This is a genomic window from Marixanthomonas ophiurae (assembly GCF_003413745.1).
Classification (GTDB): Bacteria; Bacteroidota; Bacteroidia; order Flavobacteriales; family Flavobacteriaceae; genus Marixanthomonas; species Marixanthomonas ophiurae.
The window spans coordinates 1,384,118-1,441,788 of record NZ_QVID01000001.1; the positions used below are offsets into that span (position 1 = coordinate 1,384,118).

General features: G+C 36.0%; 61 protein-coding genes and 1 tRNA gene (2 of these 62 running past the window's edge). 25 read left to right on the plus strand and 37 right to left on the minus strand.

All coding sequences use genetic code 11. The features are described 5' to 3' along the window. The 3 genes from mreC to purH form a co-directional block, all read right to left on the minus strand. Positions 1-3, minus strand: partial view of a rod shape-determining protein MreC gene (gene mreC, locus DZ858_RS06285; RefSeq protein WP_117158720.1) — the 5' end (the start) only. The gene continues 825 nt to the left of window position 1, outside the view; only the first 3 of its 828 coding nucleotides appear in the window; its start codon is at positions 1-3; the stop codon falls past the left edge of the window. A gap of 13 nt (positions 4-16) precedes the next feature. Continuing rightward, complete coding sequence (locus tag DZ858_RS06290) at positions 17-1,045, minus strand: rod shape-determining protein (protein WP_117158721.1); 1,029 nt, start codon at positions 1,043-1,045, stop codon at positions 17-19. A 64-nt stretch (positions 1,046-1,109) separates the two neighbouring features. After that, positions 1,110-2,642, minus strand: coding sequence for a bifunctional phosphoribosylaminoimidazolecarboxamide formyltransferase/IMP cyclohydrolase (gene purH, locus DZ858_RS06295; RefSeq protein WP_117158722.1), 1,533 nt, complete (start codon positions 2,640-2,642; stop codon positions 1,110-1,112). A 193-nt stretch (positions 2,643-2,835) separates the two neighbouring features. On the opposite strand from purH, the gene DZ858_RS06300 reads away from it, so the two are divergent. After that, positions 2,836-4,092, plus strand: a complete 1,257-nt coding sequence (locus DZ858_RS06300; protein ID WP_117158723.1) for an ABC transporter permease — start codon at positions 2,836-2,838, stop codon at positions 4,090-4,092. A gap of 121 nt (positions 4,093-4,213) precedes the next feature. Here the strand turns inward: DZ858_RS06300 and DZ858_RS06305 are convergent, their stop codons facing one another. After that, the gene (locus DZ858_RS06305) at positions 4,214-4,669 is read right to left on the minus strand and encodes a GAF domain-containing protein (RefSeq protein WP_117158724.1); all 456 of its coding nucleotides are present in this window, start codon (positions 4,667-4,669) and stop codon (positions 4,214-4,216) included. A gap of 87 nt (positions 4,670-4,756) precedes the next feature. Here DZ858_RS06305 and xrtF point away from each other — a divergent pair, with 87 nt between their 5' ends. From xrtF to DZ858_RS06325, 4 genes are all read left to right on the plus strand, one after another. Beyond that, positions 4,757-5,311, plus strand: coding sequence for an exosortase family protein XrtF (gene xrtF, locus DZ858_RS06310; RefSeq protein WP_117158725.1), 555 nt, complete (start codon positions 4,757-4,759; stop codon positions 5,309-5,311). Next, positions 5,304-5,729, plus strand: a complete 426-nt coding sequence (locus DZ858_RS06315) for an exosortase F system-associated membrane protein (protein WP_117158726.1) — start codon at positions 5,304-5,306, stop codon at positions 5,727-5,729. Before xrtF ends, DZ858_RS06315 begins: the two co-directional genes overlap by 8 nt. Before the next feature lie 46 nt (positions 5,730-5,775). Further along, on the plus strand, positions 5,776-6,321 hold the full coding sequence (locus DZ858_RS06320; RefSeq protein ID WP_117158727.1) for a DUF3347 domain-containing protein: 546 nt from the start codon (positions 5,776-5,778) through the stop codon (positions 6,319-6,321). Positions 6,322-6,395: 74 nt separating this feature from the next. After that, a complete protein-coding gene (locus tag DZ858_RS06325; protein WP_117158728.1) occupies positions 6,396-7,235 on the plus strand; it encodes an NHL repeat-containing protein in 840 nt (279 codons plus the stop codon). A gap of 410 nt (positions 7,236-7,645) precedes the next feature. On the opposite strand, the gene groL is transcribed toward DZ858_RS06325, so the two are convergent. From groL to miaB, 8 genes are all read right to left on the minus strand, one after another. Beyond that, entirely contained in the window at positions 7,646-9,283 is a 1,638-nt protein-coding gene (groL, locus tag DZ858_RS06330) for a chaperonin GroEL (RefSeq protein ID WP_117158729.1), read from the minus strand. Positions 9,284-9,370: 87 nt separating this feature from the next. Beyond that, on the minus strand, positions 9,371-9,646 hold the full coding sequence (locus tag DZ858_RS06335) for a co-chaperone GroES (protein ID WP_117158730.1): 276 nt from the start codon (positions 9,644-9,646) through the stop codon (positions 9,371-9,373). A 184-nt stretch (positions 9,647-9,830) separates the two neighbouring features. Further along, entirely contained in the window at positions 9,831-10,169 is a 339-nt protein-coding gene (gene secG / locus DZ858_RS06340; RefSeq protein ID WP_117158731.1) for a preprotein translocase subunit SecG, read from the minus strand. 1 nt (position 10,170) lies between these two features. Further along, the gene (locus DZ858_RS06345) at positions 10,171-11,100 is read right to left on the minus strand and encodes a hypothetical protein (RefSeq protein ID WP_117158732.1); all 930 of its coding nucleotides are present in this window, start codon (positions 11,098-11,100) and stop codon (positions 10,171-10,173) included. Between the two features lie 4 nt (positions 11,101-11,104). Next, complete coding sequence (gene lptE, locus DZ858_RS06350; protein WP_117158733.1) at positions 11,105-11,617, minus strand: LptE family protein; 513 nt, start codon at positions 11,615-11,617, stop codon at positions 11,105-11,107. A 20-nt stretch (positions 11,618-11,637) separates the two neighbouring features. Further along, positions 11,638-12,930: a sigma 54-interacting transcriptional regulator gene (locus DZ858_RS06355; RefSeq protein ID WP_117158734.1), complete on the minus strand. Its 1,293-nt coding sequence runs from the start codon at positions 12,928-12,930 to the stop codon at positions 11,638-11,640. A 35-nt stretch (positions 12,931-12,965) separates the two neighbouring features. Then, positions 12,966-13,847: a hypothetical protein gene (locus DZ858_RS06360; RefSeq protein ID WP_117158735.1), complete on the minus strand. Its 882-nt coding sequence runs from the start codon at positions 13,845-13,847 to the stop codon at positions 12,966-12,968. Between the two features lie 3 nt (positions 13,848-13,850). Beyond that, positions 13,851-15,299, minus strand: a complete 1,449-nt coding sequence (gene miaB, locus DZ858_RS06365) for a tRNA (N6-isopentenyl adenosine(37)-C2)-methylthiotransferase MiaB (RefSeq protein WP_117158736.1) — start codon at positions 15,297-15,299, stop codon at positions 13,851-13,853. A 134-nt stretch (positions 15,300-15,433) separates the two neighbouring features. Between miaB and DZ858_RS06370 the strand changes: the two genes are divergently transcribed. Beyond that, positions 15,434-16,201: a hypothetical protein gene (locus DZ858_RS06370; protein WP_117158737.1), complete on the plus strand. Its 768-nt coding sequence runs from the start codon at positions 15,434-15,436 to the stop codon at positions 16,199-16,201. Between the two features lie 9 nt (positions 16,202-16,210). Here the strand turns inward: DZ858_RS06370 and DZ858_RS06375 are convergent, their stop codons facing one another. Then, on the minus strand, positions 16,211-16,831 hold the full coding sequence (locus DZ858_RS06375) for an inorganic diphosphatase (RefSeq protein ID WP_158548355.1): 621 nt from the start codon (positions 16,829-16,831) through the stop codon (positions 16,211-16,213). A 139-nt stretch (positions 16,832-16,970) separates the two neighbouring features. On the opposite strand from DZ858_RS06375, the gene topA reads away from it, so the two are divergent. The 6 genes from topA to porN all read left to right on the plus strand — a co-directional run bounded on the left by topA (position 16,971) and on the right by porN (position 25,392). After that, positions 16,971-19,493, plus strand: a complete 2,523-nt coding sequence (topA, locus tag DZ858_RS06380) for a type I DNA topoisomerase (RefSeq protein WP_117158739.1) — start codon at positions 16,971-16,973, stop codon at positions 19,491-19,493. Next, a complete protein-coding gene (locus DZ858_RS06385) occupies positions 19,493-20,656 on the plus strand; it encodes a formimidoylglutamase (RefSeq protein WP_117158740.1) in 1,164 nt (387 codons plus the stop codon). Before topA ends, DZ858_RS06385 begins: the two co-directional genes overlap by 1 nt. Before the next feature lie 114 nt (positions 20,657-20,770). Next, entirely contained in the window at positions 20,771-22,144 is a 1,374-nt protein-coding gene (gene porK / locus DZ858_RS06390) for a T9SS ring complex lipoprotein PorK/GldK (protein ID WP_117158741.1), read from the plus strand. A gap of 68 nt (positions 22,145-22,212) precedes the next feature. After that, positions 22,213-22,857 carry a type IX secretion system motor protein PorL/GldL gene (porL, locus tag DZ858_RS06395; RefSeq protein ID WP_117158742.1) on the plus strand — a complete coding sequence of 215 codons (645 nt, stop codon included), beginning with the start codon at positions 22,213-22,215 and terminating at the stop codon, positions 22,855-22,857. Between the two features lie 45 nt (positions 22,858-22,902). Then, positions 22,903-24,474 (plus strand): type IX secretion system motor protein PorM/GldM, encoded by a 1,572-nt coding sequence (gene porM / locus DZ858_RS06400; protein ID WP_117158743.1) that lies wholly within the window; start codon positions 22,903-22,905, stop codon positions 24,472-24,474. An 18-nt stretch (positions 24,475-24,492) separates the two neighbouring features. After that, positions 24,493-25,392 carry a type IX secretion system ring subunit PorN/GldN gene (porN, locus tag DZ858_RS06405; RefSeq protein WP_117158744.1) on the plus strand — a complete coding sequence of 300 codons (900 nt, stop codon included), beginning with the start codon at positions 24,493-24,495 and terminating at the stop codon, positions 25,390-25,392. 77 nt (positions 25,393-25,469) lie between these two features. Here the strand turns inward: porN and DZ858_RS06410 are convergent, their stop codons facing one another. From DZ858_RS06410 to DZ858_RS06425, 4 genes are all read right to left on the minus strand, one after another. Next, positions 25,470-25,661 carry a hypothetical protein gene (locus DZ858_RS06410; RefSeq protein ID WP_117158745.1) on the minus strand — a complete coding sequence of 64 codons (192 nt, stop codon included), beginning with the start codon at positions 25,659-25,661 and terminating at the stop codon, positions 25,470-25,472. 75 nt (positions 25,662-25,736) lie between these two features. Then, positions 25,737-27,017, minus strand: coding sequence for a metal-dependent hydrolase family protein (locus DZ858_RS06415; RefSeq protein WP_117158746.1), 1,281 nt, complete (start codon positions 27,015-27,017; stop codon positions 25,737-25,739). Positions 27,018-27,053: 36 nt separating this feature from the next. Continuing rightward, entirely contained in the window at positions 27,054-28,082 is a 1,029-nt protein-coding gene (gene galE / locus DZ858_RS06420; protein WP_117158747.1) for a UDP-glucose 4-epimerase GalE, read from the minus strand. Continuing rightward, positions 28,079-29,239 carry a DegT/DnrJ/EryC1/StrS family aminotransferase gene (locus DZ858_RS06425; protein WP_117158748.1) on the minus strand — a complete coding sequence of 387 codons (1,161 nt, stop codon included), beginning with the start codon at positions 29,237-29,239 and terminating at the stop codon, positions 28,079-28,081. Before DZ858_RS06425 ends, galE begins: the two co-directional genes overlap by 4 nt. A gap of 192 nt (positions 29,240-29,431) precedes the next feature. On the opposite strand from DZ858_RS06425, the gene surE reads away from it, so the two are divergent. From surE to DZ858_RS06460, 8 genes are all read left to right on the plus strand, one after another. Continuing rightward, positions 29,432-30,211 carry a 5'/3'-nucleotidase SurE gene (gene surE / locus DZ858_RS06430; RefSeq protein ID WP_117158749.1) on the plus strand — a complete coding sequence of 260 codons (780 nt, stop codon included), beginning with the start codon at positions 29,432-29,434 and terminating at the stop codon, positions 30,209-30,211. 5 nt (positions 30,212-30,216) lie between these two features. Next, on the plus strand, positions 30,217-30,495 hold the full coding sequence (locus DZ858_RS06435; RefSeq protein WP_317124716.1) for a hypothetical protein: 279 nt from the start codon (positions 30,217-30,219) through the stop codon (positions 30,493-30,495). A 117-nt stretch (positions 30,496-30,612) separates the two neighbouring features. Next, entirely contained in the window at positions 30,613-31,734 is a 1,122-nt protein-coding gene (lpxB, locus tag DZ858_RS06440) for a lipid-A-disaccharide synthase (protein WP_117158751.1), read from the plus strand. 33 nt (positions 31,735-31,767) lie between these two features. After that, positions 31,768-32,277, plus strand: coding sequence for a C40 family peptidase (locus tag DZ858_RS06445; protein WP_117158752.1), 510 nt, complete (start codon positions 31,768-31,770; stop codon positions 32,275-32,277). A gap of 328 nt (positions 32,278-32,605) precedes the next feature. Beyond that, entirely contained in the window at positions 32,606-33,157 is a 552-nt protein-coding gene (locus DZ858_RS06450; RefSeq protein WP_117158753.1) for a hypothetical protein, read from the plus strand. Positions 33,158-33,327: 170 nt separating this feature from the next. Continuing rightward, a complete protein-coding gene (locus DZ858_RS15295; RefSeq protein WP_239990729.1) occupies positions 33,328-33,516 on the plus strand; it encodes a LytR/AlgR family response regulator transcription factor in 189 nt (62 codons plus the stop codon). Beyond that, positions 33,517-34,092: a LytR/AlgR family response regulator transcription factor gene (locus DZ858_RS06455; protein ID WP_239990730.1), complete on the plus strand. Its 576-nt coding sequence runs from the start codon at positions 33,517-33,519 to the stop codon at positions 34,090-34,092. Next, positions 34,092-35,198, plus strand: a complete 1,107-nt coding sequence (locus DZ858_RS06460; protein ID WP_117158754.1) for a sensor histidine kinase — start codon at positions 34,092-34,094, stop codon at positions 35,196-35,198. The genes DZ858_RS06455 and DZ858_RS06460 overlap by 1 nt, the downstream gene beginning before the upstream one ends. Positions 35,199-35,261: 63 nt before the next feature. Here DZ858_RS06460 and DZ858_RS06465 read toward each other — a convergent pair. Further along, positions 35,262-35,334 (minus strand) — tRNA-Met (locus tag DZ858_RS06465). A 113-nt stretch (positions 35,335-35,447) separates the two neighbouring features. On the opposite strand from DZ858_RS06465, the gene DZ858_RS06470 reads away from it, so the two are divergent. After that, positions 35,448-37,007, plus strand: a complete 1,560-nt coding sequence (locus DZ858_RS06470) for an AsmA family protein (RefSeq protein WP_117158755.1) — start codon at positions 35,448-35,450, stop codon at positions 37,005-37,007. On the opposite strand, the gene DZ858_RS06475 is transcribed toward DZ858_RS06470, so the two are convergent. Genes DZ858_RS06475 through DZ858_RS06485 form a run of 3 tightly spaced genes read right to left on the minus strand, consistent with a single transcriptional unit; the run spans position 37,008 to position 39,515 of the window. Then, positions 37,008-37,364 carry a SpoIIAA family protein gene (locus DZ858_RS06475; protein ID WP_117158756.1) on the minus strand — a complete coding sequence of 119 codons (357 nt, stop codon included), beginning with the start codon at positions 37,362-37,364 and terminating at the stop codon, positions 37,008-37,010. Positions 37,365-37,400: 36 nt separating this feature from the next. Beyond that, complete coding sequence (locus tag DZ858_RS06480; protein ID WP_117158757.1) at positions 37,401-37,580, minus strand: CPXCG motif-containing cysteine-rich protein; 180 nt, start codon at positions 37,578-37,580, stop codon at positions 37,401-37,403. Between the two features lie 18 nt (positions 37,581-37,598). Next, entirely contained in the window at positions 37,599-39,515 is a 1,917-nt protein-coding gene (locus DZ858_RS06485) for an ABC-F family ATP-binding cassette domain-containing protein (RefSeq protein WP_117158758.1), read from the minus strand. A 130-nt stretch (positions 39,516-39,645) separates the two neighbouring features. Here DZ858_RS06485 and DZ858_RS06490 point away from each other — a divergent pair, with 130 nt between their 5' ends. Continuing rightward, entirely contained in the window at positions 39,646-39,957 is a 312-nt protein-coding gene (locus DZ858_RS06490; RefSeq protein WP_317124717.1) for a DUF983 domain-containing protein, read from the plus strand. Here the strand turns inward: DZ858_RS06490 and DZ858_RS06495 are convergent. The 6 genes from DZ858_RS06495 to DZ858_RS06520 all read right to left on the minus strand — a co-directional run bounded on the left by DZ858_RS06495 (position 39,954) and on the right by DZ858_RS06520 (position 44,414). After that, positions 39,954-40,997: an NAD(P)/FAD-dependent oxidoreductase gene (locus tag DZ858_RS06495; protein ID WP_117158760.1), complete on the minus strand. Its 1,044-nt coding sequence runs from the start codon at positions 40,995-40,997 to the stop codon at positions 39,954-39,956. The genes DZ858_RS06490 and DZ858_RS06495 overlap by 4 nt on opposite strands. A 93-nt stretch (positions 40,998-41,090) precedes the next feature. Next, entirely contained in the window at positions 41,091-41,972 is an 882-nt protein-coding gene (fabD, locus tag DZ858_RS06500) for an ACP S-malonyltransferase (RefSeq protein WP_117158761.1), read from the minus strand. Between the two features lie 76 nt (positions 41,973-42,048). Then, positions 42,049-42,549 (minus strand): pyridoxamine 5'-phosphate oxidase family protein, encoded by a 501-nt coding sequence (locus tag DZ858_RS06505; RefSeq protein WP_117159541.1) that lies wholly within the window; start codon positions 42,547-42,549, stop codon positions 42,049-42,051. An 89-nt stretch (positions 42,550-42,638) separates the two neighbouring features. Next, positions 42,639-43,481, minus strand: a complete 843-nt coding sequence (locus DZ858_RS06510) for a fructosamine kinase family protein (RefSeq protein WP_117158762.1) — start codon at positions 43,479-43,481, stop codon at positions 42,639-42,641. A gap of 1 nt (position 43,482) precedes the next feature. Beyond that, positions 43,483-43,965, minus strand: coding sequence for a dihydrofolate reductase (locus DZ858_RS06515; RefSeq protein ID WP_117158763.1), 483 nt, complete (start codon positions 43,963-43,965; stop codon positions 43,483-43,485). Then, positions 43,962-44,414, minus strand: coding sequence for a 2TM domain-containing protein (locus tag DZ858_RS06520; RefSeq protein WP_117158764.1), 453 nt, complete (start codon positions 44,412-44,414; stop codon positions 43,962-43,964). Before DZ858_RS06520 ends, DZ858_RS06515 begins: the two co-directional genes overlap by 4 nt. A 60-nt stretch (positions 44,415-44,474) precedes the next feature. Between DZ858_RS06520 and DZ858_RS06525 the strand changes: the two genes are divergently transcribed. After that, on the plus strand, positions 44,475-45,551 hold the full coding sequence (locus DZ858_RS06525) for an aminotransferase class V-fold PLP-dependent enzyme (protein WP_117158765.1): 1,077 nt from the start codon (positions 44,475-44,477) through the stop codon (positions 45,549-45,551). On the opposite strand, the gene DZ858_RS06530 is transcribed toward DZ858_RS06525, so the two are convergent. The 10 genes from DZ858_RS06530 to DZ858_RS06575 all read right to left on the minus strand — a co-directional run bounded on the left by DZ858_RS06530 (position 45,552) and on the right by DZ858_RS06575 (position 54,713). Continuing rightward, positions 45,552-45,833, minus strand: coding sequence for a DUF427 domain-containing protein (locus tag DZ858_RS06530; protein ID WP_193550705.1), 282 nt, complete (start codon positions 45,831-45,833; stop codon positions 45,552-45,554). Between the two features lie 158 nt (positions 45,834-45,991). Next, positions 45,992-46,510: a DUF3124 domain-containing protein gene (locus DZ858_RS06535; protein ID WP_117159542.1), complete on the minus strand. Its 519-nt coding sequence runs from the start codon at positions 46,508-46,510 to the stop codon at positions 45,992-45,994. 19 nt (positions 46,511-46,529) lie between these two features. Next, positions 46,530-47,507: an L-histidine N(alpha)-methyltransferase gene (locus tag DZ858_RS06540; RefSeq protein WP_117158767.1), complete on the minus strand. Its 978-nt coding sequence runs from the start codon at positions 47,505-47,507 to the stop codon at positions 46,530-46,532. Positions 47,508-47,523: 16 nt separating this feature from the next. Beyond that, positions 47,524-48,690: an ergothioneine biosynthesis protein EgtB gene (gene egtB / locus DZ858_RS06545; RefSeq protein ID WP_117158768.1), complete on the minus strand. Its 1,167-nt coding sequence runs from the start codon at positions 48,688-48,690 to the stop codon at positions 47,524-47,526. A gap of 90 nt (positions 48,691-48,780) precedes the next feature. Next, entirely contained in the window at positions 48,781-49,215 is a 435-nt protein-coding gene (locus DZ858_RS06550) for an energy transducer TonB (protein ID WP_117158769.1), read from the minus strand. Positions 49,216-49,228: 13 nt separating this feature from the next. Further along, positions 49,229-50,053 (minus strand): thymidylate synthase, encoded by an 825-nt coding sequence (locus tag DZ858_RS06555; RefSeq protein ID WP_117158770.1) that lies wholly within the window; start codon positions 50,051-50,053, stop codon positions 49,229-49,231. A 172-nt stretch (positions 50,054-50,225) separates the two neighbouring features. Next, entirely contained in the window at positions 50,226-52,001 is a 1,776-nt protein-coding gene (locus DZ858_RS06560) for a NupC/NupG family nucleoside CNT transporter (RefSeq protein ID WP_117158771.1), read from the minus strand. A 76-nt stretch (positions 52,002-52,077) separates the two neighbouring features. Next, positions 52,078-52,707 (minus strand): bifunctional nuclease family protein, encoded by a 630-nt coding sequence (locus DZ858_RS06565; RefSeq protein ID WP_117158772.1) that lies wholly within the window; start codon positions 52,705-52,707, stop codon positions 52,078-52,080. Positions 52,708-52,905: 198 nt separating this feature from the next. Further along, the gene (locus tag DZ858_RS06570; RefSeq protein ID WP_117158773.1) at positions 52,906-53,874 is read right to left on the minus strand and encodes an electron transfer flavoprotein subunit alpha/FixB family protein; all 969 of its coding nucleotides are present in this window, start codon (positions 53,872-53,874) and stop codon (positions 52,906-52,908) included. 98 nt (positions 53,875-53,972) lie between these two features. Beyond that, positions 53,973-54,713, minus strand: a complete 741-nt coding sequence (locus tag DZ858_RS06575; protein WP_117159543.1) for an electron transfer flavoprotein subunit beta/FixA family protein — start codon at positions 54,711-54,713, stop codon at positions 53,973-53,975. A 188-nt stretch (positions 54,714-54,901) separates the two neighbouring features. Here DZ858_RS06575 and DZ858_RS06580 point away from each other — a divergent pair, with 188 nt between their 5' ends. Both DZ858_RS06580 and DZ858_RS06585 read left to right on the plus strand, forming a co-directional pair. Then, positions 54,902-55,909, plus strand: coding sequence for a pyruvate dehydrogenase complex E1 component subunit beta (locus tag DZ858_RS06580; protein ID WP_262511342.1), 1,008 nt, complete (start codon positions 54,902-54,904; stop codon positions 55,907-55,909). Between the two features lie 111 nt (positions 55,910-56,020). After that, positions 56,021-57,671, plus strand: the 5' portion of a protein-coding gene (locus tag DZ858_RS06585; protein ID WP_117158775.1) for a DUF5686 family protein. 827 nt of this gene lie beyond the right edge of the window; the window shows 1,651 of its 2,478 coding nt (coding positions 1-1,651); its start codon is at positions 56,021-56,023; the stop codon falls past the right edge of the window.

Genomic DNA, 57,671 nt, shown 5'->3' on the forward strand with positions numbered 1-57,671 from the left:
CATGACGAGTTAATTCCTATTTTATCAATACACTTTTATATTTGTTTAGGTTTTTTAAACAAATACCGGTACCTCTAACGACAGCTCTTAATGGATCTTCAGCAATATAAACAGGAAGATCTGTTTTTTGAGATAACCGCTTGTCAAGTCCCCGAAGCATAGAACCACCACCAGCTAAATAGATACCTGTGTTGTAAATATCGGCAGCTAATTCTGGAGGGGTTTGCGATAACGTTTCCATTACCGCATCTTCAATACGAAGAATAGATTTATCCAGCGCTTTTGCTATTTCTCTAAAGGAGGTTTGAACTTGCTTTGGTTTCCCAGTAAGAAGGTCACGTCCTTGAACAGACATTTCTTCTGGTGGCAATTCAAGATCTTCGGTAGCAGCACCTATTTGGATTTTAATTTTTTCAGCAGTGCGTTCTCCCACATACAAGTTATGTTGGGTTCGCATATAATAGATAATATCATTTGTAAACACATCACCTGCAATCTTTATAGATTTATCACAAACAATTCCACCTAGAGCAATCACGGCAATTTCAGTAGTACCACCTCCTATATCGACCACCATATTTCCTTTAGGTTGCATAATATCCACGCCAATACCGATAGCTGCTGCCATAGGCTCGTGAATAAGATATACCTCTTTTCCATTAACCCGTTCGGCGCTTTCTTTTACCGCTCGCATTTCCACTTCTGTAATCCCACTTGGGATACAAATTACCATTCGTAGTGAAGGCGTAAGCCACTTCTTTTTTAATGCCGGAATATCCTTAATGAACATGTTGATCATTTTTTCACTGGCATCAAAATCGGCAATTACTCCATCTTTCAATGGGCGAATTGTTTTAATGTTTTCGTGCGTTTTACCTTGCATCATACTGGCTTCGCGCCCAACGGCAATAATTTTCCCGGTAGAACGGTCTCGTGCAACAATGGAAGGCGCATCTACAACAACCTTGTCGTTGTGAATGATCAGGGTGTTTGCGGTCCCTAAATCGATGGCTATTTCTTCCGTTAAGAAATCAAAAAATCCCATATTCTATTTTGGTGGTATTGAAATTATACGTGATAAGCTACTGCTATTCACAAATGTAACATTTTTAGTGTTTAAAATGACGTGTACCGGTAAATACCATGGACATTTCATTTTCGTTGCAATAATCAATGCTAAGCTCGTCTTTTATGGAGCCTCCTGGTTGTATTACTGCAGATATTCCGGCGTTGTCTGCTATTTCTACACAGTCTGGAAACGGGAAAAAAGCGTCACTGGCCATAACAGCCCCATCTAAATTAAATTTAAAGTTGTTGGCTTTTTCAATAGCTTGGCGTAATGCATCTACACGAGACGTTTGTCCCGTTCCGCTCGCACACAACTGCTTGTTTTTAGCTAAAACAATGGTGTTGCTCTTAGTGTGTTTACATATTTTCGAAGCAAACATCAAGTCTTCTAACTCGCTATCGGTTGGTTTATTGTTGGTTTTGTACGTTAATTCTTCTTTTGAATCTGTTTTGTGGTCTTTATCTTGAACCAAATATCCGTTAAGGCTCGTCCTAACTTGAATTGTGGGCAGTTTTGTTTCTTTCTGAATTAATAAAATTCGATTCTTTTTGCCTTTCAGAATTTCTAATGCTTTTTCTGAAAAAGAAGGGGCGATAACTACTTCGCAGAATAATTTGTGAATTTCTTCAGCAGTGGCTTCGTCAATTTCAGAATTACTGATTAAAATTCCGCCAAATGCCGAAACAGGATCGCCGGCCAACGCATCTACATAAGCTTGTTTGACGGTGTCTCGCTGGGCAATTCCACAGGCGTTATTATGTTTTAATACGGCAAAAGTAGGGGCGTCGTTTGTAAATTCAGCCATTAAGTTTACTGCGGCATCTACATCGAGCAGGTTGTTATAGCTTAATTCTTTACCGTGTAATTTGTCGAACATCGCATCAAAATCACCAAAGAAAAAACCTTTCTGGTGCGGGTTTTCGCCATAACGAAGTTCTTTTCCTTTTGCTTCGCTAATTTTTAGTGTGGGCATTTCAGTTTCAGCATTGAAATAATTAAAAATTGCTGAGTCGTAATGCGATGAAATATTAAACGCTTTCGCAGCGAATTTTTTTCGATCGTTTACTGAAATGGAGCCTTCATTTTCTGAAATAATATGCAATACTTCTTCGTAATCTTCCATAGAAGAAACACAAAGCGTATCCTTAAAATTTTTAGCTGCGGCACGAATTAATGAAATTCCGCCGATGTCAATTTTTTCAATAATGTCTTGTTCCGAAGCACCAGAAGCGACTGTTTTTTCAAAAGGATATAAATCTACAATCACTAAATCTAACTGTGGGATGTTGTATTCTTTCATTTCGGCTACATCACCATCGTTATCTTGACGGTTTAAAATACCGCCAAAAACTTTTGGATGTAGTGTTTTAACACGACCTCCTAAAATAGAAGGGTAATCGGTCACTTCTTCAACAGGAATAACTTCTATTCCCAAATCGTTAATAAATTTTTGAGTTCCTCCGGTAGAATAGATAGTAACTCCCAGTTTGTCTAGTTCTTTAACAATAGGAGCCAGCCCATCTTTATGAAAAACTGAAATTAATGCAGAAGTGATTTTTTTTGTGTCGCCCATGGATTGAAATTTAAGGGGCAAAAGTACATAATTACATATAAAATTGTAACAATATGACATAGAAACCGTCCTATGTTATTGAATATTTTTTTGAATTATTTTGATACCTTGTATTTTTAAAAGTATTGGAGCGATCTCTAGTACTAAATAGGGGTGTTTATATCCTTTTTACTAACTAATTTCTGAAAAAAGAATGCTGGTTTACTTACGTGTTTTAAAAGAAAGTTTTGCTTTTGCCGTCAATGCATTACGAAATAATAAACTGCGAACTTTTTTATCATTAGTAGGCGTTACTATTGGTATTTTTTCAATTATTGCAGTCTTAGCTGCAGTAGATTCTTTGAAAAAAGAAATTGAAGGAAATATTAGTTCATTAGATAAAAGCACGATTATCCTTGCCCATTTCTCTTTTGGTCCAAGCGATATCCCCCGTTGGAAACGAGAACAGTTTCCTATGGTTTCTTTTGAAGAATACCAATATTTAGAAAGTAATGTGCCTAACCTCGATTATGCTACGTACACTTTAAACGTGCCTAATGAAAATATAAAATATGGCGATAACCAGATTAGCGATGTGCCAATTGGTGCCGTAACAGAAAGTTATTACTACATTGAAGCATTACAATTAGATTCTGGACGATTTTTTAATGGAGCAGAATCTAATAGTGGTTCGCCAGTTTTGGTTATAGGATATGAAATTGCACAAAAATTATTCAACGGAAGTGAACGGGCCCTTGGTAAACAAGTACGAATTTATGGTCGAAAATTTACAGTAATAGGTGTGCTTGAAAAAGAGGGCGCAGGGTTATTTGGTGGCTCAAAAGATACATCAATCTGGATGCCCGTAAATATTGTACGGCGAATGTATGGCGATAACAATAAAAACACGTTTCCTCAAATTGTTATTAAGCCTAAAAAAGATATAGATAATGAAGAGTTCATTGCTATTTTAGAACAAAAACTACGCTTAAAAAGAGGGCTGAGACCTGATGATGTAAGTACCTTTTTTGTAAATCAACTACAAGGATTTGCCGATATGATTGATAACATAACTGGGCAAATGAATTTAATTGGTTTGGTTATTAGTGGCTTTTCATTGCTAGTAGGTGGTTTTGGTATTGCCAATATTATGTTTGTGAGTGTTAAGGAACGAACTAATTTGATAGGAATTCAAAAATCATTGGGAGCTAAAAACCGGTTTATCTTGCTTCAATTTTTATTCGAGGCCGTTATTTTAGCGGTTATTGGAGGGTTAATTGGGCTTTTCTTGGTTTTTTTGGTCTCTCTCTTAGCTTCACAGTTTACAGGTGATTTTGAGTTTGTGCTTTCCCCTTGGAATATGTTTATTGGAACTGCAATTTCAGCGGTGATTGGGTTAATATCAGGAATACTTCCGGCTATTTCAGCTTCAAAATTAGATCCAGTAGAAGCGATTCGGACTGGAATGTAAGAGTTAAAGAAAATAAAACCAAATCACAAACATCAATTAGTATTCTATCGGTGCCTGAGTGTTCCGACGGTAGGAGGAATGCGTTGCGCTGAGCCTGTCGAAGTGTATGGAGGCTCAGTAATTATAATATTTCAGCAACTTGCTGGTTTATCCACTCTAAAAATCGCTCATCTTCTACTGAGAAAGGATCTTCGGTATGTGAGTCTATATCTATTTGTCCAATATTTTTTCCGCTTTTAAAAAGAGGGACTACAATTTCAGCTTTAACATACATGTTGCAAGCTATGTAATTGTTTTGAGCTTTTACATCGGCAACCACAAAATTGGCATTCGATTCTGCTACTTGCCCGCAAATACCTTTTCCGAAGGGAATAACTATGTGATCGGTAGGTTCGCCTGCAAATGCTTCTAGATGCAAGGTTTTCTGCTCGTGATTAGCGAAGTAGAAGCCAACCCAATCGTAATATCCTAAAGAGGTTTGCAATAGTTCACATACTTCATAAAGGCGTTGTTTTACAGGTTCCTTGTCATTTGCTAAAATTGTGTTTACTTTGGGTTTCAAAACATCAAAAGGCATAGTTGTCTATTTTAAGTAAAAGTATTTTAAAACCGAGACAAACGCCAAATACAAATGCTGTATTTTTGTTAAAATTTATATTTGTTTTTGAAAAAATTATTTGTAAAATATAAAGCCGTTATCCAGTTTATACTCTTGTTTTTGGGTACGTATCTGCTTTTAACCTTCTTGTACACACTGTATTTAAAGTACGCTGAACACGGGGTCTATTATCCTGATTTTTTCACCAATTTGGTAGCGAAACAGAGCAATGCCGTAATACAAGCTTTTGGCTATAATGGAGTTGTTAAGCCAGAACCTACAGGTCCTTTTATGGGATTGTATATTAATGATGTTTTTTTGGCTCGTGTTGTAGAGGGATGTAATGCGATAAGTATTATAATATTATTTGTGGCTTTCATTATTTCATTTACACAAAAGTTTAAGAAAACACTGTTGTTTATTTTTGCAGGTATAGCTTTAATTTATGCAGTAAATATTTTGCGGATAGCATTATTAACCATTGCCTTATATCATTATCCAGAATACACTGATTTTCTACACCAAATTGTTTTTCCGGCAATTATTTACGGAATGGTTTTTCTATTATGGTTGTTTTGGGTGCGTAACCTTAAAGTAAAATCTAGAAATACTAATGAATAAAAAAGCAACCATACTATTTATATTGATTGCAATATTTGCATTGGTAGGTGTGCGCTTTTTTGAAGAAAATATTTTTTACGATCCTCTTATTCATTTTTTTAAATCAGATTATGCCAATCAAACTCTTCCGGATTTCGATACTTTTAAATTATTAGTAAGTATAGGATTTAGATATGTATTAAACACCCTTTTTTCATTAGTAATAATTTGGTTGGTTTTTGAAAAAAAGGATATTTTAAAACTATCGATTATTCTGTACCTCATTTTGTTTCTTCTCCTTTTAATTGTTTACTTACTACTTTTATTTAACTATGAAGAAGGGAACTATTTAACCCTTTTTTATGTACGTCGCTTTTTAATTCAACCATTGTTCTTATTGATTTTTTTACCTGCATTCTATTTTCAGAAAAAAGCATAAAGCAATTTTGTATCTTTGAAAAAAATAAATTTTGAAGAAAATAGTTATGAAAAAACACATATTCCTATCCGTTTTATTAGTGGTAATCACTTTAGTCTCTTGTGCAGATAACAAGAAAAAAACCGAACCAGAAATTAAAACAGTCGATACAAAAGCTGAAAGCAAAACCTATGTAGCTGCTAAAACCGATGCTGAGTTTAAAGATGAAAAAACAGCAGGCGTATTTAAACAATACGTAAAATTAAAAACAGCATTAGTTAATACAAATGCAGAAAAAGCATCTCAAGAAGCTTCTAATTTAATGACTTCTTTTGCCAATGTGGGAGTGGATAACGTAGCTTTGCAAGCTGCCCAAAATATTGTAGAAAGCAATGACATTAAAGAGCAACGTACCGCTTTTGTTGCTGTTACTACTGAAGTTGAAAAGATGATGGAGGATGCTCTATCTTCGGGAACAATTTATAAACAGTATTGCCCAATGGCTTTTAATAATAAAGGGGCATTTTGGCTAAGTGAAAGCAAAGATATTATGAATCCTTATTTTGGTGATAAAATGCTAAAATGTGGACGTGTTGATGCGGAAATACAATAAAGAATTTTAGTAATACTTGTAATTTTAGGGTACACATCCTGAAAAAAATTCCAAACTTTTCAGAAAAATTAAATATGAAAAAAATAGGTGTAACGCTACTTTTTACAATTAGTTTAATAGCGTGCTCAAACCCCAAAAAAGAAAATAAAGTAAATTGGCAACCCCTAAAAACTGTACAGTTGGAAGGAGTTAGCCCCTTGGGAATTGCAGAGATAAGCAATACACTGTGGGTAAGTGATGGGGTTGGTAACCGCATTGTTTCCATTGCTGAAAAAAACGAATCAGTTCGTATTTTAGATTCTTTTAGCCGCCCAATGCATATCGCCACAGATGGAAAGTACTTATTTGTTCCGGAATTTAATGCAAACCGTGTTAAAATAACCTCAGGAGCAGATCAATCTATTATACCTGTGGGTGATTCACTTGCTGGTCCTTCTGCTGTTGCAATATTTGAAAACCAAATGGCAGTTTCATATTTTAAAGGGAATCAAGTGCTTTTTACGAGTGACGGTAAAAACTGGATTCATATAGGAGAACATGCTACTGAAAACAAGGCATTAAACCAACCAACTGATGTGCAGATCACAAAAGACAGCATCTGGGTTGCTGATGGGTATAATAATAGGGTGCAGATTTACGATAAAAAAGGAAAGCTACTTAGCACAATTGGGGAGAAAGAAAATATCAATGTGGCAATGGGACTTTTTGTTTCAGAAAAAGAACTGTTTGTAACCGATTTTGAAAACGATAGAGTTTTAATTTATAATCACGAGGGAAAATTGCTTCAAGAACTTTCAAAAGATATAAAAAGTCCTTCAGATGTATATCTCAGAAACGAGAACCTCTATATACTGAATTACTTGGCAAGTAGTTTGGTTATCTATGAAAAGGGAAACTCTTCAGTAGAAAAATAATTCATTGCTTTTTTTACTAGAAAAATACTACAAAAATCTTTAGTTAAATTTTAGCTAACGAAGTATCACGAATCGTTTTCTGACGTACATTTACTATGTTCTTAAATTAGAATACTATGGGACAACAAAAGTCAAACAGTAAGCCAATGCCTGCAAAGGCACAGCCTAAACAGGCTAAAAAGGCTCCACAGACTGCTGCTAAGAAGAAGTAATTTGTGGCTGGTTTATTTCGTATAAACCTTTATATTAAAACTTAATGAGGAAAGATCACCCTTAAAAAAGGTGGTTTTTATATTTTTAAGAAGAAGTAAAAAAGGATTAAAGAGTATAGAATATAGAGGAAAGAGAAAGGCCTTCAGTTAAAACTGAAGGCCTTTCTAATAAATGACTTTATCTATGGCGATTCGCCATTACATCATGCCTGGCATTCCGCCACCCATTGGGGGCATTCCGCCACCGCCATCATTGTCTTCTTTAATGTCGACTAAAGCACATTCAGTAGTTAATATCATACCAGCTACAGAAGCTGCGTTCTCTAATGCGATACGTGTTACTTTCTTAGGATCAATAATCCCTGCTTTTAACATATCTACATACGCTTCGCTTTTAGCATCGTACCCAAAGTTTTTCTTTCCTTCCAGCACTTTGTTAATAACTACAGAACCTTCGCCTCCAGCATTTTCAACAATAGTACGTAATGGAGCTTCAATAGCTTTTGATACTATCTGAATACCAGTAGACTCATCTAATGTATCTGTAGTCAATTTTTCAAGTTTTTTAAGTGCACGAACAAACGCTACACCACCACCAGCAACAATGCCTTCTTCCACAGCCGCACGGGTTGCGTGAAGTGCATCATCTACGCGGTCTTTTTTCTCTTTCATCTCCACTTCAGAAGCAGCACCTACATACAATACAGCTACACCGCCAGCTAATTTAGCTAAACGTTCTTGTAACTTTTCTTTGTCGTAGTCGCTTGTTGTGGTTTCAATCTGAGCTTTTATTTGACCAACTCTTGCTTTTATGTCGCTTTTGTTTCCAGCGCCATTTACAATTGTAGTGTTGTCTTTATCGATTGTTACGTTCTCAGCAGAACCTAACATATCAACTGTAGCGTTTTCAAGTGTGAAACCACGTTCTTCGCTAATTACCGTTCCTCCAGTTAAGATTGCTATGTCTTCTAACATTGCTTTTCTGCGGTCTCCAAATCCTGGTGCTTTTACGGCAGCGATTTTAAGGCTTCCGCGCAATTTGTTTACTACTAATGTAGCCAGTGCTTCACCTTCTACATCTTCAGCAATAATCAATAGTGGCTTTCCTTGTTGTGCAACTGGTTCTAATACAGGAAGAAGATCCTTCATGTTTGTGATTTTCTTATCAAAAAGAAGAATCATTGGGTTTTCCAACTCCGTTTGCATTTTTTCACTGTCTGTTACAAAGTAAGGTGACAAGAAACCACGATCAAACTGCATACCTTCAACTACATCAACGTATGTTTCAGTTCCTTTAGCTTCTTCTACAGTGATCACACCTTCTTTACCAACTTTACCGAAAGCTTTGGCGATTAAGTCACCAATTTGCTCATCGTTGTTAGCCGAAATAGATGCAACTTGCTTTATTTTATCTGAAGAATTACCAACTTTAGTGGTTTGTTTTTCAAGGTCAGCAACAATTGCTTCCACAGCTTTGTCGATACCTTTTTTAAGTTCCATTGGATTAGCACCCGCAGCAACGTTTTTAAGTCCTTCCTTAACGATAGCCTGCGCCAAAACAGTTGCGGTTGTTGTACCGTCACCAGCTAAATCGTTAGTTTTCGAAGCTACTTCTTTTACCATTTGAGCGCCCATATTTTCAAGAGCGTCCTCTAGTTCAATTTCTTTTGCTACGGTAACACCATCCTTGGTTACTTGTGGTGCACCAAATGATTTGCTAATAATTACATTACGACCTCTTGGTCCCAATGTTACTTTTACTGCGTTTGCTAATGCATCTACACCGCGCTTAATCGCGTCGCGTGCTTCTACATCAAATTTTATATCTTTTGCCATTTTAAAAATCTTTAATTTTTAAGCTTCCAAAATAAAGAAGCCTTGTATTATTAAACTTATATATTCTATTTTTTTGAGAAAAAACCTTTAAATAATTGCAAGAATATCATCCTCACGCATAATAAGATAATCTTTTCCTTCATACTTTAAATCAGTACCAGAGTACTTTCCGTAAAGTACGGTATCGCCTTTTTTTACAGTCATTTCGTGGTCTTTTTTGCCATTACCAACTGCTATTACGGTACCTCTTTGTGGTTTTTCTTTTGCAGAGTCTGGAATGATAATACCGCTTGAAGTTTTAGTTTCTGCCTCTTGTGGCTCTACCAAAACACGGTCTGAAAGGGGTTGAATTTTTACTGCCATAATAAAATTTTAATTTTATATTTCCCACAAAAGTGGAAATCTTATTTGTTAAACTTAAGTTTAAATGTTGTTATTGCTAATAGGCAGAAACTATGCCACTGCATTTAAACTGACACATTGAAACAAAAAATGCCAGCTTGTCACAAGCTGGCATTTTCAATCAATGATTTAAAAAGAAACGCTTTTAGTTTCCTTGACCTGTAGTATCTGTATCTGTTGTAGTAGGATCTAACATTGGTGTTTCAATGGTCTCATCACCAAATGTATCGGTTGGTACGGCACCACTTCCACCCATAATTGGGATGTTACTCAAAAGGATTAAGGCTAGCAATACAATGGCTAATGTCCATGTACTTTTATCTAAAAAGTCGGTTGTTTTTTTAACACCTCCCATTTGCTGGCCACCGCCACCGCCAAAGGTAGAGGATAATCCGCCTCCTTTAGGGTTTTGTACCATTACTACTACCACCAATAAAAAGGCGACAAAAATTATTAAAACTAAGAATATTGTAAACGTACTCATATTATTGTGTATCTATTATTTTTTCGATTGCACGAATTTGGTCTGCAAAGAAACCACTTTTTTCGGGATTTTTCAAAATTAATATTTTATATGCTTGTATGGCTTTTTTATAGTTTTTTTGTTGCAAATAAACTTTTGCTAAGGTCTCCGTCATTAAAGCGTCTGGCGTCTGGGTGTAGGGCTTTGCTAGGTTTGCTTTAGTTGTTTGTTGTTCGGCAGGTTTAATTTTTGGTTTATCCTGAATAAATTTTTCAATCATTTTAAACTTACGCTCTTGATCTGAAGAACGACTTTCTTGATTAATTTCTTCTGAAAAAGCATCTTTTCTTTCTTCAGTTTTAGACCTATCAATTGGGTTCGCTTTCGTCAATTTTAACCACTCACTAAAAGAATGTGTGTCCTTTTTGGTAAAATCGAGAGGTTTGTCTATTTCTAAGGTTTCTTCTGCTTCGGTTTTCTCGTTTTTTGATTCTATTTTTTTTCGTTCTGAGGTTGAACTAGCTAATTGTTCTACAGATCCCTGTTTCCGTTCAAAAAGGTCTGGATTTAAAATAGCTTCGGCCTTTTTCATTTCGGCTTTCATCTGGTTGTCCAATTCAATAGCTGTTTGTTCTGAAATGTTCTCTGAAACTACGTCAATTTCACTTACAGAAGAATCATGTTGTTGGATTAACTGAGAAATTTCATTTTGAGCGAATGTTTCCGAAGTAATAAATTCAAACAAGATATCGCGATTTGTCGTATAAGCGGCCGTAACCTTTAAAGCATCGTTGTATAAAAAACTATTCTGACTTTTAAGTGCTTTTAGTTGTAAAGCCCGAGCACTTTGGAAATAGGGGTATTTTTTGATTACCATATCTAATTGTTCCATAGCCTCTTTATCTAAATGCTGAGGTTTTGAAAGTAAATCGGTATAGTTTTTTGTGTTCAAAATATTACCAGTTTGCGAGCGATTTATTAAAAATATCTTGGGTGATGCGTTCAAAAATTACATTGAGGGCATCGTCTAAGGCTGAGCCTGTTAATTGAGCGGCACCATCATAGTCAAAGTAAAAAGAGAATCGTTGCTCAAAATCTTTTTCTTCGTCATCAGAATTATAAAAGCGAACATTAACGGCAACAGTTAATCGGTTTTGCGCTGCTGTACTTTGCGAAGTTGCTGTAATGGGAGCGATGTAATATTCTACAATTTCGCCTTCATAAGCCAAATCGCCGTTGTTGTTAACCAAGTCTAGACTTGTTTGGTTTAATAATAAATCTTGTAGTTGAATAGTGAAATCGCGAGCTATTCCTGGTTCAACAATAGGTGCGTTATTTTGAAATAAATTTACTTGAAAAGTTTTGGTTTGTGAATAATCAATATCGGCGCCAGTAAACGAATACGCACTGCAACCTTGCAGCAAGACCGCAACCACACTAATTAATAAAAGTTGTTTCAATTTTTTCATACTAAAAATGGCTGCTTTAATTATAAATTATACTGCTTAATCTTCCTATAAAGTGTACGTTCTGAAATTCCTAACTCTTCAGCGGCGTCTTTTCGTTTTCCACCGTATTTGTCCAAGGATTTTTTAATGAGTTCCAGCTCTTTATCTTGAAGGGAAAGGCTTTCTTCTTCTTGAATTTCTTCAGCAAAATCATACTTATCACTTCGCTTGCTTTCTTCGGAATCATTTTCTGAAGCTTTTGAGGGGATCCCCAATACTTCTATATCTGAAGCGTCTTCATCTTCATCTTCAACAATGGAAGCCAAATGTTCTTCGTGGTTGTTGTCTTCATCATAAATTTTATTGATTAGTGATGAATTCTCTTCCTTAACTTTACTAGCATTCCCACTCTTCATTAATTCTAACGTTAACTTTTTTAAATCGTTGACGTCACGTTGCATATCGAACAAAACCTTATACAGTATTTCTCGTTCGTTACTAAAGCTACTTTCCTGTTTTTTATTATTAATGACGGCAGGTAAATTACTGCCCACATCGGGTAAGTAGTTCTTTAGTGTCTCGTGTGAGATGGAACGTTCTTGTTCTAATACTGAAATTTGCTCGGCGATATTTCGAAGTTGTCTAATGTTTCCACCCCATCTGTATTTTAAAAGCAACCCTACGGCATCGTCATCTAATCGTACTGTTGGCATTTTATATTTTTGAGCAAAATCTGACGCAAATTTTCTAAACAATAAATGAATGTCTTCTTTACGTTCGCGCAGTGGCGGAATATTGATTTCTACCGTACTTAAACGATAGTACAAATCTTCCCTGAATTTTTCTTTTTGAATGGCTTCAACCATTTTTACATTGGTGGCGGCTACAATACGCACATCGGTCTTTTGTATTTTTGAAGAGCCTACTTTTAAAAACTCACCATTTTCCAATACTCTTAATAAGCGCACTTGAGTAGGTAGAGGTAGTTCGCCTACTTCATCTAAGAAAATAGTACCTCCATCAGCTACTTCAAAATAACCGTTACGAGTTGCTGTGGCTCCCGTAAAGGCTCCCTTTTCGTGACCAAATAATTCGCTGTCTATCGTTCCTTCAGGGATAGCACCACAGTTTACTGCTATGTATTTTCCATGTTTCCTATGCGAAAGCGCGTGGATTATTTTTGGAATACTCTCTTTACCCACACCACTTTCACCGGTTACCAATACCGAAATATCGGTCGGGGCAACCTGAATGGCTTTTTCTATCGCACGATTTAATTTTGGGTCATCCCCAATAATTCCGAACCGTTGTTTAGTTGCTTGTATACTTTCCATATCTCCTTCCCATAAAAACGGGAATCTATTTTAATTTAGTAATATTCGTAGCTCCCTTGGGTTTGCAAAACACCGTTTAATTCTGTCTCGGAATTCACGGGATAACTAGCGTTGTTATAGTCATAAGAGCTAGTAATTATATAGTTTTCTGAAGGGTCGCTGCTTATAAGTATTGTTTTTGTAACGTTATTGGGTGAAAAGAATAATGAATGACTTGATAATAATCCACCATCTCTTTTAACTATATTAAAGTAAAAGTTGTGAAACTCGTTATAAAAAGGATTGGTTTTCCCGTCATATTCATACTCATAGTTTTTTTTACTTTTGAAATATGCTGTGGATTGCTTTATTTCGGAAATATTTGAAGCATCATCGTGAATTATAAGCTCATCTCTTACAATTCCAAGGTCAGCGATATATTTTGTTGAGGTTAAAACTCTATTATTATTGAAATGAAATTCTTTTTTTTCCTGACCAGGAGTATACCATTGTGCAGTAATTTGGTTGGTTTGATATGTGAATTTTATCGAATCTTCAACCACTCCGTCATTATTTTCATCTATGTATATTTTTTGAAGTTTATTTTCAGAATTATAAAAATAACTTTCAACAATATCAATAGGTTGGTTTAAGTACTTTCGGGACTTTTTTGTTACTTCTCCCAGATCGTTATAGGTATATTCCCAAGTTTTATCACCAAAAACATCTATTATATGGTCTTTAGTTTTTTTTCCGTTTTCGTCAAAAAAATATTCAATCATATTCCCGTTTGGAGTGCCGTTTCCGTCGAATATTATCTCAGTATACTTTTTAATCTTGAATTCTACATTTTGCTCTTCAGGTTCTGGGTTTTCATCGTCACTGGAGCACGCCAATAAGAATAAACTTGCTGTAAATAGAAATATAAAATGTTTCATAATTTAATTATTTTCTGAATACCCAACTGCTTCCCCAATTAGGGTAGCTGTAGTGCAATCGTTAATTTTTACATTCACAAAATCACCTACTTTATAGTGTTCTTTCGGGAAAACCGCTACCGTATTATGCTGTGTACGCCCGCTCCATTCGCGATCACTCTTTTTAGACTCTTTTTCAATCAATACTTCTACCGTTTTACCTAAAAATTGTTTGGTGCGATAGGCACTGTGTTGTTGCTGTAGGGCTACAATTTCAGTCAACCTAAGCTTTTTTGTTTCTTCTGGGACATCGTCTTCAAATTTACGAGCAGCCATTGTACCTGGACGTTCGGAATATTTATACATATAACCAAAACCATATTTTACGTTTTCCATTAAAGTTAACGTATCCTGATGATCTTGTTCCGTTTCTGTAGGGAAACCGATTATCATATCTTGCGAAATATAACAATCTGGAATAACTTTACGAATGGTATTTATTAACTCAAAATACTCTTCGCGTGTGTGCAGGCGATTCATTTCTTTTAAAATACGGTTGCTGCCACTTTGTACAGGAAGGTGAATGTGGTTGCAGATATTTTTATGTTTTACCATACTGTGTAAAACATCTTCGGTCATATCTTGCGGATTGCTAGTTGAAAATCGCACGCGCATTTTAGGCTGAGCCGTTGCAACCAACTCTAATAACCCTGCAAAGTTAGTGGCTGTTGCTTTTTGCATTTCCGAAGCATTTTTAAAATCTTTTTTCAATCCGCCGCCGTACCATAAATAGCTGTCTACGTTTTGTCCTAAAAGTGTAATTTCTTTGTAACCTTTTTCGGCTAAATCGTTTACTTCTTTTAGAATACTTTGTGGATTCCGGCTACGTTCGCGACCTCTTGTAAAAGGAACCACACAAAATGTGCACATATTATCACAACCTCTAGTAATGCTTACTAAAGCAGTTACCCCATTACTGCCCAAACGTACAGGCGAAACATCGCCATAGGTTTCCTCTTTACTTAAAACTACATTTACTGCATCACGACCGGCCTCTACTTCTTCAATTAAATTGGGAAGGTCTTTGTAAGCATCGGGACCTACAACCATATCCACGATTTTTTCTTCTTCCAGAAATTTACTTTTTAAGCGTTCGGCCATACAACCTAATACACCTACTTTCATTTTCGGATTCTCGCGTTTTACAGCGTTGTATTTTTCAAGGCGTTTTCTAACGGTCTGTTCGGCTTTATCCCGAATGGAACACGTATTTACCAACACTAAGTCGGCTTCTTCCAGCTTTTGTGTGGTGTTGAATCCTTCTTTGGCAAGAATAGAAGCTACAATCTCACTATCGCTAAAGTTCATTTGGCAGCCATAGCTTTCAATATAAAGTTTACGAGCGTTTTCTTTTTTAGGTTCTAGTACTAACGCGTCGCCTTGTATGTTTTCATCAATGATTTTCTCTTCCATAGTTCAATCTAAATAATATGAATTGTTGTAAGAAACAATTGGATTGCAAAGATACAATTAAAAACCTGTTCGTGCCAAAATGGCAGATTTCTTTTTTATAAATTTACAGTCTAAATTACTAAACTAACTAATAAATGGAACATCCTATATTTCAAAAAATTGAACAAGCTGCTAAACCAGACTTTGGTAATATATTATCAAAAAGCTTCAACCTGTTTAAAAAAGTATGGATTGAGGGTACTGTGCATATTTTAATTGCACTCGCTATATCTATTCCGGTCATGATTTTGGCTTATGTGCCGTTAGTTCCTATGATGATAAAAGAAAGTCAAATGTCCTACGGTCAAGAGTTCAATCCTTTTGTTGAATATTCTGTACCCGTTATTATAGGTTATTTTCTTTTGTTGTTTGTCTTGATTTTTATTGCGCAAGTGTTCAATTATGGCATTTCTGCCCATCTTTATAAAGTGATACAAAAAGCCGATACAGGTAAACCAATGGATATAGGCGGCTATTTTGTTTTTTTGAAAGGTAATTTCAGTAAACTATTTGTCTTGTCTTTGGCAGCTATGGGAGTTGCCGTTTTAGCTACGCTGCTATGTTATCTACCTCTGTTTTACGTGATGGTGCCTTTGCAGTTGCTAATTGTTATTTTTGCTTTTAACCCAGAATTGTCTGTTTCAGAAATAATTAAAGCTAGCTTTAAACTGGGTAATAAATTCTGGCTTATCATTTTCGGATTGATAATTATTTCAGGTTTAATTGCACAAGTAGGGATACTCCTTTGCTTTATAGGAATATTTGTAACTGCTTCCTTTGTGCACCTGCCTATGTATTATGTCTATAAAGATGCAATAGGGTTTGAAGGTAATCCATTACCTTCGGAAACAGCAACTATATAACTAAGAAGACTATTGTTTCAAAACTTTCTTTATTTCGGCAAGCGCTTCTTTTTCATCACCCCAGCCTTCAATGGTTACAGTGTCAACCGTGTCGTAATTTGAAAACCAAAGTTCAATTATTTTAAGCGCGTTGGGATATTTTTCTGTAAATTCAGTAAATGTACTGGCGGGGACAGTTTGCAGCCTTTTTTCTGAAGGAATACAGATTACCTTATAATCTTGCTCTCCATTATCTAGTATTTTCAATACTCCAATCGGAATGGTTTCCACCACTGAACCGGAAAGTAAGCTTGAGGAAATAACCAGCGCATCTAGCGGGTCTCCGTCGCCACCCTTTGAAGAATCTGAATACGTGGATGGAATAAAGCCGTAATTACCAGGATAGGGTAGGTATTCGATTATTCGGTCTTTCCCGTCCCTTTGATCGACTTTTAATTTTTTTAGTTCTTTATTATATTCAATTTTAGCGTTGGTTCCAGCAGGTATTTCAATCACGACATGAATTGTATTGTTGTTTGAAAAGGTAGGAACGTCTGCCAATGACTGGCAACTTTGAAATAAAAAGAAAACTGTTCCTATTAATATAAGCCTTAAAACTAGATACTTTCGGTGCTTGTAAAATTGAATCATGTGGCAGATAGTATTAAAATTAACACCTGTAATCTCTTGATTTTTTGGCTTATACCGTGTTAATGGAAGCCTAAATTTTAAAAGGTAAACAATGGAGTAAAAAAAATCACATACTTTTGTAACCCAAACAAAAATGTATATGGCAAAGAATTTAGTGATAGTAGAGTCGCCCGCGAAGGCTAAAACCATTGAAAAATTTTTAGGAAAAGATTTCAAGGTTACTTCCAGTTTTGGGCACATTGCAGATCTGCCGTCAAAAGAGATAGGTGTTGATACCGAGGGAGATTTTACTCCTAAATATATAGTACCGAGCGATAAAAAGAGCTTGGTAAAAGATTTAAAGAAACTGGCAGGCAAAGCAGAGATGGTTTGGCTAGCGAGTGATGAGGACCGAGAAGGAGAGGCGATAGCGTGGCATTTAGCCGAAGAGCTAGACTTGAAAGATGAAAAAACGAAACGAATTGTTTTTCATGAGATCACTAAAACGGCCATATTAAAAGCGATTGAAAACCCTCGAAAAATAGATTATAATCTTGTAAATGCCCAGCAAGCACGTCGAATTTTGGACCGCTTGGTAGGATATGAACTTTCGCCGGTTTTATGGCGAAAAGTAAAAGGAGGTCTTTCCGCGGGACGGGTACAAAGTGTTGCCGTACGATTAATTGTAGAGCGCGAACGTGATATTGAAGTGTTTAGCCCAGTTGCTTCGTATCGAGTGGATGCCGAATTTAAAACCGAAGACGGCAGCACATTTAAAGCAAAAATTCCGAAAAACTTTGAAACCGAAAAAGCGGCTAGAGAGTTTCTTCAGAAAAATGTAGGTGCAAATTATAAAATAGCCGACCTTACTAAAAAGCCAGCTAAAAAATCACCTGCACCACCATTTACAACATCAACGCTTCAGCAGGAAGCAGCAAGAAAGTTATATTTTTCAGTTGGAAAAACAATGACCATTGCACAACGGTTGTACGAAGCTGGTTTAATTACCTATATGCGTACCGATAGCGTCAACCTCTCAAACGATGCTAAAAAAGCAGCCGAAAAGGAAATTGGTTCTGCTTATGGTGATAAATACAGCCAGCCAAGAAACTATAAAGGAAAATCTAAAGGAGCGCAAGAGGCGCACGAGGCCATTCGCCCTACTGAAATGGCAAAACATGGTATTCAAGGAGATCGTGATCAAGAACGGTTGTACGATTTAATTTGGAAACGTACCATCGCTTCGCAAATGAGCGATGCACAATTAGAACGCACTAATGTAAAAATTGATGTGCTGGGGAAAGAAAAGGTGTCAGAACAATTCACTGCTAATGGTGAAATGATAAAATTTGACGGGTTCCTTAAAGTGTACTTAGAAGGTACTGATACCGAAGATGAAGAAAAAGACGGTATGTTGCCTAAACTTACTAAAGGTGATGACTTAGATAATAAGTTTATTACAGCAACCGAGCGTTTTACAAGACCACCGTATCGATTCACGGAAGCTTCTTTGGTAAAACGATTAGAAGAGTTAGGTATTGGCCGTCCGTCAACTTATGCGCCAACAATTTCGACTATTATAAGTCGAAACTATGTGGAGAAAGGAACCGTTGAAGGTGTGGAGCGAAAGTATATTCAGTTAACGCTTGCAAAAGATGCTGTTAAAGATAAAACGTTGACAGAAACCGTTGGGAGCGATAAAGGAAAATTGGTCCCGACCGATATTGGAATGATTGTAAATGATTTCTTAGTAGAGCACTTCGGAAATATTCTTGATTACAATTTTACGGCTAAAGTAGAAGAAGACTTTGATGACATTGCCGAAGGAAAAGAGCAGTGGAAAGAAATGCTTCAGGATTTTTATAAAAAATTCCATCCGCACGTAGAAGATGTGCAAGAAAACGCCGAGCGCGAAAGTGGGGAACGCATTTTGGGTGAACACCCTGAAACTGGAAGAACCATTTTGGTTCGATTAGGAAAATACGGTCCGATGGCTCAAATTGGAGCACCAGACGATGAAGAAAAGCAATTTGCAAGTTTACGTCCAGACCAACAGTTGCACTTAGTGACCCTTGAAGAAGTGTTAGATTTATTTAAACTTCCAAAAGACTTAGGTGTTTACGATGGGGAAGAGGTACAAACTAACAACGGCCGTTATGGACCGTATGTGCGATGGGGTAAAAAATTCATTTCATTACCAAAAGGCTTAGATCCTTTAGATGTAGATATGGAAAAAGCCAAAGAACTAATTGAAGAAAAGAAAAAAGCCGATGCTCCAATATATGAATATGAAGATTTACCTGTACAAAAAGGAGTAGGTCGCTTTGGTCCGTTTATTAAATGGAACAATATGTTTATTAACGTAAACAAGAAGTATGATTTCGATAATCTTTCCGAAGAAGATATCATTGAATTGATTGAAACAAAAAAGCAGAAAGAAATCGATAAACTTATAAACGAATGGCCAGATGAAGGTATTCGTTTAGAAAAAGCACGATGGGGACGTTTCAATTTAATAAAGGGTAAAACTAAAGTTGAGTTGCCAAAAACTACAAAGGCAGATAAAATAACACTTGATGAGGCTAAAGATATTTTAGAGAAAAAGGGGCCTAAAAAGAAAGCCAAGAAAAAGGCAACCAAGAAAAAATCAACTAAGAAGAAAACGACAGCTAAGAAAAAATAATGATAGAATTTCTCTCGCCGGTTTCAAAAAAAGTAATCGCCCATAAAGAAGTTTTACCGGAAGGTGTTTTAGGTAAAAAAATTGAAACACATACTAATACAGGTGAACTTCCTGATTTAAAAAATGTAAAATTCGCTATTTTAGGAATTCTTGAAAATAGGAATGACGTAAATTATATTGGGGAAACAATTTCTTTAGACGATTTTAGAAAAGCTTTTTACTCATTATACCCTGGAAATTGGTCACACGATATCATCGATATTGGTAATATTAATAAAGGTGAGACAGTTCAGGATACTTTTTTTGCAGTAAAAACTGTAGTAGAGGCGTTGCTTAAAAGAAATATTATTCCGCTTATTCTTGGAGGTAGTCAAGATTTGCTATATGCTCATTATAGAGCTTATGATTCACACGGAAGTATGATCAATTTAGCTAACGTAGATACTAAATTTGATTTAGGTGATGCAGAAAAACCAATAAACAATAAATCTTTTGTAGGAAAAATAATTATTGACAAGCCGTATAATCTATTTAATTATAGCTTGTTAGGATATCAATCATATTTTAACGCTCCAGAAGAGATTGCTTTAATGGAAAAATTGTATTTTGACGCCTATAGACTCGGTGAAGTTACCCAGGATATTTCGGTTGTTGAACCAATATTACGTGATGCCGATATTGTTACTTTAGATATTTCAGCAATAAAGAATGCAGAAATGAGTTATAACAATATAACCAGTCCAAACGGATTTGATGGTCGTGAAATTTGTGCTATATCGCGATATGCAGGAATAAGCAACCGAGTAAGTTCTTTTGGTATTTATGAATTGAAAGATTTTAAAAATGCTGAAACTGGAGCTATGTTAGTAGCTCAAATACTTTGGTATTTTATTGAAGGAGTCAATTTTAGAGTACAAGAAGGTGAGTTTGATAATGAAAAAAATTACACTACTTATAAAGTGCCAATTGACGATGAGGTGCTGACCTTTAAAAAAAGCAATAAAACTGGACGATGGTGGATAGAACTACCATTTATTTCAGGTGTTAATAATAAATTAAAAACACCAACGTTATTACCTTGCACTTATGGCGATTATTTGAGTGCAACGAATCAAGAAATTCCAGAAAGGTGGTTTAAAGCCCGCCGTAAGAATGAAGTATAATCTAACAAACTAAGAATAACGAGAGTTTAGGGTTTTTTTAAGAAATATGTTGCTTTTTAAAAATTTTATAAATAGGTTTACGCCCTTAAATCTCGAAAATTTAACCTGATACCTATGAAGAAGTTTATTGCATTAGCTGCGATTGTTGCCTTTCTATACAGTTGTAACTCCGGAGACCGGGGCGAATTGGTAGGGGCAGAAGGTAAGAAATGGCACCCCGAAAAACCATACGGGATGACCCTTATCCCAGGTGGATCTTTCATCATGGGTAAAGCAGACGACGATTTTGTGGCCGTTAACGATGCGCCAACAAAAACGGTTACCGTCCGCTCTTTTTATATGGACGAAACTGAAGTTACAAATGCCGAATATCGGCAGTTTGTTGAATGGGTGCGTGACTCTACAGTACGACTTAAACTTGCTATCTTAGCTGATGAAATGGGTGAGACACCTGGCAATGGTGGTATTGGTGATTTTGCTTTTGTAGATCAAGAAAGTGAAGAAATGACCCCGTGGGAGCAATACAATTATGATAATTACTACGGTATGGGAGAAGATTTCTATGCCGGAAGGAAGATAAATAATGACATTGATTTAATTTGGGATACATCAGAATTTCCAGATGAGTTTTATTCCGAAGTAATGGATACCATGTACATTCCTGCTGAAGAAGCATATAATGGACAGCGTACAATAGATGTTGATAAGCTAAAATTTCAATATACCTATATGGATATTGGTGCTGCTGCAAAAGCAAAAGGAAAAGACAGAAAAGATTTTATTAAAAAAGAAGAAATACAAATTTATCCAGACACAACAGTTTGGATTAAAGATTTCAACTACTCTTATAATGAGCCTATGCATAACGATTACTTTTGGCACGAGGCATACGGAGACTATCCCGTGGTAGGAGTAAGTTGGAAACAGGCAAAAGCTTTTTGCGCATGGAGAACCTTGTACAAAAACGCATATCAAAAATCAAGAGACCGCCAGCAAGTAAACTCGTTCCGTCTTCCAGGCGAAGCAGAGTGGGAATATGCGGCTAGAGGTGGTTTAGAATCTGCAACGTACCCTTGGGGTGGTCCTTATGCTAAAAACGATAGAGGTTGTTTTATGGCAAACTTTAAGCCATTGCGTGGGGATTACGCAGCAGATCAAGCACTTTATACTGTCGAGGCAGATGCTTATGAGCCTAATGATTATAACTTATATAATATGTCAGGTAACGTAAGCGAATGGGTTGCATCTTCTTATGATCCTGCTTCTTATGAATACTCGTCTACTATGAACCCAAATGTAAACGATCCCGATAATATGCGTAAAGTGGTTCGAGGCGGTTCTTGGAAAGATGTTGCGTACTTCTTACAAGTAAGTACTCGTGATTACGAATATGCTGATTCTGCCCGTAGTTATATCGGTTTCAGAACCGTTCAAGATTACATGGGTACCGATGTAACGCTTAACAATAACTTTGGCGACGGACGATAAGCCCCTGTCTTATATAACCAAACAAAACTTTAAATCATACTAACTAAACTAAACTAAAACTTTTTATTATGGCACAGTCAAGATCATCCAAAAAACTGTTTAATACGGCCTATGGCCTTGGAGCTTCTATTGTTATTATGGGAGCATTATTTAAAATTCTTCATTGGGAGATAGGACCTTTAACTGGAGGCTTGCTTTTAGCAGTAGGTCTTATTACCGAAGCAATCATTTTTGCCATTTCGGCTTTTGAGCCTGTTGATGATGATTTAGACTGGTCTTTGGTATATCCTGAATTAGCAGGAGGCCAAACTATGGGTAAAAAGGCTGAGCAACCTAAGGATGCAGAAGGTCTATTGTCTAAAAAATTAGACGAAATGTTAAAAGACGCCCGTATTGATTCAGAATTAATGAACAGCCTAAGCACAAGTATCCGTTCTTTTGAAGGTGCCGCCAAAGGAATGGCTCCAACTGCTGAAGCGATGAGTTCAACAAAAAAGTATAGCGAGGAAATGGCGTTGGCAGCAGCGCAAATGGAATCGTTGAATAGCTTGTATAAAGTACAAGTAGAATCTACTAGCCGTCAAACGGAAGTAAACGAGCAAGTAGCAGAAAACGCTACCCAATTGAAACAACAAATGGAACATTTGGCGACCAACCTTTCTTCTCTTAACGGAGTATATGGTGGAATGCTTTCAGCAATGAACAGAAACTAATCTAGTTTTTCAACTAAAATTATTAATCTTTAAACAAGACTACAAATGGCAAGTGGAAAACTAGGACCAAGACAAAAGATGATTAATCTAATGTATCTGATTTTCATCGCAATGTTGGCTTTAAATATGTCCAAGGAAGTATTATCGGCTTTCGGACTTTTAAATGAAAAAATTGAATCTGCAAATGTTGATACATCACAACGAAACCAAGCTTTTATGGATGGCTTGGCAACAAAGGCTAGCGATGAACCTGCACAATATGCTGCAGTGGAAGAAAAAGCGAAGGAGATTTCTGCGATTACAACAGAATTTGACAATTACCTTGAAGGCTTAAAAGCAGGGGCTGTTGAGAAAATTGAAGATCCTACCGAATATGAAGTAATGGATAAAGCAGATTATTTCAATAACCTATTCTTTGTTGGTGATAAATTGAAACCAGAAGGACAAGAGTTTGTTGATAAAATGAATAACTACCGTACTTCAATGATTGAAGTGCTTTCTGATACAGCCGTAGCTAAAAAAGTTGCAGGTGTTGAAGAGTTAAAAGAGAACATCAATGAAAACTTTAGTACCAACGAAGTGAAAAGAGAAGGTGGTACCCAAGATTGGTTGAATTATCACTACGAAGGATTTCCATTAATTGCTTCACTCACTAAGATGACATCTATTCAGAATGATGTGAAGACAAACCAAAGTGAAATACTTCAGAAAATGCTATCTGGACAACAAGCTGCTGCACTTTCATATAGTAACTATACTACTATTATGGATGTTTCAAAATCTGCTTATTATTCGGGTGAAGAATTTGACGGAGGTATTATGTTAGGGCGTACAGATGCTAATACAAAACCTAGTCGAGTAGAACTAACACTTGATGGAAGCCCTTTAAGTGAAAACCAATATTCACTGGAAGGTGGGAAAGTAAATTTAAAAATTAATGCTGGAAGCCCAGGAGATCACAAAATTGAAGGTTTTCTGTATTATGGTGAAGGTGGTGAAGAAATTGAAGTTCCTGTAAAAACAGGTTTTTCAACTATCTCAAAACCTAATTCAGCAGTAATTTCAGCAGATAAAATGAACGTGGTGTACCGTGGTGTAGATAACCCAATGACGGTTTCTATCCCTGGTATTCCTGACAATAAAGTAAGTGCGTCTGCTTCAGGATTAAGTAGAGTTTCTGGAAGTAAATATGTAATGCGACCTACTACTGGATCATCGGTTACGATTACAGCTAGTGGAACTTTGCCTGATGGACAAAAAATTAGTACTCCTAAAGAGTTCCGTATTAAAGGAATTCCCGCTCCAATTGGAGCAGTAAGAGGAGAAACCGGAATTGTAAGAATGCAACGTCAAGGATTAGAGATAGCTAGTATAAGCGCTATTCTTGAAGATTTTGATTTCGATCTTAATCTACGTGTTACAGGTTTCAGTTTTAAAGTTTCTGGTCAGCCTACCGTAACGGTAAGTGGTCAAAAATTAGACGGACGTGCCAAAGCTGCGTTGCGTAGAGCAAAACGTGGAGAAGCAGTGCAAATTTATGACATTAACACCAGTATCTCAGGAAGCAGTGTTAAGTTAAAAAAGACAGCTCCTGTTTTTATTGAGTTGACAAATTAGAATATTAAAACAAAGACTATGAACAATAAAAATGTTATGACGGCGGTTTTTGGACTTTTAGTGTGCTTTGGTGCTTCGGCACAAGTAAACATACTAAATGCTGACACTCCGGATGATATAGGTAAGAAGACGGAGGCGCAAATTGCCTATGATAATGATGAGCCATTACCCTACGGTTATGTGGACGAGCGCGATGTATTATGGTCCAAAGCTGTATGGGAAATTATCGACCTTGACGAACGAGTAAATTTTCCATTATATTACCCTATAGACACCAATAACATTGGTTCAGATCGTAGGTCTTTGTACGATGTATTAGTTACCGCTATTAAGAATGGTGAAATAGAAGATGTATATGCTGATTCTTATTTCACTGAAAAAAGAACACTTGATGATTTAGGTGCTTCTTTGGTGTATAGCGATACTACAGATCTTGGTATTGAGCAATTTAATGCTGAAGGAGTAGTTGATGAACAATACATCCGTAAATTTACACTAGACGCTGGTGACTTAGAGGAATGGCGTATTCGTGGCCTTTGGTACATAGATAAGCGCCAAGGTGAATTAAAATACCGTATGTTAGGTATATGTCCAGTTGCAAACGAAGCGCGTTCTAAGGCATTTCCAGATGACAATATAGACAGTAAAGTTGAGTTGTTTTGGGTTTGGTTTCCTGGTGCAAGGGAAGCATTGCATAATGCCAAGGCTTTTAACCGTAAAAACACATCACAACCAATCTCGTACGATCACTTATTAAATTCAAGGCGTTTTGAAGGTTTGATTTATAAAGAAGATAATGTGCAAGGAGATCGTGGTGTGCGTGATTATATAAACGATAATGCTTTAATGCAATTACTGGAGTCTGATAGAATTGAAGAGAAAGTCCGTAATATGGAAATTGATCTTTGGAACTATTAAAATACAGTCTATAAATATTAGTTATATAAAAAACCCTCCAATTTGGAGGGTTTTTACTTATCTGTTTTTATATAGATTTAAGCTGTTATTTGACAGTCTTCACAATCTTTTACTTTACCGTAATACGTTTCTCGGTATTTGTGTATGGTTTTAAAAGGAATATTTAAAAACCTTTTCTTTACGTACACCACTTTAGCAGTGAACATACCCATCTTTTCGGTAAATCGTTTTTCACTTTTTGTTTTTCGTTTCACTGAAACTAATTTCATCACTTTGTTTTAAAGTTAGTGTACAAAGAAACAAAGACTTAGCGGTTTATGCAAAAATACTTCGTTAAACCTTGGTTAATCCTTGTATATAATGCCTTCTTTCATAACAAATACAGTGTTTTCCATTGTTTTTATGCTTTTGGTTGGATCTTCATTTACAGCTATAATATCTGCTATATAACCTGATTGTAATTGTCCTATGTTATTTTCTTGGCCCAATAACTTTGCATTGGTAAGGGTTGCAGACTGCAATGCTTTCATGGCAGGCATTCCTGCCTCGACCATATAACCAAACTCTTTTCCGTTTTCTCCATGAGGAAAAACCCCAGCATCGGTACCAAAGGCAATATAAACTCCTTTTTTATGTGCTCTACCAAACATATCTTGAATTTGAGATCCAATTTCTAAAGCTTTTGGAACAATAATAGCCGGGTAATAGCCTTCTACTTTTGCTTTTTCTGCTACATATTTACCTGCAGATATTGTAGATACTAAATAGGCATCATTCTGTTTCATCAATTCCATGGTTTCACTGCTCATTAAGGTTCCATGTTCGATGGTTTTCACTCCGGCCCGAATGGCACGTTGCATTCCTTCATCACCATGTGCGTGAGCCGCCACTTGCATGTCATAATCTTTTGCAGTGGTTACAATGGCTTTAATCTCCTCTTCAGTAAACTGAGGGTTTTTGCTGTTTTTGGCAACACTTAAAACTCCCCCAGTAGCTGTAATTTTTATCCAATCAGCTCCATTTTTATAGCGTTGACGCACTGCTTTTTTAGCATCTTCAACACTGTTAACAACACCTTCTTTAGGGCCTGGGTTACCCATTAAATTTCGCTTACGACCATTTGTTGGGTCGGCGTGACCACCGGTTGTAGCCAATGATTTTTCTGCTGTAAATATTCTTGGTCCTACAGTTTTACCATTGTTTATGGCATTACGGAGGGCTACATTTACACCGCTACCTCCTAGATCGCGTACGGTTGTAAACCCGGCCATCAATGTTTTGTTTGCATACCCTGCTGCATTGAATGCTACATCAGCTTCGTTTAAAATAAAAGGTTTTAAGTAGTTGTTTGGGCTAGTTTCGCCCTCTAGATGAACGTGCATATCGATTAAACCGGGTAATACCGTCTTATTTTTTAAATCGATAATTTTATCGTTTTTGTTTTTAGAGCTTATAAAACCATTTTTTATGGCTTCAATTTTGCTGCCTGAAATGATGATGGTCTTGTCATTTAGCACCTCTCCATTTTTAACATCAACTAATTTTCCACAGTGCAAATACGTTTTTTGCGCAAGGCTTCCGAAAGAAATAAAAAGAATTGCAAGTACTACGTAGAAGTTTTTCATAAGGTGTATTTTTTATATATCTATTTAAAACGGTATTTATGTCACTTTTTTGCTGCGGACTTTTTGTTCCCATTTCCATGCTGAAGCCAAAGCATTTTCCAGTGATTTTTCGACTTTCCAGCCCAATACCTCATTAGCTTTTTTAGTATCGGCATAAATAGCTGTAACATCTCCTGGGCGTCTATCTACTACTTTATAGTTAAGCTTTTCTCCTGATACCTTTTCAAAAGTTTTTATTACTTTAAAAACAGAACTTCCTTCTCCAGTTCCAATATTAAAAACTTCAAAATCGCTAGTGTTTTTTTCTGAAAGTAATCGTTGCATAGCAATTAGATGCGCTTTTGCTAAATCGACCACATGGATATAGTCCCTTATACAGCTTCCATCAGAAGTATCGTAATCATCTCCAAAAACAGATAATTGTTCTCTTATTCCAGCTGCAGTTTGGGTAATGAATGGCACTAAGTTTTGAGGTACCCCAATTGGTAGTTCGCCTATTTCAACACTTTCGTGAGCACCTATAGGATTAAAATAGCGTAAGGCAATTGATTTCATTTCAGAAATATAACACGTATCAAACAAAATTTCTTCACTTATTTGTTTAGTATTTCCGTAGGGAGACATTGCTTTTTTTATTGAAGCCGTTTCAGTAATTGGTAACGAATCGGGTTCACCATAAACGGTGCAAGAAGAGCTGAAAATAATGTTATTGATACTGTGAGCTTTACACTCCTGTAATAAATAAACAAGAGTGTTCAAATTGTTTTCATAATATAATAACGGGTTTTCCACGCTTTCGCCCACAGCTTTGCTAGCAGCAAAATGGATAACGCCATCTAAATCGTTATGCGTTTTAAAAAAATCAATTACATCGGCTTTATTTCGAAGGTCCAATCGTTCAAAAATAGGTGCTTGACCTGTAATAGTGGTTATGCCGCCTAAAACATCTAAAGAGGAATTTGCTAAGTTGTCTATAACTACCACTTTAAATCCAGCCTGCTGCAATTCAACAACGGTATGAGAACCTATGTAGCCTAAGCCGCCTGTAACAAGTATTTTTTTCATGAGGTTGCTACAAAATTGATAATCGTTTTAGTGATGAATTCTATTTGTTCGTCATCTAGCTCAGTATGCATCGGTAAAGAAATAACTTCTTTTATTAATTGATTGGTAACAGGAAAATCTGCTTCGTTATAGCGCTCGTCCTTATAGGCTTTTTGAAGATGAAGCGGAATAGGGTAATACACCCCACACGGAATTCCATTTTCATTTAAGTGATTCACTAGAGCATCTCTATCTGTGTTTAAAATGCGAAGCGTGTATTGATGGAAAACGTGACAATCGCATACATCGCAAACAGAGTTTTCAGCTTCGCAATATCCGGTAGGTATAACTATATTTTGAATGCCTTTTAAGGCTTTTGAGTATTTTCTGGCCGCATTTCGTCGTGCTGCATTATAGGTGTCAAGTTTGGGTAGTTTAGCTCTTAAGATAGCAGCTTGTATAGAATCTAAGCGCGAATTAACTCCAACTACATCGTGATGATAGCGAACATACATACCGTGATTTACAATCCCACGAATAGTATGAGCTAAGTCATCATCATTGGTAAAAATAGCACCGCCATCACCATAACATCCTAGATTTTTAGAAGGGAAAAAAGATGTAGAACCTACGTGCCCAATCGCTCCCGTTTTTGTTTTTGTTCCGTCTTTTGAAGTATACGTACCTCCTATAGCTTGAGCATTATCTTCAATTACATACAGGTTGTTATCTTCGGCAAGCTCCATAATTTCGTCCATATTGGCCGCAAGACCAAATAGATGAACCGGAACAATGGCCTTAGTTTTTGGGGTAATAGCTTTTTTTATGGCTTCGACATCAATATTAAAATTAACAGGATCTACATCTACCAAAACAGGAGTTAACCCTAATAAAGCGATAACCTCTACTGTGGCCGCAAAGGTGAAATCGGCAGTGATCACTTCGTCGCCGGGCTGTAAGCCAAGTCCCATCATTGCAATTTGAAGGGCATCGGTGCCATTAGCACAAGGAATTACGTGCTTTACATTTAGATATTCCTCTAGTTCTTCCTGAAATTGATGAACCTCTGGACCATTAATAAAAGCAGTAGATTCAATTACATCTAAAACAGATTGGTTTACTTGTTCTTTAATTTCTTGGTATTGGACTTTAAGATCGACCATTTGTATTTTTCGCATGCTATTTTTTGAAAAGAGATTGTTTTATCAAAATTACGAAAATTGCATTCGGGTTGCAATGTTATTATTCATTCAATTGGTTTTGAATGTTCTTCTGAAATATGAACCCTATTGACTTTTCATAAAAATGAAACCATTTCATAAAGAAAACCCAACAGTAAAATTGTATTTTTACCTTCAGAAATAAAACCTATGACGAAGAAGAAACCACTTATTTTAGTTACCAACGACGATGGTATTACCGCCCCAGGAATACGAGCACTTATTGAAGTAATGAACACTTTGGGTGATGTATGCGTAGTTGCCCCAGATTCACCGCAAAGTGGAATGGGTCACGCCATTACCATTAATGACACCTTGTATTGCGATTCAGTTAAGGTACGAGAAGATGAGCCTCAAAAAGAATATAGCAGCAGCGGTACGCCAGTAGATTGTGTAAAACTAGCGGTCAATGAAATTTTAAAACGCAAGCCCGATTTGTGTGTTAGTGGTGTAAACCACGGAAGTAATTCTTCGATAAACGTTATTTACAGTGGAACGATGAGTGCCGCGGTTGAAGCAGGTACGTTAGGAATTCCATCGGTAGGCTTTTCATTATTGGATTATTCTCTGGAAGCCGATTTTGAACCCACTAAAAAGTTTATAAAAAAAATAGCCAAGCAAGCTTTAAAAAACGGCATGCCAAAAGGAGTGGTTTTAAATGTAAACTTTCCGAAATTATCAAAAGATAAAATAAAAGGTATAAAAGTATGCCGTCAGGCCAATGCACATTGGGAAGAACAGTTTGATAAACGTGTAAATCCGCTAGGGCGCGAGTATTATTGGCTTACAGGTGAATTTGTAAATGAAGATAAAGGCGAAGATACCGATGAATGGGCATTGGCAAACGGCTATGTTTCGGTAGTTCCTGTACAATTTGACCTTACGGCACACCATGCTATTAAAGATTTAAACACATGGAAACTGTCATGAACAAAATGACCAAAGAAATATTAATAGGCTTTCTCATTGGTGTTATAGCTAATCTTGCGGGAAGCTATTTATACATTTACTTTTTTTCAAAAGAAACTTTAGAAAAAACCATCCAATATTCTATTGAACAAGATGTGTTGGGTAATATTATTGCTTTAGGGGCTATTTTAAACTTATGTGCCTTCTTTATCTTTTTGAAGAAAAACAAAGTATATCGAGCAAGGGGAGTGGTTTTAGCTACTGTTTTAGCAGCTTTGGCTATTTTAGTTTCAAAATTTTTATAGCGGAGCAGTCGGTCTTGAAGTGTTCCTTCTACAATCAAATAGCAGCAGCTATTCCTGAAAGTTATAATTAAAGCCCTATTTTTGTTTTAAAGATATTTTTCCGAAGCACTTAAAACAATGAAATATTACCTTATAGCTGGCGAGGCTTCCGGCGATTTGCACGGAGCCAATTTAATGAAAACGCTTAAGGCTCAAGACCCAGAAGCTGACTTTCGGTTTTGGGGTGGTGATTTAATGGAAGCTGTTGGTGGAAAGCAAGTAAAGCATTATCGCGATCTTGCTTTTATGGGGTTTATAGAGGTGGTTTTTAACCTTCGTACCATCTTGAAAAATATATCCTTTTGTAAAAAAGATATTGAGGCTTACCAACCCGATGCCATTATATTTATTGATTATCCAGGTTTTAACCTTCGTATTGCAAATTGGGCTAAGCAAAATGGGTTTGCAACACATTATTACATTTCGCCACAAATATGGGCGTGGAAAGAAAACCGTATAAAAAGCATTAAGCGCGATGTGGATTATATGTATGTAATCCTGCCTTTTGAGAAAGAATTTTACGAAAAAAAACATGGATTCCCAGTTCACTTTGTAGGGCATCCATTAATTGATGCAATAGCTCAGCGTGAACAAGTAGAGCCTAGTGCTTTTAAGGAAGAACACGGGTTAGATAATAGACCAATCATTGCTTTATTGCCTGGAAGTAGAAAACAAGAAATCTCAAAAATGCTAAAAATCATGCTCAGTGTGGTTGAAGATTTTAGCGAATTTCAGTTTGTAATTGCCGGTGCTCCTAGTCAAGAGGCTTCCTTTTATAAGCCTTTCTTAAAAAAACAAAACGTACATCTATTGCTTAATAAAACCTACGATTTACTGAGTATTTCGCATGCTGCTTTGGTAACTTCGGGCACAGCTACGCTAGAAACCGCCTTATTTAAAGTGCCGCAAGTAGTTTGCTATAAGGGAAGTAGAGTTTCTTATGAGATTGCAAAACGGGTTATTAATTTAAATTACATTTCTTTAGTGAACTTGATTTTAGATAAACCAGCAGTAATCGAGTTGATACAAACCGACTTTACTACCAAACGTGTAAAAGAAGAATTGACACAAATTTTGGATGAATACAATCGTGCAGTCCTGTTTTTGGATTATTACGATCTCGAAAAAAAGCTGGGTGGAAAAGGTGCGAGTGATAAAACAGCTCAATTGATTCTTTCAGAAACAAAAAATAAAAATTAAAAAAATCAGTTATATTTATTGAAACAAGCCCTTATGAAAAAATTAATTCTTCTTTCATTCCTTGCTATTGCAATGGTATCCTGCGGAAGTTCTCGAAATGTAACAAAGCAAAAAAATATAATTGGTGCTACTACTCACACTAATAAAACGGTAACTCCTAAAAAGGTAAATAAAATTATATCCTATGCCAAAACGTTTGAGGGGACACGTTATAAGTTTGGTGGTACTACAAAAAGGGGAATGGACTGTTCTGGTTTAGTATATACGTCCTTTAAAAAAGAACAAATTGCATTGCCGCGAGTATCTCGGGATATGGCCAAACAAGGGAAACGAATTTCGCTGCGGAATGCTGAGGAGGGAGATTTGTTATTTTTTCAAACAAATAAAAGTCGCAGAGTTATCAATCATGTAGGCCTTGTAGTAGAATCAAGGAGGGGGATTGTAAAATTCATCCATTCTACAACTTCCAGAGGAGTGATAGTTTCTTCTCTCGATGAAAATTATTGGAACAATGCCTTTGTAGAGGTGCGACGGATAATTTAAAAACTAGGACATTAAAGTGCATAAACTCGTGTAAAATAATTATTATATTTTAAGTTCTCGGTTTCAAGGGGTCTGTTTCAATATATTTTTCTTCTAAAAAGGCAGCACCTTAGCCAACTATTCAATCAGTTTTACTTCTAAACTTCACCTTCAGCTAACAGTTAAAAATAGTCCACATCAAATTTTATTGGTTTCAACATCAAAAATTGGTCGTTCACATCATTTATAGATAACGAGCCTTTTTCTCTGTTAATTTAGAGTCTGTAAAATCGCATTGTACAATGATTTATCAGCTTAAAAATCTTTTTAAACCTTTAAAATATTTATCATGAAAACTTTAATAATTAGTGCATTTTTATGTTTAAGTGTAACAATCTTAAGCGCACAAGAAATTATGGAATTGGACGCCACTAAGTTAACGTATGCTCCAAATAGCTCGTCAGTATTACAAGACGGAGATAGCTTTACCTATACAGTAAGTGAACGCTTTAATGGTCAATTTGCTGAAGACCCCATCGCTTTTATGAATGCTCATTTTGATATTCAAAAAGTCATAGATGCTTCAAAAAATAAAAATTACGACTCTTACCTAGTAACTTTTAAGAGTAGTAATGGGTACTTGCAAGCAGATTTCAACAATAAAGGAAGTCTCCTTAAAACGTATCAAAACTTTAATAATGTTATTTTGCCATTAGCCTTAAGAAAGGAAATGCACAATACTTACAAAGGATGGACTTTGGTGAAAACCAAATATAATGCAAAAACCAAGGGTGATTTACTCGTGAAAGCCTTGTATCGAGTTAAACTGGAAAATGGGAACCAAAGACAAAACCTAAAAATTGATGCAAGAGATCAAGGTATTGGTGTCGCAGTTAATTGAACAAATAGGTTTAAGGTGCTAAATAACAGGTCATTTGGTTTTAAAAAGCCGATGGCCTTTTATTAATTCCTTTTCAAAAAAAATGATTAAAGAATTTATTATATGAGTAAAAAATACAAATCAGGTATTTAAACTTATCACAAATAAAAGAATTTCAGTAATTTAACAAGATGAAAGCACTGGTTATAGACGATGAAGAACTTGCCCGAAAAAGGGTGTTGTCTCTACTGAGCAAGGTGCCAGAAATAGAGGTTAGTGGGGAATGTTCTAATGGTAAATCGGCTATTTCAGAAATAAACAAGCTGAACCCCGATCTTGTTTTTTTAGATATAAATATGAAAGACATGAATGGTTTTTAAGTGCTTCAGAAAATAAGTGGAACTTCAAAACCCATTGTCATATTCGTCACGGCCTATGACAATTATGCTTTAAAAGCATTCGATGTTGATGCGTTCGATTTTTTATTGAAACCCTTTAAAGATGAGCGTTTTTTCAGAACCATAGATAAGGTATTGAAAATTTCAAAAAGTGAAGCTAACTCCTATTTTGAAAAGCGGATTATAGAACTATTTAATCTGTACAAACTAAAATCTGAAAAAGGGAACAGCCAATTTAAATTGCCAGTTAAGCAAGGCAATAAAACGGTGCTTTTAAACCCTGAAAATATCTTCTATATAAAAGCATCGGGATGTTATTCTGAAATTTTTACAGAAGACAAAAAGTATGTGCTTCGGGATTCATTAACAAATCTTTGCGACCTTTTAGACAATGATTTATTTGTGCGAGTTCATAGATCAAGTATAGTAAACATTACCCATGTAAAGGAGATTGTACATTCAGACTTTTCTGAAATTGATGCACGAATGTCCAATGAAAAATTAGTACACATTAGCAAATCTCATAAAAAGGAATTTCTCAAAAAAATAGGCATATAATGAAAGCTTCCGTATTAAATAACAAATATATAGATTTAAGGCTGGTTCTTTTATTGGCAGGGTTTTATGCTCTTTTTGATTTGGTATTGATAGTAAAAACAGCCTATATGATGTCCTTCGAGATGGAAAAAATGGGTCCTTTTTCTTGGAAAGCTTTTTTGGTAGACAACCTGCTTTTTGATTTTGTCATTGTGGTTGGCTATATGACCTTGATAGCAATAAGCACTAAGCGATTTTTAAGGAAAAATTACTCTTGGGTTAAAATTATATCTACCCACATCCTGTTTTCGCTTCTAATAGGTCTGGTGATTAGGTTGTTGTTTGATTTCTACCTAATATTGGCAGGAAAGCTAAGTTTTGCCGAATATGATTTTGAAGGAAGCCTCTATAGGTTTATGTATGTAATAGATTTAAACTTTTTAATCTATTTTGCCATGGTCTTTATGATTTACACCTATTATTACGTGAAAGAGGTGAAAAAGGCAGAAAAAAAACAGACTAATTTAGAAGTTCAACTGGTAAACACTAGGATGAAGATGTTGTCTTCTCAACTTCAGCCACATTTTTTATTCAATACATTAAATTCTATTGCCGTGTTGACCGATATAGATGCCGGAAAGGCAAAAGATACCATAGCAGATCTTAGTGATTTTCTTCGTGAAATACTCTACGATAATGAGAACAACAAAATTCCGTTGGAAAAAGAACTACGTATTTTAGAATACTATCTAAACATTATAAAAGTTAGGTTTTCAGAACATTTAAGCATTACTATGGAAATAGACAATAAACTATTGTCAACAATGGTCCCTAGTTTATTGTTACAACCCATACTCGAAAACTCCATTAAGCATGGCTATAATTATGACCACACCGATTTAAAGGTTGATATTGAAATTAAGTCGCACAAAAATCAATTAATTATTAAAATTGAAAATGATGGCGCACCATTGATTAAAAAACATGCGCTGCTGTTAAACGATGGGGTGGGGCTTTCTAACATTAATGATAGGTTAAGCAATCTTTATGGAGATAATTATTTTTTTGAAATTAGAAACAAAGACAATGATAAAGGAGTTGAAACGGTTATTGAGATCCCGATGTAAATTTTATTCGCCTCAATTTTAATTAAAAAAGCCACAACTTTTACGTTATGGCTTTTTGTGTAGTAGCGGGAACTGGACTCGAACCAGTGACCTTCGGGTTATGAGCCCGACGAGCTACCTACTGCTCTATCCCGCGATGTGGACGGCAAAGATACAAAGGATTTTTAATTCAACAAGCAAATAAATGATAAAATTAACAGCTTTTCATAAAGTTTTCGTCCATAAGACAGTGTTTTGTATTTTTAGGTGATGACAAAAAAAATACGACTTTTTATAATCGTCTTACTTTCAGTGCTGATTATCTTTATTGGTGGTATCGTAGCGATAAATTATTTTTTTAAAAATAAAGTAGAAAACTTCTTAGCAACCAGATTGCCAGAAAATATTATTCAGTCTTACGACGATCTTAGGCTTGATATGTATGAAGGCACTCTTACCCTCATTAACCCTACAGTAGAGATTCAGAATAAAGAAGATAGTAAAATTCACACGCAAATTTCAGTAGAAAAACTAATTATTGACGATATAAGCTATTGGGATTATTTACTTAACGATAAAATTCATATAGATGAAATATCGATTAATAAGCCCAAGGTTGTTTATTATAAAAATAGATTAAAGAAAAGTCGGGATAGCTCACAATCTGGTTTTATAACGATGAATAGACCTGTTTTTCTAGATCGTTTAAAAATTGAAGATGCTACAATAAGCATTTTTGATGGTAAGAAAGATTCACTTATGCTTTTTACAAATCACTTTTCGCTTGAAGTTGATTCTATCACTACAAATGAAGAAATTATAAGGAAAAGACTACCAATTGCTTTTGGAGCTTATAAAGCGCAAACGGACTCTGTTTTTGTAAAAGTGAGCGATTACGAAAATGTAACTGTTAAAAACATGCAGTTAGAAAATAAGAACATAGCGATTTCAGATATTCATTTGTACACCAAGTATTCCCGAGCAAAACACGCGCGCATCATTCCAGTAGAGAAGGACCATTTTGATCTAAAAATAGATTTATTTTTAGTAAAGAAAATTGATTTTGGTTTTCAAAACAGAAGACTCTTTATTAGTGGCGATGCGGTAACATTAAAAAATCCATATTTGGATATTTTCAGAAATAAATTAGTGACCGATGATAAAACTACGAAGCCTTTGTACAGTAAAATGCTAAGAAATCTTGCTTTTGATTTAACCTTAGATTCCGTTAAAATAAATAATGCAGGGATAGTGTATACCGAAAAAGTAAAAAAGGACAATAAAGGAGGAGAAATTAACTTTAAGAGCCTAAACGCCACCATGAGCAATGTTAGTAATACCTATAAGGCTCCTAAAAAGACTGAAATAGATATAGATGCTATTTTTATGGAAAATACACCTTTTACAACTAATTGGAGTTTTGATGTAAACAATACAAACGATACGTTTCTTTTTAAAGCTAATGTAGGAACTTTACCCGCTAAAGACATTAACAGTTTTACAATACCAAATCTTAAAGTGCAATTAGAAGGTGAGGCCAACAAAACCTATTTTACTATTGACGGTAACAATACAACATCGCATGTAGATTTAAAGATAAATTACGACCAGTTTAAAGTCTCTATATTAAATAAAAAAGGGGACAAAAGGGATGGTTTTTTATCTGCCATTGCCAATATTTTTATTTCAAAGGACAGTGAAAAAAGTAATCAGGATTTCAGAAAAGGTTCTGGAGAAGTTACCCGAGATACAACAAAATCGTTCTTTAATTATTTATGGCTCAATGCTCAAAAAGGGTTGAAAAGCAGTTTAACGGGCGGTAAGAATTAATTAATGTTCGGCAATCCAAGTTATAGCATCCATACGTTCTTCTGAAGTAAAATTCCGAGTGTTGGAGTTTGCGAAAAGAGAAACAATATCGCCGCAGGAATGAATCCATTTTCGGTCGCTTACCACGGCTATTTTATTAAATTGATCAGCATATTTTATTTTGAATAGTACTTCTTTAAGAACGGCTGGAATGGAAAATGTTTCAATCCCTGTATCTTCAATATAAAGGTTGATTGCGTCAAATTGCTCTAATTTAGTTTTAATTTTTTCGATAAAAGTATCCACTGTTTCTGAATTAAAATTTCCCTCAATTAGAAAACCAACGGTAGTATCTGAAAAACTGAAATCTGATAGCATGTTAAATAGGTTAGACCTATTAAAGATAGCAAAAAATTATTGTTCAATACTTTCTGCTGAAAAGGAAATCAATTCGCCATTCTCAAACGTGGCTGAAAGCTCAATTGGGTTGCAACAAATCTCGCAATCCTCAATATAGGTAGTCGTTACTGAGGGGTCTAGAAGCATAGATATTTGCTCCCAACAATATGGACATTGAAAAAAATGCTCGTTCAACGGTGTTGCTTTAAATGATTATTTTAAGTCGTCTAACTGTAAAGTTACCGATTCCCAATCTTCCATTAAAGTATTCAACTTTTTCTTTTTAGCTTCATAACCATCAAAAAAGTTGGGTTTAGCAATAGTTTTATCATAATTCACAGCGAGTTCCACATCAATTTCCTTGATCTCTTTTTCCAGCTTGTTTATTTTGCTCTCTGTATTGCTCAATTTATTTTGAAGCGACTTTAGCTTTTTTTGCATTTCGTAATCCTCCTTACCAGAAGTAACTTTTTGCTTTTCTTTCTTTTCTGAAACCGTTCGTTTTTCAGCTTCACGTAAATTTTCAAGATTACGCTGTTCTAAGAAATAATCAATGTCACCTAAATACTCTTTAATTTTTTGATCTTTAAACTCGTAGATTCTATCGGTCATACCTTGGAGAAAATCCCGATCGTGTGAAACTAATAATAAAGTTCCTTCAAACCTCTTCAAGGCATCCTTTAGCACATTCTTTGACTTTATATCCAAGTGGTTGGTGGGTTCATCCATTACCAAGACGTTAAAAGGCTCTAATAACAGTTTTGCCAATGCCAATCGGTTACGTTCACCACCCGAAAGAACGCGTACATATTTATCAACTTCTTCACCTCTAAATAAAAATGCACCTAAAATATCGCGAACACGTGGGCGACTTTTCATATCGGCCGCATCAATCATGGTTTCCTCAACGGTTTTTGAACCATCTAAATATTCAGCTTGATTTTGAGCAAAATATCCTATTTGTACATTGTGTCCTAAGTTCATTTTTCCTTGGTGCTCTAAATCGCCGACGATTATTTTAGCCAACGTAGACTTACCTTGTCCGTTTTGACCAACAAAGGCAATCTTACTGTCACGATCCACTTTTAAGTCAATATTGCTCAGTACGTGGTTGTCACCATATGTTTTTGAAATATTTTCAGCCTCAATAACTACTTTTCCAGGTGTTACTGAAATAGGGAATGATAAGCTCATCACGCTGTTATCGTCTTCATCCACCTCTATGCGGTCTATTTTGTCCAACTTTTTAATAAGAGACTGTGCCATTGTGGCTTTACTAGCTTTGGCTCTAAACTTTTCAATAAGTTTTTCGGTGGTTTCTATTTGCTTTTGCTGGTTTTTCTGTGCTGCAAGTTGTTGTTCACGTAATTCGGCGCGTTGTACCAAGTATTTTGAATAGGGATAATTGTAATCGTATATTTTTCCTAAGGAAATTTCAATCGTTCTATTGGTTACGTGATCTAAAAACATTTTATCGTGCGAAACCACAACGACTGCTCCGGCATAACCGTTTAGAAACTCCTCTAACCAAAGAATAGATTCAATATCCAGGTGGTTGGTAGGCTCATCCAGAAGCAAAATATCATTGTTTTGAAGTAGCAGCTTTGCTAATTCAATTCGCATACGCCATCCGCCTGAAAACGTTTCGGTTAGCTTCCCAAAATCTTCCCGTTTAAATCCTAATCCTTGTAAAATCCGTTCAGTTTCACCTTGATAATTGTAACCACCGTGAATTTCATATTGGTGTTGTACATCATTCAAATCGATCATTAACTGGTTGTAGCTATCACTTTCATAATCGGTACGTTCAGCCAATTGCGTATTGATGTATTCCAGTTTTTTCTCCAGCGTCTTGATTTCAGCAAAAGCCTCGTACGATTCTTCAATTACTGTTCTACCTTTAGTAAAGTCGATATCCTGCTTTAAAAAGCCAATAGTAACCTCTTTATCGGTAGCAATTTGTCCTTCGTCATATTCTTGTTCATTAGAGATAATACGAAGCAACGTAGATTTACCTGCACCATTTTTACCAACAAGACCAACGCGGTCTCCAGGCGTAAGTTGAAAGGTTATTTTTTCGAAAAGGTATTCCCCTTGAAAAGAAACAGAAAGATTATGAATATTCAGCATTTATGTAACAATTGTAACGGTAAATTTTTGCAAAGATGCTTAAATTTGTATTGGAAAAAAAATAACTATGAAAGGCTCTAAATTATATAGCATATTTACAGGCACATGCCCTGTGTGTCAAACAGGCAATATGTATAAAACCAAAAATCCGTATATTTTTTCTGAGACATTAAATATGCATGACAATTGCCCACATTGTAAAACGAAGTTTAAAATTGAACCTTCTTTTTTCTATGGAGCGATGTATGTTAGTTATGCCGTTGGAGTAGCCTTTGCTGTTGCAGCTTTTATTATTTCGTACTTTTTTATAGGGTTAGGTCGCTTAAATACCTTTTTTGTTATTGCCGGGACATTATTTCTTTTCTTCCCAATAATTTTACGCTTATCGAGAAATATCTGGATTAACTTTTTCTTTAAGTACAATCCGGAGAAAACAAATTAATTTTTAAATCGGCCAATGTTTACTTCAGAAGGTAAATTGTTGTTATTTTCTGAAAAATCATACAACCATTGCGATAGGAGCGGAGCCATTAAAATTCCTCGCGTACCAAGACCATTGAAAAACAAGAGGTTTTCGTGCTCTAAGGTTCCTAAGAGCGGTTTTCGGTCTTTTACCGTAGGACGCACACCGGCTATTTGATCAATAATCTCATAATCGCATGATATCATCTTTTCTAATTTTGAAGTAATTGTTTTACGAGCCTCTTCCGTAGCATGTTTGCTGAAATCGTCCCGGCTATACGTAGCGCCTACTTTGTAGATGTCATCCCCTTGTGGAATAATAAACAGCGACCCTTTTAAAATTCCTTCCGATTGAAGTTTTGGTGCTTTTATTAATAGGTACTCTCCTTTATTCCCTACAAAATTATCCGTTGGAAAATACGGGTTTTTTACAGCTGAAGCACCTTCGGAGAACACAATTTTATTTGCTGAAATAGTTTTATAACTAACAGAATCGGTTTTTAGTTGAAGTTGTTCGTACTCGAAAGTTTCAGTAATTAATTGGTTAGTGTTCTGAAGGTAATTGCGATACGCTGAAATTAATTTGGAAGGATTGATTTTTCCACATTCCAATACTTTTCCGAATCCGTGCGGAGCTTTTATGGATTTGTTTTCGTTCTTTATGATTTCAGTAGAAAGAAAAGGGGAAAGGACTTTTTTATCACTGGCCACCATCCAGTCGTTTTGTTCTTCAATGTTGTTTAAAATTCGGTAAATAGGTGTGTTTTCCAGTAACTGAACCTGTAGTTTTTCTGAAACAGTTTTGTAAAAAGGGATAGCTTTCTCTAAAAAAATACTTCCGTTCCAAACGGCTGTAAATCGTTTTAAAACCACCGGATTAAAAACTCCGCCGGAAACTACCGTGGAATGATTGATTCCAGTATCATATACCATAAAGCTTTTGTTGTGTTTTTGTAATGTTTCACAAAAAGAGATACCAGCGATTCCTAAGCCTACGATGATGTAATCAACTTGTTTCATACTAAAATCTATAATGATGGTTATTTATTACTATAAAAATAAAATGCCACAAATTCATTTTGTGGCATTTTATAAATTCTTTTAAAAAAGAGTTTAAATTTCTGCCTTCTCAGTGGTTTGCGAGCGATCAATCTTTTTAACCAACCCTTGCAAAACATTACCAGGACCCACTTCAATAAAATGGTCTGCACCATCTTTAATCATGTTTTGAACACTTTGCGTCCATTTTACTGGTGCGGTCAATTGAAAAATGAGGTTTTTCTTAATCTCTTCAGGGTCAGTAACAGCAAACGTACTTACATTTTGGTACACCGGACAAGATGGTTTTGAAAAATGTGTGTTTTCAATAGCAGCTGCTAACTCTTCGCGAGCCGGTTCCATTAACGGACTGTGAAAAGCGCCACCAACCGGTAATAATAACGCGCGACGCGCTCCAGCTTCTTTTAAAGCTTCACAAGCGGCTTCAACGGCAGATGTTTCTCCAGAAATTACTAATTGCCCTGGACAATTATAGTTTGCGGCTACTACCACGCCTTCAATATCGGCACAGATTGTTTCTACTACATGATCTTCAAGGCCTAAAACAGCAGCCATTGTAGATGGTTTTAATTCACAAGCGTTTTGCATGGCTTGCGCTCTTCTAGAAACTAAAATAAGCGCATCTTCAAAAGCTAAAGCTCCGTTGGCTACTAATGCAGAAAACTCACCTAGTGAGTGTCCAGCGACCATATCAGGTTTAAAATTGTCGCCCATCACGGTTGCCAAAATAGTTGAATGTAAAAATATGGCAGGCTGGGTTACTTTGGTTTCTTTTAGTTCTTCAGCAGTACCTTCGAACATAATTTTGGTAATATCAAAACCTAAAAGTTCGTTGGCACGGTCAAATAACTGTTTTGCCTTATCTGAAGTTTCATATAAATCTTTTCCCATTTCTGGAAATTGAGCTCCCTGTCCGGGAAATACGTATGCTTTCATAGTTGGTTGTTTTATGCTGTAAAAGTAAAAATAAAAATCCCCGTTTCATAAACTGAAAGGGGATAGTGTAAGTTTATTATAAATCCATCTTACCAGATTTGCCAATGTCTTTGTCATCTCCGGTTACGGCCGCAGCCTGTAACTTAAAAAATGTCACTAATTTGTTGCTGTCGTTGTTCCAGTAAGCGGCTTCTTTAGGATGGAATTTAATAGCGGTTAAATTAGGATCCTCCGCACCGTCAAACCAAGCGTTGTCTTTTTTGTTGTATAACTCATCTAAAACAGCTTGATCGGTAACAATTTCAGCATCTCCGTATACACTCACAAACTTCATAGCATTGGGATCGCTGTACAATAACTGCGTTTTAGAATTTTTAAGCAAATCACTATTGTGGTCACTATTGTTTCCGCTTAAAAACCAAATGTTCCCTTCTTTGTCTACTTCTTTTGTATGCATAGGCACCACACTCAAAGGTTGCTTGTTTAATCGTGTGGCGAACATGGCGACTTTAATGTCTTCTACCATGTCTTTTAATCTTTTTTTTGCTTCGTCGTTGGTTAAATTTTCAGTGCTCATATCTTTTGTTTTTCTTTTCAAGGTACGAGTTTTGACTCCTTTAAAGCGTCAATTTTTTATTAAAGTATGTCCAATTATTTGTTAATACATTATCGATACTTTTTCGCAATGTTTTGTACACGAGATAAATAGCTGCTTCCAAAAAGATTAAGGTGAACCAACAAATAATATAATTGCCATAAGGAAACACGTTGTTTCCAATTATTTTTGAGCGGAAAGATGGAATGATAGTGACTAAAAACTTCTTCTGAAAACCCACCGAAAAGTTGCATCATGGCCAGGTCCATCTCACGAGATGCAAACGAAACAGCGGGATCGATTAAAGTAGGATTTCCATCCTCTGAAACCAAATAATTCCCACCCCATAAGTCACCATGAAGTAGAGACGGCGGTTCATTTGGTATTTCTGAAAAAATGTTTTTATAAAATACGTCCAACTTTGAAAAATCGAAACCTTGTTCTTTTGCCATTTTAAACTGTGGCTCTAACCGCTGATTAATATAAAAATCGGCTGCTGAAGTTTGTGTTCCGTTATACTGTGGAAGGCTGCCAATATAATTGTTGTGGTCTAGCCCGAAAGTAGGTTGGGTGGTTTTATGAAGTATTGCTAAGTTTTCAGCAAATTGCTGCCAAAAAATATGTGAAGCTGAACCCTCCAAAATATATTCTAACAACAAATATGAGGTGTTTTCAATAACTCCAAATTTGACTACCGAAGGAATTTTAAAACTGTTTGAACTTCTTAATAAATCTAAACCCTCTGCTTCTGCTTCAAACATTCCGGGAAATTTTGAAGCATCATTCGTTTTAACCACGTACTTTTTTGAAGCACATTTCAGTAAAAACACATCGTTGATATCACCTCCGGAAAGAGGTGTTGATTCAAGTAAATTCAGATTGTTTTCTTCGGCTATTTTGGTAAGAATATTCAAACTACTTTCGTTCGTAAGTTAAATATGAAAACGAATAGTTATGCTTTTCATCTTTTTCGTGTTTCACTTCAGAAATTAATTGCCATTTATTCATATCAATTTCAGGAAAATAGGTGTCTGCTTCAAACCTTCCGTGAACTCGGGTTAGTTCAATTTTATCGGCAGTGTCTATGGCTAATTTATAAATTTCACCACCCCCAATAACAAAAGGTTGTGGGTCATTGTGTGCCTTTAGCAAAGCTTCATCTAAGCTATGTACCACAACAGCACCTTCTTTTTTATAATCTTTATTTCGTGTAATGACTAAATGCGTTCTGTTGGGAAGCGGTTTTGGGAATGACTCAAAAGTTTTCCGCCCCATAATAATATGATGCCCTGTAGTCAATTTTTTAAACCGTTTAAAATCATCGGGCAGATGCCAAACAAGATCATTGTCTTTACCTAATTCGTTGTTTTCACCAGCTGCAGCTATTAGAGTAATCATTGTACGTCTGGCGGTAAGGGGTTGTTGTCCTTTTTTTCGGTCAATGGCTTCATGGGGTCTTGCACTTCCTTTTTTTTTGGTAATGGCAGCTCATCATCTACCTTTTTTTGTAGTTTATTAATGCGTTCTGCTTGCTTGGCTTTTAGTTTTTCGAGTTGACGGTCTTCCCATTCTTTACCCATAAACTTGCTCATAACAAACACATTAAATACGTGTATTAATAGTATAAAAGCCCAAATAAGTACCACCCAAACGGACCAGTTGGGGAAGAGAATATCGGCTCCTTTTTTAAGCACTAAGTCAACAACTAAAAGAAAAATAGAGCCTAATAAAAAGAAGATAAAATGCCGCATTAAATTCTTTTTCTGCTTAATGCGTTTGCGAGCATATTCATATTGTTCGCGTTGTTCCGAATCAATTCGTTCGGTTTTTTTAGATTTTGAAAACATAGTTGGTTACTTTTATGTCTAAAGTAAAAATACCTATTTTTAATTGTTTAATCCAACTAGATGAAAGATTTTAAAAAACACTTTCCGGCTTTACAAGGTCGCGTGTATTTAAACACACCCGCTTCTGGGCTGCTCTCAAAGCCTGTATATAATTGGCGCAAAGAACAAGAAGAAGGTTTTTTATTTAACGGGAATGATTATGGTGCTACTCTTGAAGCGCTTAAAAATGTACGTGAAACAATATCCAGTTTCTTCCATGCTTCGGAATCGAATGTTGCTTTGGTTCCTAACTTTTCATTTGGGTTAAATACCTTGCTGGAAGGATTACCTCAAAAACAAAAAGTATTGTTGTTGAAAGGCGATTATCCTTCTATTAATTGGCCAGTACAAATGCGTGATTTTGATGTCTGCTTTGCTGAAACAACTGGAAATATAGAGCAAAATATTGAAGCTGCCGTGACCAAACACCGCCCAACGGTCTTTGTTTTCAGTGTTGTACAGTGGCTTAGCGGAATAAAAATTGATTTCGATTTTTTAAAAGAATTAAAAGTCTATCACCCAGATTTATTATTAATAGCAGACGGAACACAATATCTAGGCACAGAAAAATTTAACTTTGAAGAAAGCCCTTTGGATGTTATTGGGACAAGTACCTATAAGTGGTTGCTTTCAGGCTATGGCAACGGTTTCTTTTTGTTTAAAGAATCTGTAAAGGAGAAAATATTCCCAAATACCATTGGTTTTAACTCTGCCGCTAATTTTGATAGTTCGCCAGAAGAAATCACATTTACTAAACATTTTGAACCTGGGCATTTGGGTCTTTTTAATTATGGTAGCTTACGAAAATCACTTCAGTTTATGGAAGAGTTAGGGGTTGATATTATTCAAAATAAAATAAAGGTCTTATCAGAAAAAGCCAAATTAGCTTTTATGGACTTGGGATTGTTAAATGATACTATTGTGAATAGAGAAAACCATTCTCCTATTTTTAATATAAAAGGGGATGCTGTTTTGTTCCAGAAACTAAAAAAGAATAATATAATTTGTTCCCAACGGGGTGGTGGTATTAGGGTAGGGTTCCATTTTTACAATTCAGAAGAAGATTTGGAAGCCCTTTTAGAGATTTTAAAGCATTAATTACTCAACTACTTCAACGCCTTTCCAGAAAGCAACATAGCCTTCTATAGACTTGGCAGCGTGAGAGGCTTCAGGATAAAACCAAGCAGCATCTGGATTTTTTTCGCCATTCACTTCAACCGTATAATAGGAAGCTTGTCCTTTCCACGGACAGTGGCTGTGTGATTCACTTTTTGTAAAATATTGTTCGTTTATAGTATTTGGCGGAAAGTAATGATTGTTTTCAATAACAATCGTGTCATCACTTTCAGCTACTATTGTGTTATTCCAGATGGCTTTCATAATGTGTTTTTTTTATTTCTTCTCGATCGGTTTCGGTACTATTTTAAGATAACCTACGGTTACTTAAAATCACTCAATCGCCTAACTAAGACAAAGGTGATTGAGTGATTCCGAAAGCGAAGCGTTTCGGGGTTGTATCGAAACCACCGATTTGAATCTTACTTTTTTCGGACTCCCCGCGTGGTAAAAGAAAGACCTTGTTGCCCGGCAGTCGATATCATTACGGCTTCAAATAAAGGTTCTAATTTGTTTTTTTTCGTTGCCCAGTCAAAAACAAAGTTGGCACCAGTACCACCACCTTTATCTTCTTCATCAACTACAATTTCTATAGTTTCCATAGGCTGTACATATACTGGATGATCTAAATATTGCATAATTCGAGTTCCATAAGTATCGTAATAATCGGCTTTATAAATGTAGATAGTATCTTTTAGACTGATATTTCGAATACTAACAGTTGTTGTAAGATTGAATGTAAAGCTCTTGTTTTGTTGGTAAATTTCAGAGTAAACAGGTAGATACGTACTTCCTTTAGTTAGAAGGCTGTCAGGCATATTCGTGTTTAATTTTCTGTTCTCCCAATCGTGAGTAAGATCAACCGTTGCCAATTGTTTTTTCATCGGGTCTTCACAAGCAGATAATGACAATAAAAAGAAAAGGATGCTTAGGTACTTCATAAACTGATTTTGTTGAAAATTACGCATTTTTTCGCTTAAATACATAATTTTTATAATACCCTTTGCTGTCAGTGAACGAGGTTTCAATTTCTAGTCCAGATTCATCGGCCAACCAATCTACCACTTTGTCGGTATATTTTTGCGATATTTCAGTATGTATGGTTTCCCAAGGATCAAATTGAATAGTGAGATCCAGCTCATTAACGGTTACTTCCATTTGTTTTGTAGCAACTAAAAAACTTTTAGCAGTTCCGCTTTCAGGGTCATAGGTTTCCCAATGCTTAAAGCTCTCTACATCAAAATTGGCATCCAGTTCTCGATTAACACGCACCAAAATATTTTTGTTGAAAGCGGCTGTAATTCCAGTTTCATCACTATAAGCATTTAGTATGGTTTCGGGTTTTTTCTTTTGGTCAAAACCCATAAAAAGCATATCATCTTCTTGCATGGTATCTTTCAATTTTGAAAGAAAATCAATGGCGCGTGGATGTAATAAATTACCAATATTAGACCCCAAAACGACAATTACTTTTTTGCGGCTGTTATATTCCTTCAAACGTTCTAATACTTCAAAATACTCTCCTATTTCAGGGTCAACTTCCACGTTTGGCAATTCTTCTTCTAGTTTTTCTGAAAGACTATCAATCGCATTTTGACTGATATCGATAGGTTTATAAACAAAGTTGAAGTTATTTTCTGAAAGGTGTTTTAGCAATATTTTTGTTTTTTTACCGTCGCCAGCCCCTAATTCAATGAGGTCGAAACCGTTTTCTTTTCCGCGGAAATATTCAGCAATAGGTTCTGTGTGGGTTTCTAAAATTTCAAACTCACAATCGGTTAAATAATATTCTGGCATTGCCATAATATCCTGAAAAAGCTTATCTCCAGCTTTATCATAGAAATATTTTGAAGAAAGGTATTTGGGGAACGTAGTTAGCCCTTCATACACTTCTTTTTTGAAAGAAGTGTCTAGTTTAGTTTGAGTTTTTGTTGTCATAGATGGATAGTCGGAATTATTTGGCTAACCTTAACCCGGTAAATTGCCAACGTAGATTAGTTTGAAAAAAATTGCGGTAGGTGGCGCGGGTATGTTTTGGCGAAGTTGCCACCGAGCCTCCTCGTAGCACTTTTTGATTGACCATAAATTTCCCGTTGTATTCACCAATGGCTCCTGGAGCTTTTGTGTAGCCAGGATAGGGGAGATAGGCACTTTCGGTCCACTCCCAACGGCTGCCCCAATTAAATTGATTTTGAGCGATTTCCCACTCAAATTCTGTAGGTAACCGGCAACCTTTCCATTGTGCAAAAGCAAACGCTTCATAATATGAAATATGTGCTACCGGAGCTTTTAAATTCAGTTTTTGAAGTCCATTTAGGGTGTATTGATGCCATTCCCCATCAATATCGTGCCAATACTGCGGTTGTGAAATGTCGTTTTGGTTTACCCAATCCCAAGCTTCGGCATGCCAAATGTTATGGTCTTTATAGCCGCCAGCTTCAATAAAGTCTAAATATTCAGCATTGGTGATAAGTTTGTTTGAAATTTCAAAGTCGTGTAAATACACTTTATGTCTACCTAATTCATTATCGTAACAAAATTCTTCGGAATTATTGTGGCCAATTTCATACACACCTTCTGGAACAGCAATCCATTCCTGTTTAAACTCCTGACCTGGGTTTTCAAGAAACGAATCGTTGTATTTCGGAAGCAACGGATTATTTCCGAGGATATATTTTATATCGGTCAACAACAGTTCTTGGTGTTGTTTTTCGTGATGGATACCAATAAGAAGGATGTCTTCAATTTCTGAAGTAATATCGTCAGAATTTAAAAATTCTTTCAGTTCGTTGGTAACATAATGGCGATAATCATACACTTTCGCTACGCCTGGTCTTGTTAGGTTTCCTCTGTTATTTCTCACAACACGTTTACCAACGGCTTCGTAATAGCTGTTGAATACAAAAGCAAAGTCTTTATCAAATAATTGATAATTGGGTTTATGTGGTTTCAGAATAAATTCTTCAAAAAACCAAGAGGTATGACCCATATGCCATTTGGGAGGGGAAACATCGACTATGGGTTGCACCACATAATCTTCAATTTCCAAGGGTTTACAAATAGATTCGGTATGTTCGCGGGTTTCCAGAAAAAAGGAAACGAGGTTTTTGGTTTTGATCATAATAATAAAGTGCCGGGTTTTGCCGACACTTTAAAGATACCAATTCTTTTTTGTGAAAGATGTTTAGGGTTTGTTAAAGGCTGTTTCTTTTTACTTCCCAGTTTTATACGTTATTGGGACCGTAAAGTTAATTGGACGTGGCTTACCGCCCATCATCCCCGGTTTGCTCATTTTGGGCATGGCCAGGATATTACGTTTGGCTTCTTTTTGAAGAGCAGCACTTCCGCCGGAAACATCTTTAATTTCAACCAAGCCTTCCTTATTAATTATGAATTTTACGACTACCCGGCCTTGATCGTTGTTTTTGTAGGCTTGTGGTGGATATTTAAAGTTTTTGGCAATGTGTTGCGCCAACATATTATTGAAACAAGCATCGCGTTTTGCAACGTTTCCTTTTTCACAACCAGGCCAAACTGGAGGTATTTCTTTAAGCGTTACTACATTTTTTTGTACATCGCCCCATTCTTCTTGGGCAAAAAGTGTTGTAGAGAAAATAATACAGAGTATAATTAGTGCATTTTTCATGTAAGTAGGTTTTTTAAATGGCTACCGCTCCTTTAATATGCGGATGCGGGTTATAATCTTCTAAAGTAAAGTCATCAAATTTGAAGCCAAAGATGTCTTTCACCTCTGGATTCAATTTCATTTTTGGTAAGGGTCTTGGTTCTCGAGATAATTGTAATTCAACCTGTTCCATATGATTGCTGTAAATATGCGCATCGCCAAAGGTGTGTACAAAATCTCCTACTTGGTAGCCGCAAACTTGTGCGACCATCATAGTTAATAGTGCATACGAAGCAATATTGAATGGAACACCCAAGAAAATATCAGCACTTCGTTGATACAGTTGGCATGATAATTTTCCGTCGGCTACATAAAACTGAAAAAATGCGTGACAAGGTGGAAGTGCTGCTTTCCCGTTTGCTACATTTTCAGAAAAAGGTTTGTTGGTGTTGGGCATAACACTAGGATTCCAAGCACTGACCAACATTCTACGACTATCTGGATTGTTTTTTAATGTTTCAATAATATCTGAAATTTGGTCGATTTCTTCATTGTTCCAGTTTCGCCATTGATGACCATAAACGGGACCAAGATCGCCCTTGTCGTCGGCCCATTCGTTCCAGATTCTAACGCCATTTTCCTGAAGGTACTGTATGTTGGTATCTCCATTTAGAAACCACAACAATTCATAGACAATTGACTTTAAATGCACTTTTTTGGTGGTAACCATCGGGAATCCTTTGCTGAGGTCAAATCGCATCTGGTGGCCAAATACACTTTTGGTTCCGGTTCCGGTTCTATCGTGTTTTTCTGTTCCGTTTTCTAAAACGTGCTTTATAAGGTCGTGATATTGCTCCATAGTCAAAAATATTTGTGGTTAAATGTAAAGAATACCACTTTTCTATTAAACTGAATCTATCGGGATTTATTATATAGTTATTAACGGAGTGTTTATTGTTGAGTTTTGGTTTCGGTAGTTTCGATAAATATTCTTTCTTCCGTCGGAACACTCAGCTACTTTTTTTAACTAGTTATCCAATAATCATCCCTGCGATTGTTGCTGAAATTAAAGAAGCGATGGTTCCGCCAATCAAAGCTTTCATCCCAAATCTAGATAACTGTTTGCGTTGTCCTGGCGCTAATGAGCCAATTCCTCCAATTTGTATTCCAATCGATGCAAAATTGGCAAAGCCACACAACATATAAGTGGCCATAATAATCGATTTTTCATATTTTAAATGAAGAACATTTGAAACATCTTTTAAGTCGGCCAATTGAATATAGCCAACAAATTCACTAGCGGCGAGTTTAATACCTAATAACTGCCCCATTAACATCATATCTTCACTTGAAACTCCAATAAGCCACATTAGTGGTGCGAATAAATACCCTAAAATAAACTCTAATGAGAGTTTCTGGTATGGAGTATAGGTTGCAATTATTTCATTTAAAGAAGTAAAATGCCAAGCTATGTTTAAGGATTCGATTGTAAAACCATCAAAACCAGCAATTCCACCTAAAATACCATTCACTAAAGCAATCATTGCTACAAATACTAATAGCATAGCTCCTACATTTACAGCTAAACGTAACCCTTCAGTAGTTCCGTTAGCAATAGAGTCTAATAGGTTGGATCCTATTTTTTCTGAAGAAACTTTCGCGTCTGTATCAACTATTTCGGTTTGAGGATATAATATTTTTGAAATTACAATGGCTCCAGGGGCTGCCATTACAGAAGCAGCTAATAGGTGTTTGGCAAATGTAAGTCGTAAAAGTGGGTCATCTCCTCCTAAGAAGCCAATATATGCAGCAAGAACGGCTCCTGCTACAGTTGCCATACCGCCAATCATAACAAGTAATATTTCAGACTTGTTCATTTTTTCTAAATAGGCCTTTACTAAAAGAGGCGCTTCTGTTTGTCCTAAAAAGATGTTTCCGGCAACACTTAAACTTTCTGCACCTGATATTTTTAAAACTTTAGATAAAAGCCAGGCCAATGCCCGAACTACCTTTTGGATAATACCTAGGTAAAATAAAACGGATGTTAATGCCGAGAAGAATATAATGGTAGGTAGTACCTGAAAAGCAAAGATAAACCCGAAGGTATCCATATCTACCACTAGGCCTTCAAACAAGAACTTACTCCCTGCTTGCGTGTATTCGAGGATGTTAATGAAAACGTTCCCAATGGCTTCGAAAATACTTTGTATAAACGAAACTTTTAATACTCCAATAGCAATTACAAGCTGAAAAGCTAAACCAATTCCTACTGTTTTCCAGTTAATTGCCCTGCGGTTAGAGCTAAATAAAAAAGCAATAAATATTAATGAAATCATACCTAAGATGCCACGCCATAAGCTATTAAAAGAGAAACCTTGTGCAGGGACTATCTTATCGGTATTTTTAGTGATTGTTGGTGTTTCACTTGTTGTAGCAGTAATTACTTCGTCGTTTCGTTTATTTTTAAAGTTGTAGACTGCTTTATTTTTTGAGAAAACGAGTGAGGAGTCTGTCAAAGTTTCAACTCGATAGCGTTGTATAATGTTTTTTGGTGTGTCGTAAAAAAATACCAGAAGATTATTCTGATAAATATAATCGCCTGAGGCTTTTATAGAATCTTTACTTTGTAGGCGGTATTCGAATCTACCGTTGTCTAAATTTAAATAATCTTGATAAGGGTCTAGGTTAACTAAAGAAGTGTTTTTTGGGTTTTCAACTTTATGAAAGAGCCATTTTTTTTCAATTGTTTGAGAAAAAACAGTTGAACAGAAAAAACTCAAAAAAGCAATCAATAAAAAATTCCGCATAGAGTTTATAGATTAATTACTTCTTAAAATGATTAGGATACATAATAATACGTTTGCTGAAAGTCTTATTAAAAGCTTATTCTCGTTTTGAAATTTCATCTCGAATACTAGCTGCTCTCTCGTAGTCTTCATTAGCAACAGCTTCATCTAGCATTTCATTTAATTTCTTTAAAGAAAACTTACTAAAGTTCTGTTTTGAAGGTGCAACTGATTCTTTATCTTCTCCACCAATTAACTCTTCTAAGACTGACTCTTCATCCTTTGAAATTTTATCTTTTTTCTTTTTAGGGGTTGTTTTTAAAAAGATTCCGGCCTTATCTAGAATAGCTTTATAGGTAAAAATAGGTGCATTAAACCGAAGTGCTAATGCAATAGCATCGCTTGTGCGAGCATCAACTATTTCTTCCAATCCGTCGCGTTCACATATAATGCTGGAGTAAAAAACACCATCGACCAACTTGTGAATAATCACTTGCTTGATTACGATTTCAAACCGGTCTGCGAAATTTTTAAAAAGGTCGTGGGTGAGTGGGCGAGGGGGTTTTATTTCTTTTTCCAACGCAATAGCAATAGATTGCGCTTCAAAGGCTCCAATAACGATTGGTAATTTTCGTTCCCCATCCATTTCGCTTAATATTAAAGCGTATGCGCCATTTTGCGTTTGGCTATAGGAAATTCCTTTTATGTTTAGTCTTACAAGACTCATTAAAGAGGTATGATTTCAATGTTAAAGGACTTTTAAAAGTCCCCATAAAAATAAAGCTGTTTAAAAAAGGAAGTTTCCTTAATTAAACAGCCTTTAATATCAGGCACAAAGTAACAAAAATTATGCTTTCCATGATTAGCTTCGATAAAATTTCTTTTATAGAAAAAGAAATCACGCTACTGCCAAATAATGGAAGGCTTATCCGTTTTGAGCCTTAAACTCTTTTAGTTTTTCATTCAGCTTAGGCACTACTTCAAAAGCATCGCCTACAATACCGTAATCTGCATTTTTAAAGAAAGGCGCTTCAGGATCGTTATTTATAACCACTTTAGTTTTTGAAGCGTTAATACCAGCTAAGTGCTGTATAGCTCCAGAAATACCTATTGCAATGTATAAATTTGCAGCAACTGGCTTACCTGTTTGCCCTACGTGTTCACTATGAGGTCTCCACCCCATATCGCTTACGGGTTTAGAACAAGCAGTCGCAGCTCCTAAAATATCGGCCATTTCTTCAATCATTTCCCAGTTTTCAGGACCTTTAAGACCACGACCACCAGAAACTACAATTTCAGCATCGGCTATAGTAACTTTATCTGTTGCCTTATCTACGGAAACCACATCTACTGAAAAATCTTCAGAAGAAAGTTCTGGTGCAAAATCTTCAGCAGTTCCTGCTGCTTCGTTTTCTTTTACTCCATATGCGTTTTTTGCTAATCCTATTACTTTTACATCCGTTTTAAACTCGGTAATCGAAAATGCTTTATTAGTGAAAACACTGTGTTTTACCTTAAAGGGCTCTGTACTTTCAGGTAGTTCGGTTACGTTAGATACGTATCCTGCATCTAAATTTACAGCTAATAATGGTGCCATATATTTGCTGTTCGCACTGCTAGAAACCACAACTACTTTAGCGCCTTCCTTTTTTGCTGCTTGTGCTACGGCATCTGCATAGGCCTCAGCATTAAATTTACTTAATTTGTCATTAGAAACATTCAATACTTTATCGGCACCATATTTTCCAAGTTCACTAGTATCACCTCCGTTTATAGCTACAGCGGTTACTGGCACGCCCATTTTGTCTGCTATTCCTTTAGCATAGGACACAGCTTCTTGAGCAATTTTTTTAAATGTTCCTTCTTCGGATTCTGTATATACTACTACTGACATATTTTATTTTTTTTGAATTCTGAAAAAATTCAGAATGTAATTTTAGTTTGCTTTAGATTTTAAATACTTCCGAAATACTCTTCGGAAACACAATGTCTTTAGATTACTTTAGCTTCGTTATGAAGTAAATCAACTAATTCATCAACGGTTTCAACCAATTTGATGTCACCTTTTGGAGCTGGTTTTTCAAATTGTGCCGTTTGTGTTTCAGCATTTGCATCTACAGCATCTTTTACTGTTAATGGTTTTTTACGAGCCTGCATGATACCACGCATATTTGGAATACGGAGATCACTCTCTTCTACAATCCCTTTTTGCCCACCAACTACCAATGGCAATTTTGCCTTTACGGTTTCTTTACCACCATCAATTTCACGGATGGCCGTTGCTGTGTCGCCTTCAATTTCAAGACCAATACAGGTATTAACAAAATTAGCACCGGTTAATTGTGCAATCATTCCGGGTACCATCCCACCATTATAATCAATAGATTCACGGCCTCCAAGTACAAGATCATACCCACCTTCTTTAACTACATTGGCCAATTGCTTAGCAACTGAAAAACCATCAGTAGCTTCAGTGTCAATACGAATGGCTTCGTCTGCACCTATAGCAAGAGCTTTTCTTAGCGTTGGTTCGGTTTCTGCACCGCCTACATTTATAACATGCACGCTAGCACCTTGTTTTTCTTTAAACCACATAGCGCGAGTAAGACCAAATTCATCATTAGGATTGATTACAAACTGTACCCCGTTTGTGTCAAATTTGGTGTCGTTATCGGTAAAATTAATTTTTGAAGTAGTGTCCGGTACGTGACTTATACACACTAAAATTTTCATATAATTTGTATCTTTTTGAGTATTATTTTTTTTAAGGTAATTCATTGCTAAATTTGCTTAGAATTACGTAGGCACGAAGATAAGTATATATTTCCAAAATATGCTATGCACGCATAATAAATTTCCGTTAAATGTTAATAAAAAATGCGTTCAACATTAAGAATATACTATTTTTGTCGTCTTGACAAATTTTTCAGAATAGAAAAGAAGTACTACAGATGAAAACACTACAATTCCGTGAAGCGATACAGGAAGCCATGAGCGAAGAAATGCGTCGCGATGATACTATATATTTAATGGGTGAAGAAGTGGCCGAATACAACGGCGCTTATAAAGCCAGTAAAGGAATGCTCGATGAATTTGGAGCAAAACGAATTATCGATACTCCAATTTCTGAACTTGGATTTTCCGGTGTTGGTATCGGTTCTGCTATGAATGGCAACCGACCTATTATTGAGTTTATGACGTTTAATTTCTCGTTAGTAGGAATTGATCAGATTATCAATAATGCGGCTAAAATGCGCCAAATGAGCGGTGGACAATTTAATATTCCTATTGTTTTTAGGGGCCCAACAGCTTCCGCAGGACAATTGGGTGCAACACACTCTCAAGCTTTTGAAAGTTGGTATGCAAACTGTCCGGGATTAAAAGTGGTAGTGCCAAGTAATCCTAAAGATGCTAAAGGACTATTGAAAAGTGCCATTCGGGATGACGATCCAGTAATTTTTATGGAGAGTGAACAAATGTACGGCGATAAAGGCGAAGTGCCGGAAGGGGAGTATCTAATCCCGTTAGGAGTAGCAGAAATAAAACGTAAAGGAACCGATGTAACATTAGTTTCTTTCGGAAAAATTATTAAAGCTGCTTATAAAGCTGCCGAAGATCTTGCTGAAGAAGGTATTGAATGCGAAATTATCGACATGCGCACGGTGCGGCCTTTGGATCACGATACTATTTTGGAGTCTGTTAAAAAAACAAATAGATTAGTTATTCTGGAAGAAGCATGGCCTTTTGGTAACGTAGCGACCGAAATAACTTATCAAGTACAAAGCCAAGCTTTTGATTATTTGGATGCGCCAATCGTTAAAATAAATACGGGTGATACGCCAACGCCATACTCACCAGAGTTGCTAAAAGAATGGTTGCCTGGTCCTGAAGATGTGGTAAAAGCAGTTAAAAAAGTTATGTATAAATAAAAAACACAAAGTGTGCATCACTTTTGGTGTATACTTAATTTATAAAACCTTCATTACTTTTTTGTAATGCAAGGTTTTTTTATCTACTAAGCGTAGCACATTTAAGCCTATATGAAGCAGTTACTTTTTCTAAGTTTTTTATTATTCACTTCCATTTTGGTGGCTCAAACCAAGGTAAGTGGACATATTAAGGATGCTTCTGGGGAGTCGTTGCCTTTTGTGAATGTTATTTTTAAGGATTCAAATGAAGGGACGATTTCCAACGAAGAGGGTCGCTTTTATCTAGAAAGCGATACTCGTTATGATGCGGTCGTGTTTTCATTTATAGGGTTTAAAACCAAAGAAGTTCCTTTAGGAGCCAAAAACACTTATAAAATGGAGGTGGTTTTAGAAGAAGAAGCCTCTGCTCTAGACGAAGTAGTTCTTATAAGTGGTAAACAGCCTAAAGAAAACAATCCGGCGATAGACATTCTTCGAAAAATATGGGAAAACCGTCGTGAAAACGGGGTTAAAAAGTTTAAGCAGTACAGCTACGATAAATATGAAAAGCTAGAGTTTGATTTAAATACCATCGATAGTACACTCATAAAAAGCCGAATTTTTAAAGGAATGGAATTTATCTGGGACCAGATAGATACTTCAAACGTTACTGGAAATTCTTATCTCCCAATTTTCATAAATGAAGCTTATTCAAAAGTTTATGGGGATAACGTTTTAAATGAAGAAAAAGAAGTGTTGAAAGGAAACAAAAATTCCGGTTTTCAAAACAACCAAACCCTTATTGCTTTTGTAAAAGACCTTTACAAAGAATACAACGTGTATGATAATTATCTGAAATTTTTCGATAAGGCCTTTACCAGTCCGCTATCCCGAACAGGTATCGATGTTTATAATTATAAACTGTTAGACAGCGCGTATCGCGATAACAAATGGTGCTACAATATTGTGTATTACCCACGCAGACAAAACGAACTTACTTTTAAAGGTGATTTTTGGGTGAACGATAGTACGTGGGCCATAAAAGAAATAAACCTGCAGGCTTCTAAAAGTGCCAATATCAATTGGGTGCGTGAGATATATATTGAACAGGAATTTGACGTATTAAACGATAGTACTTTCTTGATAACGCGTGATCATTTTTTAAGCGATTTCAGTCTTCGGAAAAAAGAAGAAGCACAAGGTGTTTACGGGAGAAGAACAACTTTGTACGATGATTATGAGTTCGATATAAAAAAGGATAAAAGCTTTTACGGCGAACAGACCGACCCTTATAACGAAGAAATTTACAACCGTTCCGATAGCTTTTGGGATCAAAACCGAATGGAGACCTTAAATAAGGATGAAAAGGGGGTTTATAAAATGCTCGACACGCTAAAAACAGTTCCTCGTTTTAAAGCACTCTATAATATTGGTTCTACGTTGGCAAGTGGATATTATCAAGTGGATAATTATGATATTGGTCCCGTATTTTCCATTTTTGGTTTTAATGAAGCAGAAGGACTCCGCATTCGTTTGGGTGGCCGAACCTATTTCAGTCAAAATGATCCTTGGCGAATTGAAACCTTTGGAGCTTATGGCTTTAAAGATGAGCGATTTAAGTTTGGGGTTTCAGGAAAACTATTGTTAGACAGGAAATCACGGTTAACCGTTTTCAGTGGTTACCGAAAAGATGTAGAGCAAACAGGAGCAACATTAACCACTAGTAACGATGTATTAGGGCGTAGTTTAGCGTCTTCTTCCTTAATTTCAGTAGGAGCTAACG

Coding starts and splice junctions, on each gene's coding strand:
- DZ858_RS06290 (WP_117158721.1), bottom strand. CDS start 1,045: ATGGGATTTTTTGATTTCTTAACGGAAGAAATAGCCATCGATTTAGGG.
- purH (WP_117158722.1), bottom strand. CDS start 2,642: ATGGGCGACACAAAAAAAATCACTTCTGCATTAATTTCAGTTTTTCAT.
- DZ858_RS06300 (WP_117158723.1), top strand. CDS start 2,836: ATGCTGGTTTACTTACGTGTTTTAAAAGAAAGTTTTGCTTTTGCCGTC.
- DZ858_RS06305 (WP_117158724.1), bottom strand. CDS start 4,669: ATGCCTTTTGATGTTTTGAAACCCAAAGTAAACACAATTTTAGCAAAT.
- DZ858_RS06315 (WP_117158726.1), top strand. CDS start 5,304: ATGAATAAAAAAGCAACCATACTATTTATATTGATTGCAATATTTGCA.
- DZ858_RS06320 (WP_117158727.1), top strand. CDS start 5,776: ATGAAAAAACACATATTCCTATCCGTTTTATTAGTGGTAATCACTTTA.
- DZ858_RS06325 (WP_117158728.1), top strand. CDS start 6,396: ATGAAAAAAATAGGTGTAACGCTACTTTTTACAATTAGTTTAATAGCG.
- groL (WP_117158729.1), bottom strand. CDS start 9,283: ATGGCAAAAGATATAAAATTTGATGTAGAAGCACGCGACGCGATTAAG.
- DZ858_RS06335 (WP_117158730.1), bottom strand. CDS start 9,646: ATGGCAGTAAAAATTCAACCCCTTTCAGACCGTGTTTTGGTAGAGCCA.
- secG (WP_117158731.1), bottom strand. CDS start 10,169: ATGAGTACGTTTACAATATTCTTAGTTTTAATAATTTTTGTCGCCTTT.
- lptE (WP_117158733.1), bottom strand. CDS start 11,617: ATGAAAAAATTGAAACAACTTTTATTAATTAGTGTGGTTGCGGTCTTG.
- DZ858_RS06355 (WP_117158734.1), bottom strand. CDS start 12,930: ATGGAAAGTATACAAGCAACTAAACAACGGTTCGGAATTATTGGGGAT.
- DZ858_RS06360 (WP_117158735.1), bottom strand. CDS start 13,847: ATGAAACATTTTATATTTCTATTTACAGCAAGTTTATTCTTATTGGCG.
- miaB (WP_117158736.1), bottom strand. CDS start 15,299: ATGGAAGAGAAAATCATTGATGAAAACATACAAGGCGACGCGTTAGTA.
- DZ858_RS06370 (WP_117158737.1), top strand. CDS start 15,434: ATGGAACATCCTATATTTCAAAAAATTGAACAAGCTGCTAAACCAGAC.
- DZ858_RS06375 (WP_158548355.1), bottom strand. CDS start 16,831: ATGATTCAATTTTACAAGCACCGAAAGTATCTAGTTTTAAGGCTTATA.
- topA (WP_117158739.1), top strand. CDS start 16,971: ATGGCAAAGAATTTAGTGATAGTAGAGTCGCCCGCGAAGGCTAAAACC.
- DZ858_RS06385 (WP_117158740.1), top strand. CDS start 19,493: ATGATAGAATTTCTCTCGCCGGTTTCAAAAAAAGTAATCGCCCATAAA.
- porK (WP_117158741.1), top strand. CDS start 20,771: ATGAAGAAGTTTATTGCATTAGCTGCGATTGTTGCCTTTCTATACAGT.
- porL (WP_117158742.1), top strand. CDS start 22,213: ATGGCACAGTCAAGATCATCCAAAAAACTGTTTAATACGGCCTATGGC.
- porM (WP_117158743.1), top strand. CDS start 22,903: ATGGCAAGTGGAAAACTAGGACCAAGACAAAAGATGATTAATCTAATG.
- porN (WP_117158744.1), top strand. CDS start 24,493: ATGAACAATAAAAATGTTATGACGGCGGTTTTTGGACTTTTAGTGTGC.
- DZ858_RS06410 (WP_117158745.1), bottom strand. CDS start 25,661: ATGAAATTAGTTTCAGTGAAACGAAAAACAAAAAGTGAAAAACGATTT.
- DZ858_RS06415 (WP_117158746.1), bottom strand. CDS start 27,017: ATGAAAAACTTCTACGTAGTACTTGCAATTCTTTTTATTTCTTTCGGA.
- galE (WP_117158747.1), bottom strand. CDS start 28,082: ATGAAAAAAATACTTGTTACAGGCGGCTTAGGCTACATAGGTTCTCAT.
- DZ858_RS06425 (WP_117158748.1), bottom strand. CDS start 29,239: ATGCGAAAAATACAAATGGTCGATCTTAAAGTCCAATACCAAGAAATT.
- surE (WP_117158749.1), top strand. CDS start 29,432: ATGACGAAGAAGAAACCACTTATTTTAGTTACCAACGACGATGGTATT.
- DZ858_RS06435 (WP_317124716.1), top strand. CDS start 30,217: ATGACCAAAGAAATATTAATAGGCTTTCTCATTGGTGTTATAGCTAAT.
- lpxB (WP_117158751.1), top strand. CDS start 30,613: ATGAAATATTACCTTATAGCTGGCGAGGCTTCCGGCGATTTGCACGGA.
- DZ858_RS06445 (WP_117158752.1), top strand. CDS start 31,768: ATGAAAAAATTAATTCTTCTTTCATTCCTTGCTATTGCAATGGTATCC.
- DZ858_RS06450 (WP_117158753.1), top strand. CDS start 32,606: ATGAAAACTTTAATAATTAGTGCATTTTTATGTTTAAGTGTAACAATC.
- DZ858_RS15295 (WP_239990729.1), top strand. CDS start 33,328: ATGAAAGCACTGGTTATAGACGATGAAGAACTTGCCCGAAAAAGGGTG.
- DZ858_RS06460 (WP_117158754.1), top strand. CDS start 34,092: ATGAAAGCTTCCGTATTAAATAACAAATATATAGATTTAAGGCTGGTT.
- DZ858_RS06470 (WP_117158755.1), top strand. CDS start 35,448: ATGACAAAAAAAATACGACTTTTTATAATCGTCTTACTTTCAGTGCTG.
- DZ858_RS06475 (WP_117158756.1), bottom strand. CDS start 37,364: ATGCTATCAGATTTCAGTTTTTCAGATACTACCGTTGGTTTTCTAATT.
- DZ858_RS06485 (WP_117158758.1), bottom strand. CDS start 39,515: ATGCTGAATATTCATAATCTTTCTGTTTCTTTTCAAGGGGAATACCTT.
- DZ858_RS06490 (WP_317124717.1), top strand. CDS start 39,646: ATGTATAAAACCAAAAATCCGTATATTTTTTCTGAGACATTAAATATG.
- DZ858_RS06495 (WP_117158760.1), bottom strand. CDS start 40,997: ATGAAACAAGTTGATTACATCATCGTAGGCTTAGGAATCGCTGGTATC.
- fabD (WP_117158761.1), bottom strand. CDS start 41,972: ATGAAAGCATACGTATTTCCCGGACAGGGAGCTCAATTTCCAGAAATG.
- DZ858_RS06505 (WP_117159541.1), bottom strand. CDS start 42,549: ATGAGCACTGAAAATTTAACCAACGACGAAGCAAAAAAAAGATTAAAA.
- DZ858_RS06515 (WP_117158763.1), bottom strand. CDS start 43,965: ATGATTACTCTAATAGCTGCAGCTGGTGAAAACAACGAATTAGGTAAA.
- DZ858_RS06520 (WP_117158764.1), bottom strand. CDS start 44,414: ATGTTTTCAAAATCTAAAAAAACCGAACGAATTGATTCGGAACAACGC.
- DZ858_RS06525 (WP_117158765.1), top strand. CDS start 44,475: ATGAAAGATTTTAAAAAACACTTTCCGGCTTTACAAGGTCGCGTGTAT.
- DZ858_RS06530 (WP_193550705.1), bottom strand. CDS start 45,833: ATGAAAGCCATCTGGAATAACACAATAGTAGCTGAAAGTGATGACACG.
- DZ858_RS06535 (WP_117159542.1), bottom strand. CDS start 46,510: ATGAAGTACCTAAGCATCCTTTTCTTTTTATTGTCATTATCTGCTTGT.
- DZ858_RS06540 (WP_117158767.1), bottom strand. CDS start 47,507: ATGACAACAAAAACTCAAACTAAACTAGACACTTCTTTCAAAAAAGAA.
- egtB (WP_117158768.1), bottom strand. CDS start 48,690: ATGATCAAAACCAAAAACCTCGTTTCCTTTTTTCTGGAAACCCGCGAA.
- DZ858_RS06550 (WP_117158769.1), bottom strand. CDS start 49,215: ATGAAAAATGCACTAATTATACTCTGTATTATTTTCTCTACAACACTT.
- DZ858_RS06555 (WP_117158770.1), bottom strand. CDS start 50,053: ATGGAGCAATATCACGACCTTATAAAGCACGTTTTAGAAAACGGAACA.
- DZ858_RS06560 (WP_117158771.1), bottom strand. CDS start 52,001: ATGCGGAATTTTTTATTGATTGCTTTTTTGAGTTTTTTCTGTTCAACT.
- DZ858_RS06565 (WP_117158772.1), bottom strand. CDS start 52,707: ATGAGTCTTGTAAGACTAAACATAAAAGGAATTTCCTATAGCCAAACG.
- DZ858_RS06570 (WP_117158773.1), bottom strand. CDS start 53,874: ATGTCAGTAGTAGTATATACAGAATCCGAAGAAGGAACATTTAAAAAA.
- DZ858_RS06575 (WP_117159543.1), bottom strand. CDS start 54,713: ATGAAAATTTTAGTGTGTATAAGTCACGTACCGGACACTACTTCAAAA.